Consider the following 56,090-nt stretch of genomic DNA (forward strand, 5'->3'; position numbering starts at 1 on the left):
CGTTCTGATGACCGACACCGCCACCCTGCGGGCCCGCGGCGCCGCTTTCTGGGCGGGAGCGGCAGCTGGCTGGATTCGCCACGCCGACCGGCAGGACGAGACCGGTCGACCGCTGGGCGCGGCGGCAATGGATCGACTGGCCGCACGACCCGCCGAACGAATCCTCGATGTGGGGTGCGGCTGCGGCGGCACCACGGCCGAGATCGCCGCCGCAGTCGGCGGGACCGGCGCGGCGATCGGTGTCGACATCGACGAGGCGATGGTGACGGCCGCTCGGCGCCGGTTCCCCACCGAGGGGTACCCGGGCATCCGGTTTCACGTGGCCGACATCGAGACTCTCGATGTCGTGCCCGGTGCCCCGTTCGACGCGGCGTTCTCACGAATGACCCTGATGCTGTTGGCGGACCCGGTTGCCGGCTGCCGCACGATCCGGCGATCACTACGCCCGGGAGGGCGCCTCGCCGCGACCGTCTTTCGCGACAGCGGCGTCAACCCGTGGCTGTCCGCGGCGATGCTCGGCGCCGCGCCGCATCTCGGGCCGTTACCACCGCTCCCGGTCGGTGACGAGCCCGGCCCGTTCGCGTTCGCCGACCCGGCGCGGCTCGTCCGGATCCTCACCACCGCCGGCTTCGCCGCCGTCACGACCACACAGGTCGATGTCGCCCTGGAAACTCCGGACGACGCCGACGCGGTGGCCGAATGGCTCATCGAGGTCGGCCCGGCCGGTGCCGCGTACCGGACGGCTCCGCCGGCTGGTCAGGCTTCGGCCCGGGCGGGGGTCGCCCGGCTGCTCGGCCGGTTCCGTGAGCCTGGCGTCGGCTACCGGCTGCCCACCGGCCTCTGGCTCGTCACCGCGAACGCCGCCGGAACCCCTACCCACCACGAACCCCGTGAGGAAAAAATCCAATGAGTACGTTCCGACCGCTCGCACCAGCAATCTGCCTCGTGCTCGCCCTGACGGCGTGCACCGAGGCCGACGCACCCGAGCCCGCTTCGGCGCCGAACACGACAGGATCGACCAGCGCGGCCGTATCCGCTCCGGCCGGCGGGTCCCCGGTGTCGGCGAAGGAAGTGTGCGCCTACCTGGACGGCCAGGTGCCGACCCTCAAGGGGATCGGGTCCGAGACGGGCGCGATGGCGAACCTCACCGTGAACCTCTATTCCTGGTACGAGAAGCAGGGCCCGGTGCCCAACGGCCGTGAGATCGACGACCAGACCCGCAAGGAATGCCCGGCGACCCGCACCGAGGTGCTGAAACTCGCCGGCATGGAGAGCTTCGAGCGGCTGTAGCCGCCGCGTACGCGGCGCCTGATCACCGGACGGTTGGGGGCCGTCAGTGCCCCAACTGCTTCTCGAACCAGTGGTGGGCGTAGCGCTCGGTGTTGTACGCCTCGATCTCCCGGTAACCGGTCGCCCGGTACAGGGCGATCGCCTCGGTGAGGTTGCGGTTGGTGTCCAGCCGGACCGCTGTCGCGCCGCGCTCGGCGGCGTACCGTTCCAGCTCGCCCAGTAGCCGCCGCCCGACGCCGAGCCCACGTACGGTGTCGGCCACCCACACGCGTTTGATCTCGGCGGGCGCGTCGCCGTGGAGTTTGACCGCGCCGCAGCCGATCGGTTCGCTGTTGAGGGTGGCGAGCAGGAGCACCCCGTTGGGCGGAACGAGCGCTTCGTCGTGGACCGGGTTGCTCAGTGCGGGGTCGAACCCGTCGTCGAATCGTCGCGCGATGTCGCGGGCGTAGGCCCGCAGACACGCGCGGGCTCGCGGGTCGCTCGGCGGGCATGGCTCGATGACGACCATCGAGCTGATGAGCAGCCGTTCGACCTCGGCCATGGCGGTGACGAGTCGTTCGCGACGGTGTTCGGTGAGCGGTTCGAGGATCGAGGCGGCGAGATCGTCCGACCGCTGGTCGAGGTCGGCCCACTGGGTCCGGCCGGCGTCGGTGAGGGTGGCGACACGGACGCGGCCGTCGCCGCCGGTCTGGTCGGCCGGTCCGACGGCGATGAGGCCGTCGTTCTTCAGGGTGCGCAGGAGTCGGCTGAGGTATCCGGAGTCCAGCCCGAGCCGGGCCCGCAGCGCGGCGATCTCGGCACCGGCGGGGCCGATCTCCCAGAGCAGCCGAGCCTGCCCCAGGGGACGCCCCTGGGCCATGTACTCGTCGTCGAGCGCACCCACCCGTTGGGTGACCGTCCGGTTGAACCGCCGCACCGCTGCGATGAGAGCCGAGTCCATATACCTGACTTTAGTCAGGCTTCTCGACTACGCGCCAGCTCGGTGGCGGTAGGACCCGATCCCAGCGTGGTCCAGGACGACCACCGCGAGCGCCACCCCGGTGGCGACCGCGCTGACCACCACCAGCGGCAGCCGCAGCACGGCCGCCGCTGCGGCCAGCACGACAAGGGCGGCGACCCGGGGCCAGGAGAGTCGCCGGTGGATCGCCGCCGAGAAGAGGATCCGTCCGACGAGGAACAGCGTCGGGCCGCTCAGGATGACCAGGACCGCCGTCGTGTCACCGGTCTCCATGGGGTGGGCGATGCTCAGTTCGGCCCCGACGGCGGTGACCACCAGCCCGGCGATCATCACCAGGTGCAGGTATCCGGTGATGACGCCGAGCCAGGCCGGGTCGGCGCGCTCGATGGCCGGGCCGAGGCGCTGGCCGGCGGGCGTGACGTAGAGCAGACCGATCAGCACCGCGGTGGCGAAGACCAGCAGGAACGCCACAGTCTGCGGGAAGTGAAGGTCGGTGCCGGCGTACGAGAGGCCGGCGACCAGAACGAGTTCGCCGAGCGCAATGATCATGATCTGCTGGTACCGCTCGGCGAAGTGCTCACCGGCCAGGTGCAGCTCCTCCCGCCTGGTCCGGCCCATCCCCGGCGTGGGCCAGCGGAGTCGCGGACCGGTGAGGTCGAGGGCGAGGGCGAGCAGCCAGAGCGGCACCCGCCACTGCGGCAGAAACCCACCGGCGAGCCACGGTACGGCGGAGACGCTGAACCAGCAGAGGATGCGCAGCGTCCGGATCTGCCGCGGGTGACCTCGCAGCCCGACGGCGGTGACCACGCCCCGGGCGATGTGCACCGAGACGTACGCGCCGGCGAAGAGCAGGCCCCGCCCGTCCAGCGCCTGCGGGATCGCCACCCCGGTCAGCAGGCTGCCCAGCGCGGAACCCACCAACAGCCACCGAACCGCCGGGCTCTCCGGGTCGTACCAGTCCGCGAACCAGGTGGTGGTCACCCAGATCCACCAGACGCCGGTCAACAGCAGTGCGGTGTGCAGCGCGCCGGCCACGCTGAGGTCGTGCAGCAGGTGGGCGGCCAACTGACTGAGGGCGAGTACGAACGCCAGATCGAAGAACAGCTCCAGGAACGACGCGCTCAGCGGTGAGTCACCGCCCCGCAGCAGCCGTTCGGGTCTGCTCGCCATCGGCGCTCCTCCCGCTGGCGCACGCCCTGCGTCCGTCGTACCACCCGAGGCCGGCCACCGGAGGCGAAAGCGCTGTCAGCGGCGGACGCCGACCCCCGCGTACCCGTGGGCGTCCACGGTCTCCGGCTCGCCGTCCGGTCGCCACCGGGTGGCGGCGACCAGGCCGGGTTCCACCAGGTCGTACCCGGCGAAGAAGCGTGCCGTCTCGGCGCGCGTCCGGGGCACCAGCGGGGCGCTGCTGTTGCGATAGACGGCCTGGCCGCGCTCGGCCAACTCCGGCGGGATGCCGTCCAACGTCAGGTGGGACAGCACCAGGTGACTGCCGGGCACTGTGGCGTCGCGCAGCCGGGCGATCGCCCCCCACGGGTCGTCCTGGTCCGGCACGAAGTGCAGCACCGCGAGGAGCAGCACCGCCACCGGTTGGTCCAGGTCGAGAGTGGCCCGCACGTCCGGGTGGGCCAGCAGTTCGTCCGGCCGCCGCAGGTCGCCCTGAACGACAGCGGTGCCGGGTACGCCCGTCAGCAACTGCCGGGCGTACCCGACGGCCACCTCGTCGTAGTCGACGTAGACCACCCGCGCGTCGGGCGCCACGGCCCGCACCACCTCGTGCACGGCGTCCTGGGTGGGCAACCCGGCGCCAATGTCCAGGAACTGGCGTACGCCCTGCTCGGCGGCGTACCGGACGGCTCGGCGCAGGAAGTGCCGGTTGGTCTGAGCGGCGACCCCGGTCTCCGGGAAGATCTCCAGCACCCGGTCGGCGGCGGCCCGGTCGGCCGGGAAGTTGTGGCTGCCCCCGAGGAAGTAGTCGTACATCCGGGCGACGTTGGGTCGGGTGGTGACGTCAGGTGCCGGCTGATCGGTCATGCGGGATCCCTTCGGCGGCGGGAGCGGAACTCGATGTCTAACACCTGCGGCGACGACCCGCTGACCCCTCGTGTCGTTGATCCGGCTGCGCCCATGGTCACCGCTGACCACGGTGGGGGCACCGACTCAACGAGGAGGGACGCCGATGACCAATCAGCGCGAGACCGTGCAGGTCGACCACGACCTGTTCCGCGCCGTGTACGATTCGCCCGCATCACTGCCCGGCCGACACCGCTGGACCACCCCCGAGTCGGACGTCCGGCGGCTGGAGAAACTGCTCGGCATGCCGGCGCGCAGCATCGGCGCACCCCTCTGGGTCAGCGGCGACGAACCCGACTGCCCGAAGTGCCGCCGGCGGGTCACCTGGTACGACATCGTCTCGTCGGCGCTCTCCGGCCTGCACGACAAGGCCATGATCGCCACGGTCATCCTGGGCGAGCGCAAGTACGTCAACACCGAGATTCCGGATGCCATCGCCGGGGTGCGCTGCTCCGACTGTCACACCGCGATCGACGGTCTGCGCAGCTTCAAGTGCCACAACTGGGCGTACGCCTTCGAGGCGCTGGAGGCCGTCCGCGAGCGGATGGCCGGCGGTCCCGCCCCGACCTGAGCTGAAGCCCGCGCCGACCTGAGCCGAAGCCGGGGCGGCCCCTGAGCCGGTCGGGGCGGCTCAGTCGGCTGAGCGGCGGGTGGGGCGGCGACCGGGCGGGGAGGGTGGCTCCGGGCCGGGGTCGGGCACCGGCGGCATCGGCCGGGTGACCGGTTCCGCGCCGGTGATCCGCAGCGACTCGCCGTGGTGCCACAGCTCGACCTCGGCATCCGCGGCGGCGTCGGGCAGCTCGAAGCGGGCCTCGGCCGGAGTCAACGTGACCCGCAGCCGGTGGCCGCGCCAGCGCAGGCTGAACGCCAGCCGGTCGATCCGGCGCGGCAGCCGGGGGTCGAAGGAGAGCACCCCCCGGTCGTCGCGCAGCCCACCGAAGCCCTGCACCAGCGCCAGCCACGCGCCGGCCAGCGAGGCCAGGTGCAGCCCGTCGGCGGTCTTGTCGCCCAGGTCGGCCAGGTCCTGCAGGACCGACTCGGCGAACAGGTCGTACGCCAGATCCAGGTGCCCGACCTCGGCGGCCAGCACGGCCTGCGGTGCCGCCGACAGCGACGAGTCGCGGACCGTGCGGGCCTGGTAGTAGGCCAGGTTGCGGGCCTTCTCGTCGGCGGTGAACTCACCGGGGCAGAGCTGCATCGCCAGCACCAGATCGGCCTGCTTCACCACCTGCTTGCGGTACAGCTCCAGGTACGGGAAGTGCAGCAGCAGCGGGTAGTCGTCGTCGCCGGTGTTCGCGAAGTCCCACTCGGGCTGTTGGGTGAAGCCGGCGGCCTGCTGGTGCACGCCGCGCTCGTGGTCGTACGGGATGAACATGGCGTCGGCGGCGGCCCGCCAGCCGGTCACCTCGGCGCGGTCCACGCCGAGCCGGCCGGCCAGCTCGGGATGTCCCTCGGCGGCGTCCGCCGCGCCGCGCAGATTGCGCTTCGCCATCAGGTTGGTGAACACGTTGTCGTTGACCAGCGCGGCGTACTCGTCCGGGCCGGTCACGCCATGCAGATGGAAGTCACCCTCGTCCGACCAGTGCCCGAAGCCGTGCCAGAGCCGGGCGGTCTCCACCAGCAGTTCCAGCCCCGCCTCGGCCAGGAACCGCTGGTCGTCCGTTGCCGCCAGGTAGCGCAACACCGCGTCGGCGATGTCGGCGTTGACGTGCAGCGCCGCGGTGCCCGCCGGCCAGTAGCCGGATGATTCACGGCCGCCGATGGTGCGCCACGGGAAGGTGGCGCCGGTCAGCCGCAGCTCGCGGGCCCGTTCCCGAGCCTCCGGCAGGTGGGCGTGCCGCCAGGTCAGCGCCGAGCGGGCCACCGCCGGGGCCAGGTAGGTGAGCACCGGCAGGACGTAGCTCTCGGTGTCCCAGAGGACGTGCCCGTCGTAGCCGTTGCCGGTCAACCCCTTCGCCGAGATGGTCCGTTCCGAGTCCGGGCGGCCGGCCTGGATCAGGTGGAACATCCCGAACCGGACCGCCTGCTGGAGGTCCTGGTCGCCGTCGAGCTGCACGTCGGCGACCTGCCAGGCCGCGTCCAGGGCGGCACGTTGGTCGGTGAGCAGGGCGTCGAAGCCGTCCGCGCGCGCCGCGTCCGCCTCGGCGGCGACCAGGTCGGCCAACTCGTCGGCGGGCGTCGCGTCGACCGCCGCCCACTCGTAGCCGGCGAACTTCGTCAGCCGCAATCGCTCCCCCGGGTGCAGGCGACCCGTCACGGTCAGCCGTACCCGGTCCGGGGTGCAGTCACCGCTGGTGGTCACAGTGCCCGGGGCATCCAGCAGGTGACTGACCGCGACCGCGACTCGCTGGCTGCTGCGCTCGGTGCGGTGCACCAGCACCCCGTCGAGGCCTGTCGCACGGTACGTCTCGGCGGTCAGCGGGTCGGTGGGCACCGAGGCGGCCCGAGGGTCGTCCGAACGCTCCGGCACCTTCTCGTTGGCCAGCAGGTCCGAGCAGACCCGCAGCTCGACGGCGGTGTCCAACGGCTCGACCTCGTACCGGACGGCGGCCACCGGACGACGCGGCAGGGACACCAACCGGGTGCTGCGGATGCGTACGCCCCGCCCGGCCGGTGAAATCCACTCGGTCTCCCGACGCAGCACGCCGGCACGAAGGTCGAGCACCCGTTCATGGCTGCGCAGCGTCCCGGTCCGGAGATCCAACGGCTCGTCGTCGACCCAGAGCCGGATCAGCGCGGCGTTCGGCGCGCTGATGACGGTGTCGCTGGCCTGCGGAAACGCGTACCCCTCCTCGGGATAGCTCAGCTCACGCCGCTCGTGGAAGCCACTGACGTAACTGCCCGGCATCCCGCACGGTGCACCCTCGTCGAGCACCCCCCGCCAGCCGATCCACCCGTTGCCCAACGCGAAGATCGACTCGGTTTCGCCGAGCCGGTCCACGTCGGCCGCCGTGCGCCGGATCCGCCAGGTCTCGTCATCCGCCGTAGCGGCGGTGGACTGCGGTTGATCGGTGGCCGAACCGGTCTGCACGAGACCTCCTGTCGATGTCGAGTCCTGCAACAGCCAACCAGAGCGGGCTGTGCGAATCCTGGACGAAGGTCTGACAGGCCAACTGACCTTCGACAGCAGCGATGCCCTCTGGTGCGTTCCTAGGGTGTGCCCAAGGTGAACAGGGTATGAACGTGAAGTGAGGTGATGCATGGTCGACAACGGCAGCATGGACGTTCCGGAGATCAGCGCCGAGTGGTACCGCGACGTCGTCGACGCCGCCGCCGGCAGCCCAGAGCCGGTGCAGTGGTTCGTCGGACACGCCACCGAGGAGGTGATCCTGCTACTCGGCGCGCTGCTGGTGATGGCCGCGCTGAGCCGCCGGTCCGGCGGCCCGCACGACCGGGCACTCGCCCTGATCGCGCCGGTGCCGGCCCTCCTGGCGTACGTGGGCAGCGAGTTCCTCAAGACCGTGGTGGACCAGGACCGCCCCTGCCGGACGATCGGTCGGGAGATCATCGCCGGCGCCTGCCCACCCCCGGGCGACTGGTCGTTCCCCAGCAACCACGCCACCATCGCCGGTGCGCTGGCGGTCACCACGTTGCTGCTCTCCCGCCGACTCGGCCTGATCGCGCTGCCCCTGGCCGCGCTCGGCGCCTTCTCCCGGGTCTTCGTGGGCGTGCACTACCCGCACGACGTGATCGCGGGGGTGCTGTTCGGCGCCCTGGTCGCCGTGGTGGTCACCCCGTTGCTGGCCCGCCCGACCAGCGAGGTCCTCCGCCGCCGGGCCAACCGCCCCGACAGCCCGGTCCCCAAACTGGCCAGTCGCTCCCGCCCCTGACCACCGCCGCCCCACGCCGTTCGGGCCGGGCGGGTCAGGTCGCCAGTAGGAGGGCCGCCGTTGTGCCGAGCAGCAGGAACGGGCCGAACGGGAGGTGGGTGCTCCAGTTGGCCCGGCGGGTGGCCAGCAGACCCAGACTCACCAGGGCGGAGAGCCCGAAGGTGAGCACCAGCCCGAACAGCAGCACCGGCCAGCCGTACCAGCCGAGCAGCGCGCCGACGCTGAGCGCCAGCTTGGCGTCGCCCAGCCCGAAGCCGCGGCGGCCGAGCAGCACCGCGGTGCTGGCGAAGAAGAGCGCCAGCCCGGCGCCGCCGATGACGGCTCGCAGCCAGTGCCCCGGGTCGGCGTCGAGCGCGGCCACGCCGAGCAGCAGCCAGGTCCCGGCCGCCGCCGGCAGTGTGAGCCGATCCGGCAACCGGTGCACGGCCAGGTCGACGAGGATCGCCGGGATGGTCCAGCCGAGCCACCAGATCAGCGCCGGCAGCGCCCCGCCCGGCGGACCGGCGAGCGCCAGCAGTACCGCCGCCGCGAGCACGGCCACCTCGACGGTGACCGGCGGTGGGCCGACCCGGGCGCGGCAGTGACCGCACAGGGCTGCCGGGCCCAGCGCCGGCCAGGGACGGGTCAGGCCGACCGGGGCGCCGCAGGCGTCACAGCCGGTCCGGCTGGGCAGACCCGGGGGTACGGCGTAGCGCAGCGCAGCCATCCGCATCAGCGGGCTGATCGCGAGGATCGCGAACACTGTCGAAACCCGGATGCGTGCCACCGCCGAGGCGAGGCCCCCCGGTCGTTCGCGCGGCGGAGCGGGCGTTGTCTGGCTTGCGGGTTCCGTCGCAGCACCGGACGGCGGGGGTGCCGGGCTCCGATCGGGTGGGTCTTCCCGACCGGGGATGGCCGCCGGGGGGCCGGTCAGCGCCATGTCGCCTCCGTAGCGGCCAGACACTTCCCCGCGATGGTGAACACGGATCGTGATTGAACACTCGCTGTGGTGTAGCGGATGGCGCAGAAAGCGACCTGCCGACCGGAGCCTGCGCGGGTGCTTTCGACCGCTTCCGAGTCAGGGGTGCCGTTGGACGAGGCGGCCCGCCGACAGGGTGCCTGCGTCGGTCGAATGCCGGGATGAGACCGCGATGTCCCACTCCCGCGACCGGTGGCGCGACTCCGGCGAACCCATCCGGCCCAGCGGCGCCCCATCAATAACGACAGTTCGCTCGCCCATTGCCCGGGGCGCAGTGTGGACACCCGCCACCACCACCTGTCATCACGCTGAGTGTTCGCTTGAATTGCCTCTGTTGCATCGGCGAGCGTCAGCCTATGCTCGCCCCTTGGGTGTGACGCAAGCCTCACCTTCACCATCGGACGACACAGGACCCCGAATTTGTAAAAGATCCGTAACGGTGAATGCAGAAGCGCAATGAACGGCTCCGGATGTGCTGATCCGGGCGCGCTTCCGCATGCCCGGCGGCGGTGAACCGTCACCGCCCCGGGCGACCACGAGGAGGCTCGACGGTGCGCGGACGGCAGCTCAGAAGAGCGGCAATCTGCCTGCTGGTGGGCGTGGCGGCGATGCCGGTCACCGCCTGCGCCAGCGGACGGGAAACGGTCGAACGGCCGACGGAAGTCCGCGACAACGGACCCCGGACCGATTCCGACGTCGAACGACGCGCTGCCGAAAAGGCGGCGCTTGACGCGTACTCCGGATATCTCGCGGCCTCGCGCACGGCGGGCCTGCGCAGTGATCCGCGCTTGCCGGAACTGTCCCGGTTCCTCGGTGATCCACTTTTGACTCGGGTGCGGGTGTCCATTCGCGAGGCTAAGGAGCACGGCGCCATGCGTACCGGGACGTTCAAGTCCGACCCGTCCGTGACCGCCGTCAGCCTGGACGCGAAGCCGGCCACCGTGGAGATCCAGGACTGCCTGGACACGACCGGCTACCGGCTGGTCTACGCCAAGGACAAGCGCTCGGTCCCGGGCAGCGGTGGCGGCAGACACCTCTCCACCGCCACCGCGACCCGCTATCCCGACGGCCGCTGGCTGATCAACTACGGCGCGACGCACCGGGACCAGCCGTGTTGAGCCGGGCCGCGACGACCCGACGGGCGCTCGCCGGGCTCGGCCTCACGCTCCTGCTGGTAGTCGGTGCGGCCCCGCCGGCCGCCGCCGCCCTACGGGCCGACCCGGGTGCGGGCTGCCCACCCGACCAACCCGACTGCAGCGTCTGGGACGACGAGCCCGGCAATCCCGGTGATCCTGGGGGCGGCGGGGACAACGGTGGGGGCGGGGACGACGGCGGTGGTGGCGGTGGCGGTGTCTGCCAGTGGAACGGGCGGACCATCCCCTGCTACGACGAGGACCTGGGCTGGTTCAACAACGGCGACGGGTGCTACTACAAGCTGACCGAGGGGTCGGTCGAGCCCCCCGAGGGTCACCAGTGGTACCTGCAAACCTGCAACGGCGGCGACCTGGGTGCCCAGGACGTGGTGTCGCGGGCCGAACCGCCGGCCGGCTTCGGCGCGCCGCCGGACCCGGAGGAGCTGGCCCGTCGCGCCCTGGCCTCGATCAGTCTGCTGCCGGCCCGCCTGAAGGTGGCACCCCGCAAGAACATCGGCCCCGGCCTGGTCGGCCTGCCCGTGTGGATGTGGGCCACGCCGGGAAAGAACTACTTCGGCCCGATATACGCCGACGAGTCTGACCGGGGTCTGACCGTCTACATCGAAGCCAAGGTCGACCGGATCGTCTGGGACATGGGCAACGGCGAGAAGGTCACCTGCTACGGCGCCGGCACCGAGTACAAGGCCACGGGCACGCGGGCGGGTGCCACCTCCCCGGACTGCGGCTACGACGAGGGCTACCCGGAGGCAGACACCTACGACGTCACCGCCACCACGCACTGGACGGTGAGCTGGTGGACCAACAGCGACGCCACAAGGCGGGTGATCCCGCAGACCCGGAGAAGCGGCATCGTGCAGATCAGGATCAACGAACTTCAGGTGGTCACCAGATGAGCCTCGCGACGCGCAACGGGACCCCGTCGGTGGACGCTCCCGTCAACCCGCCCACAGTGGTCCGCCAGCGCCGGGTCCGTCCCGGGCTGCTCGGCCTCGCCGTCCTCCTGATCGCGCTGGGCGGGCTGGGCGCGGCCTTCGCGGTCACCTCGGTAAGGGCCACCGGCAGCTATCTGGCGGTGGCCCGACCGGTGGAGGTGGGCCGGGAGATCAGCGCGGCCGACCTGGTCACCGTGCAGGTCGCCGGAGGCCAGGGCCTGCGCCCGGTGCCCGCCGCACGGCTCGACGAGGTGGTCGGCAAACGGGCTGCGGTCGCGCTGCTTCCGGGCACGCTGCTCACCCTGGGACAGGTCACCGACGACCCGCTGCTCGGCCCCGGCCAGCAGCAGATCGCGATCGGCCTGAAGACCGCCCAGGTGCCGGCCCGCGAACTGCACCCCGGTGACAAGGTTCTGCTGGTCAGCACTCCGGACACGGATGCCGACGCGGACACGGCCGCCGCCGGCACCCGATTCACGGCCACCGTCATCGACATGGTCAGCCCGGCCAACGACGACAAGGTGCTGTACCTGGCGCTACTCACCCGTGATGTGCCCGCGGTGGTGGCGCTCGCCGCACAGGAACGGCTCGCCGTCGTACTGACCGAGGCGGCCTGAGCATGGCGATCATCGCGCTGGTGTCCGCGAAGGGTTCGCCCGGCGTCACCACCTCGTCGCTGGCCTGCGCGCTGGCCTGGCACCGGCGGCTGGTGGTCGCCGAATGCGACCCGGCCGGCGGCTCGATCCTCGCCGGATACCTCGGCGGCCAGTTGGACGGCCCGCGCGGCATCGGAGAGCTGGCCGTCGGCGAGTTGCGCGACGGCAACCTGGAGACCGCGTTCTGGTCCCAGTTGGTCGACCTGGACGCCCCCCGCCGGGAACGGCTGCTGCTGCCCGGCCTCGTCGACCCGGCCCAGAGCGGCAGCGTCACCCCGCTCTGGCAGCGCTTCGCCGACTACTTCGACGCCCTCGACCGCGGCACCCCCGGCTACGACGTCCTGGTCGACTGCGGCCGGCTGCACGTGACCGGGCCTCCGTGGCCGGTGCTGCGGGCCGCCTCGGTGGTGCTGTTGGTGACCCGGGCGAACCTGCCGGACCTCTCCGGCACCCGCGCTGTGGTCACCGCGATCGAACGGGACTTCGCCGAGCACCGAGTGCCCCCGGGCACCCTGCGGCTGCTGCTGGTCGGCGATGGGCACGGGCGGGCCGAGATCAGTCGTGCCCTGAAACTGCCGGTCATCGCACGGCTGCCGCACGATCCGCGTACCGCCGGGGTGCTCGCCCTGGGCGGGACCGTGCGGGCCGGTCGGCCGCTGATGCGTGCGGCGGCCGCGCTGGAGGTCCCGATCGGGGCGCTCCTGGAGCGGCGACGGGCCCGGTTGGCGTGGCCCGTGCAGCAGGGGGTGCCGGATGCGGTTTGAGCCGGTCTCCACCGATCCGCGCCAGCAGCCACCGGCCGTGACCTCCACCGCGCCGCCCCTGGCCGTGCCGAACGGCCGGCACCAGCAGTCCGGGCCGCAGCCGCAGTCGACGCCCACGACCAGCCCGCCGCCGGAGTCGCCGCCCCGGGCCCGGATGGACTTCCAGGTGGTCCGGGAGCTGCGCCGGGAACTCACCGAACGGCTCACCCTCTGGCAGCGCGGCCGGGAGTTCACAGTCGACGAGGAGGACACCGAGCGGGCCCGACTCGCCGTCACCGTGGTCGCCGCGTACGCGGACTCGGTGCGCCGGGCCGGCACGCCGATGGCCGCCGGCGATGAACGCCTGCTGCTCGACCAGGTGACCGCCGAGCTGGTCGGGCTCGGGCGGCTACAGACGCTGCTGGTCGACGACACCATCGAGGAAGTGCACATCCTCGGCTGCGACCAGGTACGCATCACCCGGCACGGCGGTGGGGTGGACTGGGCCGAGCCGATCGCCGACAGCGACGCCGAGCTGGTGGAGATCCTCCAGGCGGCGGCCCGTCGGGCGGGCGCGACCGAGCGGTCCCTCTCCACCGTGAAGCCCACCCTCGACCTGCAACTGCCCGACGGCAGCCGGCTGGCAGCGGTGTTCCTGGTCAGCCACCGCCCGTACGCGGTGATCCGCAAGCACAACACCCTGGACGTGAGCCTCGACGACCTCGCGGGCGCCCGCGGTGACCTGGACGAGATGATCGATCCGCTGCTGCGCGACTTCCTCCGCGCGGCGATGCGCGCCGGTCTGAACATCATGGTCGCCGGGTTGGCCGGCGCCGGAAAGACCACCGTCATCCGGGCGCTGATGAACGAGATCCCGCAGGATGAGCCGTACGTGCTGCTGGAGGAGAGTCGAGAGCTGCTCCCGGCCCGCCGCCGGGAGCGGCACCGCGCGGTGATGAGCTTCGAGGCCCGGGAGGGTCACGGCGAGCGCGGCTTCGACGGCCGACCAGCCGGTGAGGTGACCATCGCCGACCTGATCCCGCTGTCGCTGCGGATGGGGGTCCTGCGGATCATCGTGGGCGAGGTGCGGTCCCGGGAGATCGTGCCGATGCTCCAGGCGATGACCACCAGCCGGGGATCGATGTGCACCATCCACGCCCGTACCGCAGCGGGTGTGGGTGAACGGATCGTCGAGCTGGCCCTGGCGCACGGCCGCGAGATGACCGTCGACCAGGCCCGCCGGATGGCCGGCAACGCGCTCGACCTGATCGTCTACGTCACCATCGAGGACGAGACCGCGATCGGCGGGCGGAAACACCGGTTCGTCTCGCATGTGGAGGAGGTGATCGGGGCCGGCGAAGCCGGTCGGATCACCACCACCACTGTCTTCGGGCCGGGCCCGGACGGTCGTGCGGTCCCCCGGCACCTGCCGGAGCGGGTCCGCGACCAGTTGCTGCGGGTGGGCTACGACGCGCGGCTGCTGACCCGGTGGGTCGAGGCCGGTGCCGGTGCCTGGCGGCGGCCTCGGCAGACCCGACTGGCCCGGCGGTGACCTGATGGTCGACAGCCTGGAGTTGATCGCGGTGGTCTCCGGCGCCGCCTGTGTGGCCGGGCTGCTGCTGGCCGTGGTCGCCCTGGTCGGCACCCGTCGACCCCCCGGGCCGCGGCCGGGCAGCGGGCCGGGGCTGAGCCGACTGTGGCGCGGGCCGGGCAGCACTCCGACCGAGCACCGGGCCTATCAGGCGCTGCTGGTGGCCGCGCTGGTCGCCGGCGCGTTGGCGTTCCTGTTGACCGGGTTGCCGGTGGTGGGCCTGCTGGTGGCGGTGGCGGTGCCCGGCACCCCGTGGCTCTTCGGGGTGGGCAAGGCCGAACAGCGGGCGATCGCCCGGATCGAGGCGGTCGGCGAGTGGACCCGCCGACTCAAGGACGTCTCCGGCACCGGGCAGGGCCTCCAGCAGGCGATCATCGGCACGATCGGCAGCGTGCCACCCGGCGTCGAGGACGAGGTACGGCTGCTCGCGGCCCGCCTCCAGGCCGGCTGGATGGCCCGCTCCGCGCTGTTGGCGTTCGCCGACGAGATCGCCGACCCGGTCTGCGACCAGGTGGTCGCGGCGCTGATCCTGCACCTGTCGGACCGGGGTGAACGGCTGGGTGACGTGCTCGGTTCGATCGCCGGCGCGGCGTCCGCGGAGGTGGCGACCCGTCGGGAGATCGAGGCCAAGCGCACCCAGCCCCGGTTCGCGGTCCGCTTCCTCACCGGGATGACGCTGGCGACCCTGGCGTACGGGCTGATCAACACCGAGTACATCAGGCCGTACGGCACACCGGTGGGTCAGCTGGTGATGGCCGCCCTCGGTGCCACCTTCATCGGCCTGCTGGCCTGGGTTCGGTCGATGAGCCAGCCGCAACGGCCGGCCCGGTTCCTGCCGGCGCCCAACCCGAGCGAGGTGATCGCGTGAGCGCGAGGAGCGCAGCGCAGCGGAGCCCCGCAGTCGCGAACGAACGGCGGCTCCCATGATCGTGAACTGGCAGTTCGCCCTCGCGGTCTGCGGTGGCGCCGGGATCGGTCTGGGTGTCTTCCTGGTCGTCCGGGAGCTGGTGCCGGCGACACCGGCGCTCGGGCCCGCGCTGCGCCGACTGCATCAGCCGCCGGGCACCGGCCGGGTGGCCACGGCCGCGTCCCGGCGGCTCGACTGGCTGACCGGGATGTCCCGCTGGTTGCGGCCGCCGCAGATGCAGCTCGCCCTGATCGGTCAGACCTCCGAGCAGTACGCGTTGTCGGTGCTGCTCTCCGCGCTGATCGGGTTGGCCACGCCGACGGTGCTCGGGGTGGTGCTGTGGGTGCTCGGCATCCCGTTCCCAGTGGTCGTGCCGGTGCTGGGCAGCCTCGGCCTGGCGCTGCTGGCCGGCCTGCTGGCGCACCGCGCCGTGCTGACCAAGGCCAACGCCGCCCGCGACGAGTTCCGCCAGGCCGTCTGCACCTACCTCGACCTGGTGGCGTTGCAGCTCTCCGCCGCGCACGGGCCGGTGCAGTCGCTGGAGCGGGCGGCGGCGGTCTGCGACGGTTGGGTGTTCGACCGACTCCAGGAGTCGCTGCGGATCGCCCAGATGCAGATGCACGCGCCCTGGGACGAACTGCGCGACCTCGCCGACAAGATCGGCATCCCGGAGTTGGGCGACGTCGGCGCGATCATGCGCTCCTCCGGCAGCGAGGGCGCGCAGGTGCACGAGACGCTGCGCAGCCGGGCCGACTCGCTGCGCGACCAGATCCGCACCGACAACCTCGCCCGCGCCGAAGGGGTGACCAGCAAGCTCGACATCCCGGGCGCGCTGCTCGTCTTCGTGCTGCTCGGGTTCGTCCTCTATCCGTTCATCGCCCGTGTCTGACCCGTCCCTGAAGGAGAACGCCATGTCCATCCTCAGCTATCTGCACGTCGTGGTGACGACGCGCCTGGCCGAGCTGCGCCGTGACAGCGAGCGCGGCGACAGCCCGGTGCCCACCGCGGTGATCATCGCCGGCCTGGTCGCCGTCGCCATGGCCGTCACCGCCCTGGCCCTGACCAAGGCCAACAACTGGATGACCGGCATCCCGAACCACACGAACCCGTAGTAGCTGACGTGCGTCGAGCCGCGTACCCGAGGTGGAACCGAGCGGTCACCGCCGCCCGGCGCCACCTCGCGGCCGGCGACCGCGAGCGGGGTGCCAACCCGGTGGAGCTGGCCGTAGTGATGCCGCTGATCCTGGTGCTGCTCTTCGCCTCGATCCAGGTCGCGGCCGTCTTCCTCGCCCGCTCCACCGCGTTGAACGCCGCGCAGAGTGGCGTCAACGCGCAGCGGACGTACCAGGCGAGCAGCGGGGCCGGGGTGGACAGCGCCTCCCGCTTCCTGAAGGCCGCCGGCGGTTGGCTGGTGGGCTGGGACAAGGCCGGTCCGACCTGCGTGACCACCACGACCGACGTGACCTGCACGGTGAGCGGCCGGTCCCTGTCCGTGGTGCCGGGCGTGGACTTCGCAATACAGCAGACCGCCCACGGAACGGTGGAGAGGGTGACCCCGCCATGACCCGTACCGCCGAGCGGGGCTCGGTCTCCATCGAGGTGGCGGTGCTCGCGCCCGCGTTCATCGCGCTGATGGTGCTGGCCGGCGTGGTCGGGCGCAGCGCCGTGGCGGCGGAGGCGCTCGACGCGGCCGCGCACGACGCCGCCCGGGCCGCCTCGATCTCCCGGAACTCCGACGTCGCCAAAGAAAAGGCGCGCGAGGCTGCCCAGAAACAGCTGGACTGGCACGGCCTGGCCTGCGCCAACGGCCTGGACCCGGAATTCACCGGCAAGTCGCCCGACAATGAGTCCAGCTTCGACAAAGCCTTCAGCAGCACAGTCGGCACGAACGCCACGGTGACGGTGAAGATCAGCTGTCGCGTGTCCTTCAAGGACATCACCCTCGACATCTTGCCCGGGATGGAGAGTGAACGGCTGATCTCCGCGGAGTTCACCTCCCCCCTTGACCGTTACCGGAGTCGGCAATGACAGCCACCACGTCGACTGCCCGGCCCTCGGTGGCAGGTGAGCACGGCCGGGTGAGCATCTTCCTCGCGGTGACGATGGTCGGCGTACTGGCCATCATCGGCCTCTCCTTCGACGCCGCCGGGCAGCTCCGCACCCTGCAACGTGCCCAGAACCTGGCTGCCGAGGCGGCCCGGACCGGCGGTCAGGCCATCGACCGGGCCACCGCCATCGAGGGCGGGCCGAAGCGGATCAATGAGCCGGAGGCGCGCGATGCGGTCGCCAACTACCTGGACGCCGTGAACACCGCCAGCCACACAGTGAACTTCCCTGAGGTCGACGGGGAAATCCTGATCCGGGTGACCGTCTCCATCACCTATCACCGCTCGATGATCGGACCGTTCGTCCAGGAGAAGGCGGTCACCGTCACCGGCGAGGCGACCGCGCGTGCCATCACCGCAACACCGTAGGAAGGAAGGCAGCCATGCCCGTATCGGGTGGGTCCGTCGTACGGCGGACCGGACGGATCCTCACCGGCATCGGCGCGCTGGCCGTGCTCCTGGTGCTGCTGGTCGGCGCGCCGATCGCGCTGCTCGCCTTCGCCGGTAACCCCCTGCCCGACCACCTCCCCACGATCAGCGAGGTGGGCACCGCGCTGACCAGCCGTGACGACGGTCAGCTCTTCCTGCGGGCGCTGGCCGTGGCCGGTTGGTTCGGCTGGGCCACGTTCGCCTTCTCCGTCCTCGTCGAGTTGGGTGCACAGACCCTGCGCCGGCCGGCGCCGAAGCTGCCCGGGATGGGCCGCCAGCAGAAGGCAGCCGCCGCGCTGGTCGGCTCGGTCGCGCTGATCCTGGTGGCCAGCCCGGCCGCCGCCAGCGCCGCGGCGGTCTACGGAACTCCGGTGTACGCGAGTCCGACCGCAACGGCCGTCACCACCCTGGCCGCGCCGACCCGCGCCGCGACGACACCCGACACGGCCGCGCCGGTGGCCCGGGGCGGGCTGCTCGGCATGGCCGGAACGGGGCTGGCCGCACCCGGTGCCTCGGCGGCCAACGCCGAGGCCGCGCCGGTGTACCGGGTGGCACGGGGCGACTACCTCGGGGAGGTGGCCGAGCGGTACCTGGACGAGTTCGGGGACTACCGACAGCTCGCCAAGCTGAACAAGCTCGACGACCCGGACCGGATCCGCCCCGGCCAACTGCTCCGACTGCCCACGGAGGCCGCCGACCAGGGGGCCCGGCAGCACGCCACCGGCCGGCTCGTCGACCGGCCGGCAGCGCAGAAGCCGCCCGCGCCCCGGCCGGCGCCCGAGCGGTCCGCACCGCCGCGGGTGGCCCCGGCACCACCCAGCGGTACGGAGTCAGCGGGCCAACCACCAGCGATGACGGTCGGTGCAGCCCGAGCTGGTGCCGCCGATCGGGTGAACCGCCCGCTGGCGGTCTCCGCCGTACTGGCGGTGGCAAGCATCGTCGGCGCCCAGATCGGCGCAGTCCTGGGGCTGCGCCGCCGTCCAGCCACCGCCGGTGCGGCTCCCCGACTGGCCGCGTCCTCCCGCACATCCCGGGCCGGCGCCGGCCGAAGCCGTGGCGCGGGCCAAGGCGGTGGTGCGGGCCGAAGCAGCGACGGCGCAGGCCGAAGCGGTGGTGCGGGCCAAGGCAGCAGCGGCGCGGGCCGGCGGGGCAGTGGTGGGGCGGCCGGGAGCGGTGCCGCCTGGGCTGCCAGCCGGGCGGCGGCGGCCATCGAAGCTCCCGCGACACCGGCCGGCGCGACACCGGCCGGCGCGACACCGGCCGGCGCGACACCGGCCGGCGCGACACTGGCCGGCGCGGCACCGGGCGGGAACGACTTCGCACCTCGCGGCGACGGATTGACATCCACCGGCAGCGGGGCGGCACCTACCGGTGGCCGGGCCGCACCTACCGGCAGCGGGATGGCACCGATGGGCAGTGGGGCGGCACCCGCCGGTAGCGGAATGGCTTTCCCCGGAAGCACGGCGTTCCCGGGCAGCGGGATGGCCCTCTCCGGCGGCACGGCACCCCCCGGCGGAGGAATGGGGACCGCCGGCCCTGGGAGCTGGAGTGATGACGACGGCTGGGCCGGTGCTGGTGGCGAGGGCGGGCTGTTCGACGGCGGGCATGGCCTCGACTCCGTACCGGATGGTCCGCCGGTGGGCCGACACCGACGCACCTGAGCGGGCCCGCACGACCTGTTGTCTGCGCCGCCCTGTGCGGGCCTCCGCAAACTCAGGCAGGGTCGTGCCGGGTGGGCCGGGGGCAATGTCTCGGAGAGCGATATACCTCTGAGTCATAAAAATGACTCACAGGTATATGCGTCGAGGATGTACTGCCTCCGAGGCGCGGAGCATCAGTCCCGGGATGGCACACCGCGACGTGGGCTGGCACACCGCGACGTGGGCTGGCACACCGCGACGCGGGCTGGCACACCGCGACGTGGGCTGGCACAACACCGACGCGGGTGGCAGATACCGACGTCGAAGGCACCGCAGGACGATCAGGGCAGGCCAGTCGGTCGGGCAGGGCCAGTCGGGCAGGGCCGGTCGGGGCAGGCAGGCCGGTCAGGGCAGGCGGGTCTGGAGCACGCCGTTCTGGATCCGGGTGGGCAGGATCTGCTGGTCGTTGCCGGACGGCCCCTGCACGACCTCGCCGCCGTTGAGCCGGAAGGCGCTGCCGTGCCACGGGCAGACCACGCAGGCGTGGCCGTCGATCTCCTGCACCTCACCCTCGCCGAGCGGTCCGCTCTGGTGCGGGCAGCGCTCCAACATCACGGTCACCTCGTCACCGTGCCGGTAGAGGATGACTGAGATGTCGTCGTCCACCTCTCGGGTGATCAGGGTGCGTTGCGGCAGCGTGGCCATGTCGGCCAGCGAGTGCCAGCCATCGGTCATCCGGTGCAGCTCGGAGATGCTCTGGTTGACCTGCGCCCCCTGCTTGTACGCCAGGTGACCCCCGATGTACGCGCCAAGGCTCACGGTGGAGAGCCCGAGGAAGCCGAGGGCGCGACCCATGCCGTGGCGGCCGGACAGCCGGGCGGCCAACGAGCCGGCGTAGAGCGTCATGCCGACGGTGTTGGCGGCGGCGTGCACCAGGCCGACCCGGCGCTGGTCCCGGGCGAGTGCCGCCCAGTCGTTCAGACCGGCGATCGCCGCTGGCAGCGCGCTGGCGGTGCCCAGACCGACCAGCACGGTGGCGGGCCGGCGCTGCCCGGGCATGAGGTCCAGCACCGCGGCGCTGATCCACGCGCCGACCGGCACCTGCACCATCGCCGGGTGCAGCGGATGCCCGAGGGTCACCCCGTGCAGCAGGTCGCGCAACCGGCGTGGACGCAGCGTCCCAAGGACGACCTTCTGCAACCGGTCACCCGCGCGGTCCAGCCGGGAGTCCTGCTCAACTTTCGTCAAAAGTGCTCGCACGAGTACCGACTTCCCGGCGATCGCCGTCGCAAACCGGTCGGCGGCGACAAACCTGCTGCACCACCCACGCCGCCGATCTTGCAGTTTCTGCTCACCTAATCCGGGGCACAAGCCGCGAACCGTCAACCGGAAGTGCAAGATCGACGGGGATTGTGGGGGTGGGGCCGGCCCGGCATGCTGGCGGGATGGGTGTGCGGGTGGAGCGGGTCGGGGCGGTCACCACCGTGGTGTTGGACCGGGCGGACGTTCGGAACGCCGTGGACGGTCCTACGGCTCGGGCGCTGGCCGACGCGTTCCGGGCCTTCGACGCCGATCCGGACGCGGCGGTGGCCGTGCTCTGGGGCGCCGGTGGCACGTTCTGCGCCGGCGCCGACCTCAAGGCGATCGGCACACCGAGCGGCAACCGGGTGGAGCCGGAGGGGGACGGCCCGATGGGTCCGACCCGGATGACGCTCAACAAACCCGTGATCGCGGCGATCTCCGGGTACGCGGTGGCGGGCGGGCTCGAACTGGCGCTCTGGTGTGACCTGCGGGTCGCCGAGTCCGACGCGACACTCGGGGTGTTCTGCCGCCGCTGGGGAGTCCCGCTGATCGACGGTGGCACCGTCCGGCTGCCCCGGTTGATCGGCGAGAGTCGGGCCATGGATCTGATCCTCACCGGCCGTCCGGTGCCGGCCGACGAGGCGTACGCGATGGGGTTGGTCAATCGGTTGGTGCCACCCGGCCAGGCGCGGGCCGCGGCCGAGGAGTTGGCGGCGGCGATCGCCCGGCATCCGCAGACCTGCCTGCGCAACGACCGGGCGGCGCTGCTGGCCGGCGCGGGGCGAGGAGAGCCGGAGGCGCTGGCGATCGAGTTGGCGTACGGGATGGACTCGCTGGCCACGGACGCGGCGGCCGGCGCGGCCCGGTTCGCGGCGGGCGAGGGCCGACACGGCGCGACGCCGCCGGGAGGGGTACGCCCCCCGGCGGCGTCGGCTACCGATCAGCTCAGTTGCGGTTGATGGTGAAGGTTGTCGTGGGGTTCTGGATGTCCACCGCGTTGTTGCTCAACCGGAGGTTGTTGAAGGTGACCGACCCGACGGCCGGCCCCTGCCCGGCCTCCGGCATCGGGTTCGCCCAGATGGCGAAGCCGGACTTCGCGTCGTAGGCGTCCCCGCTCTTGCGGGCACCACTGATGGAGATGTTCGTGAAGACCGTGTCGGTGATCGGGTTCTGCGGCTGCCCGCCGACGTAGTTGGTCTGGAACATGATGCCGCTGTAGGTCGGATCGATGATGTCGACGTCGCTGACCCGGATGCCCTGGAACACCTTCGAGGCGGAGAAGACCCAGATTGCCGGGAAGGTTTGTGAGCCCCAGAAATGCCCACCGGCCCGCACGATCGAGATGTTCTCGAACCGGGTGGGCGGGCTGGCACCGAAGCCGTTCATCGGATAGCCGAAGTCGAGCGAGCTGATGGTGATGCCGGAGTAGACCAGCGTGTCCGCGATGTAGATGTTGCGGAACGTGTTGCCGTAGCCGCCGTACACGGCGACACCGGCGGCCCGCCAGGTCAGGGTCGAGGTCAGGTTCTCGTAGATGTTGTCCTTCATGTCGGCGCCGCCCGCGTCGATGGCCGAGAACAGCGCGAAGCTGTCGTCGCCGGTGGCCCGGGCGTCGTTGTTGCTGACCAGGTTGTTGGTGCTCCCGTTGGTCATGTTGATGCCGTCGGCGAACATGTTCCGGATCCGGGAGTTCTTGATCGTCATGTAGTCGGTGTTCGCGCCCCAGTAGAGGCACACCATGTGCTCGTTCCAGATGTTGTCGATCACGATGTTCGACACGTTGGAGAAGTCGAACACCTTGCCCGGGCCGTCGATCCGCGAGGTGTAGTTGCCGAAGTACGCGAAGTTCTTGAACGACGAGTTGGCCGCCGAGTTCTCGGCCCGGAAGCCGATGTCGGTGTTGTCCTGGCCCGACGGCGCGTTGAACCGGGTGTACCAGGGGCCGGCGCCGGTCACCTGGACCGCCTTGCCGTACACCTGGAACTTCGACGAGGTGGAGTAGTTGCCGGCCGGCAGGTACACCCCGATCAGGTTGCCGGTGGTGTCCATCCGCACCCGGTCCAGGGCGTTCTGCACGTCCTGGTGGGTGAAGCCGGTCGGCGTGGTGTAGCGCGCCGGGTCCGGGTTGGCGATCGGCGCCACCTGCTCGGTGTTGATGAAGTCGATGGCGTACGTGGTGGTGTTGGCCGGGTCCTTCTGAAGGCGGATCTTGCTGCCGGCCGGAACGGTGGAGTTGAGCATGACGTTGGCTTCGTCGTAGATGTGCCGCGGACCGCCCGCGCTCGGCGAGTTGCCCGGGCTGGTCTCGTTGCCGTAGAGCCAGGCGTACCGGGACGTGAGATCGATGGCCTTGTGGAACGTGCCGTTGACGTAGACGTTCAATGTCGAGTTGATCCCACCGCCGCCCGGTGCGTCCGGGATGGAGAAGCGGGTGACCAGCGTGTTGGTGCTGGCCCGGGTGGTGAACTCGACGTAGCTGCCGTTCGAGTTGAGGGTCACCGCCCGCCGACCGGACGCCTCGCCGGCCAGGTCGCCGACCTCCCGGTTCGGTCCGACGACGGCGGCGCCGCCGCCGATCACGCCGTCCTCAGCCTCGTACATGTCGTACGGCATGTTGGCGCCGCGACCGACGAAGAGCGGCCGGTCACTGGTGTTGTTGGCCTGCTTCACCGGCAGCTCGTTGCCGTCCACGGCGAGCACCACCCGGACGGTGTACTTGCCGTTCGCGGCGGTCCAGGTGCCCAGGCTGATCGGGCCGACAGTGGCACCGGCGTTGATCACGCCGGAGTGCGAGCCGGTGAGGGTACGGACCACGGTGCCGGACTCGTTGAGCACGGTCAGGGTGATGCCGTGCGCACCGGACGCGGAAGCCTGGTTGCCGGCGTTGCGGATGGACACGGAGAAGGTCACCGTGTTGCCCGCCGACGGGTTGCCCGGCGACCAGGCGACCGCCGAGGCGACCAGGTCGGAGCTGGCGACCGCGGCGACGACCAACGGGCTGGGGTTCGTGTAGCTGTTGTTGGTGTCGTCCTGCTCGACGACGGTGTTCGACTCGTCGACCTTGGCGCTGAGCGGGTAGCTGCCCGAGTCCCGGGTGCCGATGCTGGCGCTGACCGTGGTCGAGGCACCGGCCGCGAGACCGCCGACCGCTGCCGTGCCCACCCGGGTGGATCCCAGGTAGAAGTTGACGTTGGTCGCGCCGGAGGCCGCCGAGCCCGCGTTACGCACCGTCGCGGAGAGCGTGATGGTGCTGGTCTCCACCGGTGCAGACGGGCTGAACGACATACCGGTCACGGTCAGGTCCGGGTTCGGTGCCGGGGTGCCGAAGACCTGGAACTCGGCCACCTGACCGGCCGGAGCGCCGGTGTTCGAGGCGATCGAGAGCCGTACGTCGGCCGCCGCGCCGGAGACCGGGATGGTCACCGTGTTGCCGCTGCCCGGGTTGAAGCTGTAGTTCGCCGCGCCGACCAGTGTGGTGAAGTTCGACGAGCCCTGGTCCCGGCCGAGCACTGTGATGTTCTGGGTACGTGCGCCCCACGCCGAGTCCGGGTTGAGCTTCACGACGACCTGGCTGAGGCTGGCGTTCGCGCCGAGCTGCACGGTCAGCGTGCTCGGGTTGCCGTTGCCCTCCCAGTAGGTGGCCACGTTGTTGTCGTTGGCGTTGGTGGCCACGAACGTGTGCACGAACCCGGAGGCGGTGATCGGCTTGCCGATCGCCAGGTTGGAACCGGTCGGCGGGTTGCCGGTGCCGGTCCGGGTCACTGTGTTGCTGTTCGCCGACTGGTTGCCGGCCGCGTCCTTGGCCCGCACGTAGTACGACACCGTGGCACTGGTCGGCTGGCTGTCGGTGTACGTGAGCGTCGAGCCGTTCACGCTGCCACGCAGCGCGCCGTTGGCGTAGACGTCGTAGCCGGTCACCCCGACGTTGTCGGTGGACGCCGACCAGGCGAGCCGGATCTGCCCGCTGACCGGCTGGGTGTAGGCCAGGTTGCCCGGCACGCTGGGTGCCTGGGTGTCGGTGCTGCCGGTGGCGCCGTACACCTCGACCTCGGAGAGCTGGGCGGCCGGCCAACCGGTGTTGCCGGTGACCTGCACGCGTACGTAGCGGGTGCTGGCGGCGGTGAAGCTGACGGTCGCGGTGTTGCCGCTGCTCGGGTTGAAGGTGTAGCCGGCGGACGCCTTCAGGGTGGTGAAGGACGAGCCGTTGGTCGAGCCCAACACCGACAGCGTCTGCGTACGGGTCTGCCAGTCCGACGCGGGTGGCAGCTTGAGCACCACCCGGTCCACGCTGACAGTGGCGCCCAGGTCCGCCTGGATCCACTGCGGGAACGCGTTGTTGGCGCTCTCCCAGTAGGTCGACGCGTTGCCGTCGTTGGCGTTGCCCGCCACGTAGTTCTGGTTGTAGCTGCTGGCGGTCATGGTGGCGGAGAGCCCGGCGAGCATGGCAACGCGGGCGGCGGCTGCGGACGGGTCGGCCGCCGGTGCCGCGCTCGCCATGGGGGTGACGACCGGGGCGGTGGCGAGGAGCATGCCGGCGAGCGCGCCGGCGAGCATCCGACGGCCCGTGCGGGCGGTGCGGGGGACGGTGGTGGGCGCGCCGGTTGGCGGCGTGCCTCGTCTGGTGCCGGTCCTGGACATGGGGTCGCTACACCTCTTTCGGGGGTGGGTGTGGGTGCGTTGCCCGGTGACGGGTGCAGTGGTACGCCCGTCGTTCCGCGACAGGTGGGGGACGGTGCGGGTTGGGGACGGGGGTTGGGCGGCTGGCGCGGCGTTGCGCCGGGGTGCCCGGACCGGGTGCCCCCGCCCGGTCCGGGCGGGGGCATCCGACCTAGCTGGAGTAGACCTCGAACTCGCTGAGCTGGCCGGCTGGCCAGCCGCTGTTGCCGGTGACGGTCAGCCGCAGGTACCGCTGGGTGGTCGCCGTGAAGGTCACTGTGACCGTGTTGCCGCTGGCCGGGTTGAAGCTGTAGCCGGCGGACGCCTTCAGCGTGCTGAACGTCGAGCCGTTGGTGGAGCCGAGCACCGCCAGCGTCTGCGTACGCGTCTGCCAGGCCGATGACGGTGGGAGCTTCAGCACGACCCGGGACACCGACCGGTCGGCCCCCAGGTCCACAGTCAACGACTGCGGGAAGGCGTTGTTGGCGCTCTCCCAGTAGGTGTTCGCGTTGCCGTCCACCGCGTTGGGGGCGGCGTACACGTCCGAGTGGCTGGTCTCGGTGATCGGCCGTCCGGCCGCCAGGTTGCCGCTGGGCGGCGGCGTGGTCGGGGGCGGGGTGGTCGGCGGTGGCGTGGTCGGCGGCGGGGTGGTCTGGGTGCCGCCGTACACCTCGACCTCGGAGAGTTGCGCGGCCGGCCAGCCGGTGTTGCCGGTGACGGTGACCCGGATGTAGCGACGGTCACCGGAGGGCAGCCCGATCGACACGGTGTTGCCCGCACCGGGTGCGAAGACCCGACCGGCGGACGACGCCAGTGTGGTGTACGACGAGCCGTCGGTGGAGCCGAGCACCGACAGGGTCTGGGTGCGTTGTTCCCAACCGCCGGGCAGCTTGAGCGCCACCCGGTCGACCGAGCGGGACGCACCCAGGTCGATGGTGACCGACTGGGGGAAGGCGTTGTTGGCGCTCTCCCAGTAGGTCGACGCGTTGCCGTCCACCACGTTGGCGGCCGTGTAGTTCTGGTTGGTGCTGGTCGCTGTCGTCGAGCGGCCCAGCGCCAGGTTCCCGCTGGTCGGGGGCGGGGTGGTCGGGGGCGGCGTGGTCGGCGGTGGGGTGGTGGGCGGCGGCGAGGTGGGTCCGCCACCCCACTGGGGGTTCGGCCACGGGCCGCAGTACGGGGTCGGGGTGTACCAGCCGGAGTTGCCGGAGCCCTGGGTGATCTGGAAGCCGGCGCCCACGCAGTTGTGCATCGGGTTGCTCTGCGCGATGTTGGTGGCCCGCACGTTGGTGAAGGACACCTGGCTGTTCGCCTGCACCTGGAGCGCGTACGTGCCGGCGCCGTCGATCCGTACGTTGTTGAGGTTGATCCCGTTGGTCTGGCCCTCGATCCAGTGCAGCGCCGCGTACGAGCTGTCCAGGATGTCGGTGTCGGTGATGTTGATGGTGGGGTTCTGGAACGCCTCGTTCAGCGCGGAGAACCAGATCGCCCCGACACCGAAGTTCCAGTTGTAGTCCGAGTTGCCGTTACGGATCAACGTGTTCCGGGCGATCGTCCAGGTGCCCTGGACTCCGGTGGCGCCCTGCACGCCGGGGTAGCGGTTCGCGACGTGGATGCCACCGCCGTTGGTCAGCGAGTCGGCCGTCACGTTGTCGGTGATCTTGATGTCCCGACCGCCGTAGCTGACCAGGTGGTTCGCCAGCAGGGTCACCCCGATGGTGTTGCGGGTGAAGGAGTTGTTGACGTTCGGCACACTCTGCGCCCACATCGCCAACGCGTCGTCGCCGGTGTTGCGGACGAACGTGTTGGTCACCGTCGAGTTGGTCACCCCGGTGTGGAAGTTCACCCCGTCCGCGGTCTGGTCCAGGATCCGGCTGTTGCGGATGGTGAAGTTGTCCATCGGGCCGTCCATCCACGCCCCGACCTTGGTGTTCTCCAGCCAGAGGTTGTCCACCACCGAGTTGGTCATCGCCCCGCCCAGGGCGTTGACCTGGTCGTCGTCGACCCGTTCCCGGATGTCGCCGATGATGGCGAAGTCCCGCAGCGTGACGTTGCGGCTGGGCCCGTTCGCCTCGTGTGCGCGGACCGGGCCGGTGTAGCCGCCGCCGGGGACGTACTTGCCGTAGATGCCGACGGACCTGTTCCGCTCGGTGGGGTGCCGGCCGCCGAGCACCGAATACCAGGGCCCCGCGCCGCGCACTGTCACCCCGTCGACCACCACGTGATCCCAGAGGGTGAAGGTGCCGGTCGGGATCCAGACCGCCCGGCCCTGGGCCTTGCCGGCGTCGACCGCCGCCTGGAACTTCGCCGTCGAGTCGGTCGCGCCACTCGGGTCGGCGCCGAAGTCGGTGACCACGTCGAGCACACCGGAGGGCTTCGTGATCGCCGGGGCGACCAGCTCGAAGTCGGCCAGGTCGATGGTGAACGTGGGCGACTGCGCGGTCGAGGAGACCTGGAACCGGATCTTCGTGCCGGCCGGCTGGGTGCTGCCGAACAGCGCCCGGGTCTCGTCGTAGAAGTGGTGCGGGTTGGTGTCACCCGGGTTGTTGTTGAACGGGTATCCGCCGTAGTACCAGCCGTACCTCGACGTGACCGGGACCGACTTCAGCAGCGCCCCGTTGGCCCGCAGGTCGATGGCGGCGTCACGGCCGGTGCCGGCCGGGCTGTCCGGCAGGCTGTAGCGGAAGGTGACCGCGTTGGCCGGGGCGGTGAGGGTGAACTCGACGTACTCGCCGACGGCGTCGAGGGTGACCGCCTCCCGGCCGGACGCCTCGGACGGCAGCGTGCCGTAACGCCGGTCCGGGCCGATCTTCGTGCCGTTGTGGGCGGTCTCCTCCGCCTCCTGCTCGACGAATGGAACGGTGGCGCCCCGGTTGGGGATGTCGAAGGGGGACAGCCCCGCCGCCGAGGCCGGGGTCGCGGTGCCGGTCACCGCGAGGGCGGTGACCGAGGTGGCGGCGAGCACTGTGGCGGCGAGGGCGGCCAATCCTGCCCGGGCCGGGTGTCGAAGGTGGTGCGGGGTGCCGGTGGTGTGGTTGGCCATGAGCTGCGCTCTCCCTTTCGTCAGGCAGGCCAGATCCCCCCGTGTCGGTGCGGTGTCGCGCGTCCCCCCTCGGTTCTCCCTTCCTGGGTGGTGTGGTGCCGGCGGCCGGGACGGGCCGCCGGCACCACGGCGAGCAGAGTCAGGTCAGGCCGGGCCGTCCGCCCCGCGCGGCCCGTCGGTGGATTCGGCGGTACGCAGCCAGACCGCGGTGTCGGACGGCAGCAACCCGTCGTCGAGCGGCCCGCTGGCCAGCAGCAACTCCCCCTGAGCTGGCATCGGAACCGGCGCGGCGGACAGGTTGACCAGGCAGGTGAAGCCGCCCCCGCGGCTGAACGCCAGCACTCCGTCCGGGGCGGGCAACCAGGTCAGCTCACCGTCACCGAGCGCCGGGTCGGCCTTCCGGGCCTGGATCGCCGCCCGGTACAGCTCCAGCATCGAGGCCGAATCGCCGGTCTGCGCGCTGGCTGTCCGGTCCTTCCAGTCGGCCGGCTGCGGCAGCCAGGGCGCCGCGGCACCCTCGGGGCTGAACTCGAACGGCGGCTCGTCCCCGGCCCACGGCAGCGGTACGCGGCAGCCGTCCCGACCGGGGTCGATCCGGCCGGACCGCTCCCACATCGGGTCCTGCCGCATCGCGTACGGGATGTCCTCTACCTCGTAGAGGCCCAGCTCCTCGCCCTGGTAGACGTAGGCGGCGCCGGGCAGCGACAGCGAGAGCAGCGCGGCGGCGCGGGCCCGGCGGGTGCCCAGCTCCAGGTCGGTGGGGGTGCCCTCGCGTTTGGCGGCGAAGCTGAACCGGGTGTCCGCGCGACCGTAGCGGGTGACGTGTCGGGTGACGTCGTGGTTCGAGAGCACCCAGGTGGCCGGCGCATTGACCGGCGCGTGCGCGCTCAGCGTCCCGTCGATGCTCTCCCGCAGCGCCGCGGCGTCCCAGGCGCAGCCGAGGAAGTCGAAGTTGAACGCGGCGTGCAGCTCGTCCGGGCGCAGGTAGTTGGCGAACCGCTGCCGGTCCGGCAGCCACACCTCACCGATCAGCGCCCGGTCGGCGTACTCGTCGGCGACCCGACGCCAGCCCCGGTAGATCTCGTGCACCCCGTCGAGGTCGTGGAACGGGTGCGGCTGGTCCTCGCGGACCTCGGGCAGCGTCCCGTCCTTGACCAGGAGCCCGGCCGAGTCGATCCGGATGCCGTCCACGCCCCGGTCGAACCAGAACCGCAGGATGTCCTCGAACTCCTCCCGCACCCGGGGGTGGTCCCAGTTGAAGTCCGGCTGCTGGGGGGCGAACAGGTGCAGGTACCAGTCGCCGGGGGTGCCGTCCGGGTTGGTGGTGCGGGTCCAGGTCTCGCCGCCGAACTCGCCGACCCAGTCGGTGGGTCGTTCGTCGCCGTTGGGACCCCGGCCGGGTCGGAACCAGAAGAGGTCCCGTTCGGGCGCGCCGGGGCCGCCGGCGAGCGCGGCCTGGAACCAGGGGTGCGCGTCGGAGCAGTGGTTGGGCACCACGTCGACGATGGTCCGGATGCCCAGCGCGTGCGCCTCCGCGATCAGCGCCTCGACCTCGGCCAGGGTGCCGAAGACCGGGTCGATGTCGCGGTAGTCGGAGACGTCGTAGCCGGCGTCGGCCATCGGGGACGGGTACCAGGGGCTGAACCAGATCGCGTCGACGCCGAGCGCGGACAGGTGGTTCAGCCGGGACCGGATGCCGGCGATGTCACCGATGCCGTCGCCGTTACCGTCGGCGAAGCTCCGGGGATACACCTGGTAGATCACGGCTCCACGCCACCACGGACTTCTGTCAGCTGTGGACACGAGCACCTGCTTTCTGCGTCAGTACGTCGGCGGGTTCGCCGGACCTGGTTATGTGTCGGGCGAACGGTCGTTGTTCGCCGCGCGGGAGGACCGGTGGTCGCTATCCCTTGATGCTGCCCGTGGTCAGACCGGACATGATGTTCCGTTGGAAGATCAGGAAGATGATGACAGTGGGGATCGCGGCGATGACCGACGCGGCGATCACCACGTTCATCGGCGTGCCACCGGCGAAGGCGTAGATGCCGACGCTGACCGTCCGGGTCTCGGGCGACGGCATGACCAGCTTCGGCCAGAGGAAGTCCTTCCAGACCGCCGTCACGGCGAAGATCGAGACGACGCCGAGGATGGGACGCGACAGCGGCAGGATGATCGACCAGAGCGTGCGCAGCGACGTCGCCCCGTCCATCAGGGCGGCCGCCATCAGCTCCTCGGGAATCGAGTCGAAGAACCGCTTCAACAGGAAGATGTTGAACGCGTTGGCGACCAGGGGCAACCAGATCGCGAACGGTGAGTCGAGCAGGTTGATGTGCACGATCGGCAGGTCGATCACGGTCACGTACTGCGGAACGATGAGGACCATCGCCGGGATCATCAGCGTCCCCAGCATCAGGGCGAGGATCACGTTGCCGAAGATCGGTCGAAGCTTGGACAGCGAGTACGCGGCGGCGGTGTCGAAGACGAGTTGGAACAGCACCGCGCCGATGGCGTAGTAGAAGGTGTTGAACAGCAGCTTGGCAAGGGCCAGGTTGTTCCACGCGTCGATGTAGTTCTGCGGCTGCGGATCCTTCGGGAACAGCGACGGTGGGGTCTGCGCGATCTCCTGGCCGGACTTGAGCGCGCCGGTGACCATCCAGTAGAGCGGTCCGAGGAAGACGAGCGTGAACCCCGCCACGACCACGACCAGCAGCGCCCAGTAGATGACCCGGCCGCGCCCCCGGCTGAGCTGGGATTGGGAGATGAGGGTCCGGGTTCCGGAATCCTGTGCCATTCCTCGCCGTCCTAGTCCTGTTTCGCAGTCAGCCGCACGTACACGGCGGAGAAGCCGGCCAGCACCACGAGCATGATCACGCCCAGGGCGGCGGCGCCGTTGAGGTCGTTCTGGAAGAACCCGTGCTGGTAGATGAGGTACGCCACCGAGGTCGCCGAGTCCTCCGCGCCCGCGCCGTTGGCGAGGATCAGGGGCTCGATGAAGAGCTGCATGGTGGCGACGATCTGCAACATCGCCAGGAGCGCGAGGATCAACCGGGTCTGCGGGATCGTCACGTGGACGATCCGACGCCAGATCCCGGCGCCGTCGAGTTCCGCCGCCTCGTAGAGCTCGCCGGGGATGTTCTGCAACGACGCCAGGTAGATCAGCACCGCGCCGCCCATGTTCATCCAGGTCGACGCGAGCACCATGGCCGGCATCGTCATCTCGGGCGACTGCATCCACTGCGAGGTGGGCAGGTGCAGTGCCTTGAGGATCGCGTTGAAGAGCCCGGCCTCGCTCGGGTCGTACGCGTAGAACTTGAAGAGGAACAGCGCGGAGGCCGGCGGCAGCATCACCGGTAGGTAGACCAGGATCCGCAGGTACCCCTTGGCGTGGCGGAACTCGTTGAGCAGGATCGCCACGAAGAACGGCACCACGTACCCGAGGGCCAGCGCCAGGACGGTGAAGTAGAAGGTGTTCTGCCAGGCCGTCCAGAAGCTGGGGTCGGCGATGATGCGGGAGTAGTTGTCCCAACCCACCCAGGTGGTCTCGCCGCGCCGGGTCCGCTGGAAGCTCATGACGATGCCGCGGACCATCGGGTACCAGGAGAAGACGACGAAGCAGAGCACCGCCCCGATCAGGAACGCGTGACCGGTGAGGTTGTCCCGTACCTTGCGGCCGAGGCTGGTGCGCTGTGGCCTCGCCGAGTACGGCGACGGCGGGCGGCCCGGTTTCCTGGGGGTCTCCGGGACGGTGGTGATCGCCAAGGCAACTCCTGGGTGAGTCGGTGACGTCGAGATGTGGTGCGAGTGGCGTGGGGGTCGGGTCGGCGTCCCGACCCCCACACGATCGGTCAGCTCTCGGCGGCGAGGAGCTGGTTGACCTTCTCCTCGGCGGTCTTGAGCAGTGCGTCGATGTTCGAGTTCGGGTTGGTCAGCACACCCGACATCGCGGCGTCGAGCACCGCGTAGACGGCTTGGGCGTTGCGCGGCTCACCCTTGATCGGAACCGGGGTCGCCTCGAAGAGCGCGAAGTTCGCCGTGTCGACGTTCGCGTTCGCCTTACGCAGCTCCAGCTCCTGCTTCTGCGCGTCACTGCCGTTGGCGAAGAGCAGCGGCTGGGGCAGACCCACCGGGTAGTTCTGCGGCTTGGCCCGGACGTAGTCGAACTGGCCCTTGCCCGGGGTGAGCTTCTGGTACGCGATCCACTTCAGACCGGCCTTGACCTGCTCGGGAGTGAGGTCCTTCTTGAAGAAGTAGCCCTCGCCACCACCGAGCGTCCCCTTCGCCGCGCCGTCCTGGCCGGGCAGCGGCGCCATCGCCCAGTCCTGGAACTTGCCCTGGAACTGGCTGACGATCGCCTGGGTGGCGTCCGGCGCACCGATGAACATGCCGACCTTGCCCGCGCCGGCGTTCGTCAGCAGGTCGCCCCACTGGAGCAGCTGACGGGCACCCATGCTGTTGTCGCCGTACCGCATGTCCTTGAGGTTCTGCAGGACCTGCTTGCCCATGGCGTTGTTGAAGTCGGCCTTCTTGCCGTCCTCGGTCAGCACACGGCCGCCCTGCGAGTAGAGCAGGGAGGTGAAGTGCCAGCCGCCGGTGTTGCCGGCGCTGTACTCGGAGTAGCCGGCGATGCCGTTGCCGAGCGCGGAGATCTTCTTGGCGGCGGCGCGGACCTCGGCCCAGGTCTTGGGCGGGTTGTTCACGTCCAGCCCGGCCTGCTGGAACAGGGCCTTGTTGTAGACCAGGCCCATCGAGTAGTTCTTCACCGGAACGGCGTAGAGCTTGCCGCCGTCGGTGAAGACCTCCTTGAGCGCCGGGTCGACGCTGTCCCAGGTCGGGATCGCGTCCTTGTTGACGTGCTGACTGATGTCCATCGCCTGACCGGAGTCGAGCACCTGCTGGAGATCGGTCATGTACCCGTAGAAGACGTCGGTCACGGTGCCGCCGGCGAGGCGGGCGGTGAAGTCCGGCGGGTTGTTGCACTGCTCGCCGACGCTGACGCTCTTGATGGTGATGTCCGGGTTCTGCTTCTGGAACTCGGCGACGTCGTCGTTCCAGTTCTTCAACAGCTCTTTCTGGGCGCCGACGGGCTGGCAGTCGACGGTGATGGTGACCTTGCCGCCGGCGCTCGAGCCCTTGTCGTCGCTCTTCGTGGAGCATGCCGTGAGGCTGAGCCCAAGGCCGGCCACGAGCGCAACCGCCGCAGCCTTTCGGTATTGCGGTACGGACATCTGTCCATCCCTTCGGGAACGGGTGTCTCCAATGACCTTCGCTGATCTGCGGTGATACGACCTGACGCCCAGTAGCTGCGTCGGAGCCAGGTGTGAGTGGAGTCACTGTAGCGAGGCCGACTCATTTCGGCAAGGTATCGACCCTGTTCCGAAAGGACACGACGCGATGACGACAGATGTTGGCAAGCCGTTGAAAGCAGACCGGTTTGCCGGCTATTGATCCCTTATGGCCGGTCATTCGGCCCGGTCGATGCCGACCGGGGCGAGCAACGACGAAAACGGCCGCCGACCGCGAGAGGCGGTCGACGGCCGAAGCGTCGTTCGGTGTGGTGCCTAGCGGCCGGGGGCGGGCGCGGTGGAACCCCGCACCACCAACTCCGGCTCGAACAGCAGCTCGTCCTGAAGGACGCCGGCACCCTCGATCTGGGTGACCAGCAGATCCACGGCGGCCTGCCCCATCGTCTCGATCGGCTGCCGCACAGTGGTCAACGGCGGATCGGTGCACGTCATGAAGGCGGAGTCGTCGAAACCCACCACCGACACGTCGGCCGGCACCGAACGGCCCAGCCGCCGGGCCGCCCTGATCGTGCCCAGCGCGAGCACGTCGCTGGCGCAGATGATGCCGGTCACGCCCCGCTCGACCAACTTCGTGGCGGCGACCCGCGCCCCCTCCATCGAGAAACTGGAGCGTTCGACGCACTCGGCGTCGCCCTCGTCCCAGCCGGCCGCCTGGATCATCGCGTCGAGCTTGCGCCGCGACGGCACATGCCCCTCCGGGCCGAGCACCATCCCGATCCGTTCGTGCCCGAGCGAGCGCAGGTGCCCGTACGCCTGCTCCACCGCCACCGCGTCGTCAGTGGAGACCCGGGGGAAACCCAGCTCGTCCACGCCAGCGTTGACCAGCACGACCGGAAGCCCCCGGTCGGTCAGCCGACGGTAGTGGTCGTGTTTGGCGTCGGCGAGCGCGTACGAGCCACCAGCGAAGATCACCCCGGAGACCTGGTGGTCGAGGAGCATCTCCACGTAGTCCATCTCGGAGACGCCGCCGATGGTCCGGGCACAGAGCGCCGGGGTGTAGCCGCGCTGGGCCAGCGTGCCGGTGACCACCTCGGCCAGCGCCGGGAAGATCGGGTTCTGCAGCTCCGGCAGCACCAGCCCGACCAGCCGGGCGCGTTCGCCGCGCAGTTTGGTCGGCCGCTCGTAACCGAGCACGTCCAGCGCCGTCAGCACGGCGGTGCGGGTCGCCTCGGAGACCCCGTCGCGGCCGTTGAGCACCCGGCTGACGGTGGCCTCGCTGACGCCCGCCTTCTTGGCAACTTCAGTCAACCGCTTGGTCACGGTCGCAATCGTACGTCAGCTGGATGAAAGAAATGAACAGCAAATTGTCCAGCGTTTGCTGGCCGGTTGCTTGACCGCCGCGCAAGGCTGGGGTCAGGAGAGGTCGCGTAGGGTGGTTTCGATGGCCCGGTGGAAGGTCGGGTACGCGTAGATCATGTGCCGGAGCTGACTCAGCGGCACCGCCGCGTGCACCGCCACCACCAGCGCGGACAACACCTCGCCGCCGGCCGGGCCGGCCGAGGTCGCGCCGATCAGCACGCCCTGGTCGGCGTCCGCCACGAGCTTGATGAAACCATCGTCGCCGACCCGGTGGATCCAGCCGCGGGTCGAGCTGCCGAGCTTGGTGAAACCCACCTGCACGTTGATGCCGCGTTCGCGGGCCTGCTGCTCGGTGAGCCCGACCGCGCCGATCTCGGGATCGGTGAAGGTCACCCGGGGCAGCGCGCGGTAGTCGGCTCGCGGGACGGTGCCGGCCGACCCGCTCGATCCGCTGGCGGCCAGCGAGCTGGACGCGCCCATCGCTCCGCCGACCACGCTGGACGTGCCGCTGGCGTCCGCCCCCGCCTTCGCCTGCCGGGCGCGGGCCAGGATGTCGGCGATCACGATCCCCGCCTGGTACATGGCGATGTGCGTGAAGGCGCCCTCGCCGGTGATGTCGCCGACCGCCCAGACGTGGTCGGTGACGTGCAGACGGTCGTCGACCGGGAGGTAACGCTGGCTGGCGTCCAGGCCGATCGTGTCCAGGCCCAGCTCGGCGAGGTGAGCCTTGCGCCCGGTCACCACCAGCAGCCGGTCGGCGGTGAACTCCGCGCCGCCGCCACCGCGCACTGTGAACCTGGTCCCGTCGTGCTCGACCCGTTCGGCGCGTACCCCGGTGTGGATCTCCACGCCGTCGGCGCGCAGCGCCGCGGCGGCGACCTCGGACGCCTCGGGTTCCTCGACGGCCAGCACCCGGTCGAGCGCCTCGACCACTGTGACCCGGACCCCGAAGCGGGCGAAGACCTGCGCCAACTCCAGGCCGATCGCGCCGCCACCCAGCACGAGCAGCGACTCCGGCAGCTCCTCGACCTCGATCGCCTGGTGGTTGGTCCAGTACGGCGTGTCGGCCAGGCCGTCGATCGGCGGCACCGACGGACGGGTACCGGTGCCCAGCACCACCCCGTGTCGGGCCTCGAACACCTGGTCACCGACGCGGACCCGGCGCGGACCGTCGAGCCGGCCGCTGCCCCGCACGAGTCGGCCACCCTTGCCGACGAACCGCTCCGCCGCGACCGTGTCGTCCCAGGTGTCGGTGGCTTCCTCGCGGAGCCGCTTCGCCACCGGCGCCCAGTCCGGTTGGACCTGCGCCGTTCCGGCGAGCCCGTCGACCCGGCGAGCCTCGGCGAGAGCGTTGGCGGCTCTGATCATCATCTTGCTCGGGATGCAGCCCCAGTACGGGCACTCCCCGCCGACGAGATCCCGTTCGACGCCGACGACGTTCAGGCCGGCCTCGGCAAGTCGCTCAGCCACCTCCTCGCCGCCAACCCCGAGCCCGACCACGACCACATCCACCAGCTCCGGCTCCGCCACACCGAACAGCATCCCCCAGCGACACCACACCAACCACCGGGGTCGGCGGAAAAGTCGGCACGCGCACCGGCCCGGACGCCTACCGTGGCCGGATGCACGCACGCTTCGCTCCGGTCCGGGACTGCTTCCACGACCTGCTCGCCTCCGGCCGGGAAACCGGCGCCGCCCTGACCATCTGGTACGACGGGCAGCCGGTCGTGGACCTGACCGGCGGCTCCCGTCGCGGCCAAGGGGCGGGCGGCGAGCCGTGGCTGCCGGACACGCTCGTGAACGTCTACTCGGTCGGCAAGCCGGTGGCCGCGCTCTGCCTGTTGCTGCTCGTCGACCGGGGAACCGTCGATCTCGACGCACCAGTGGACCGGTACTGGCCGGAGTTCCACACTCCCGCCACAGTGCGTCAGGTGTTGTCGCACACCGCCGGGCTGCCGGCCTTCCCGGTGCCCCGACCGGCCGCCGCGATCGCCGACTGGACGCTGCTCACCGGCGACCTGGCCACCGCCGACCCCGAGTGGTCGCCGGGCACGGTCGCCGGGGAACACGCCTGGACGTACGGGCATCTGGTGGGCGAGCTGGTCCGCCGCGTCGACGGACGGACGGTGGGCCGGTTCCTGGCCGAGGAGGTCACCGACCGGTGGCAGCTCGATCTCGGCTTCGGGTTGACCGAGGCGGACCAGTTGCGCTGCGCGGACCTGCGGTACGGCGACCCGGGATGGCCGACCCGGGCACTCGGTGAGCCCGGCTCGATGCGGGCGCGGGCGATGGGCAACCCGGTCGGCGGGCTGGACCTGGCCGTGCTGAACAGCCCGATGTGGCGGGGTGCGGAGATGCCGGCGGTCAACCTGCACGCCACCGCGGCCAGCCTGGCCCGGCTCTACGCCGGTCTGCTGGCCGGTGGTGTCCTGGACGGGGTTCGGCTGTTCAGCCCGGACCTGGTGGCGGAGGCGACCCGGGTCCAGTACGACGGGCCGGACCTGGTGCTGGACCGCGACGCCCACTGGACGCTGGGCATGCAGTGGGAGCCGGACGGCAGCTGGGGCATGGGTGGCATCGGCGGCAGCAGCGCGTGGGCCGACCCCGAGCGCGGCTACACCTTCGCGTACGCCACGGCGCACCTCGCCGAGCACGACCGGGTGGACGAGCTGGTCGAGGCGTTGCACTCGGTGCTCTGATCAGCGCAGCCAGACGGGGTCGGTGCCGGGTACCGAGAGGGGCGGTGGGTAGTCGAGCGTCTGGCGCAGGGCCTCCGGCAGCCGCCACGGTTGGTGGATGGCCTTGCCCTGCACCCCCACCAGCTCCGGGACCCACCGGCGCACGTAGTCGCCGTCCGGGTCGTACCGTTCGGCCTGCCGGACCGGGTTGAATCCCCGGTAGGGCTTCGTGTCGTTGCCGGTGCCGGCGACCCACTGCCAGTTGCCGGAGTTGTTCGCCACGTCCCCGTCGAGCAGCCAGCGGAAGAACACCGCCACCCCGGACCGCCAGTCCTGCCCGAGGTGCTTGGTCAGGTAGCCGGCGGTGATCAGCCGGGCCCGGTTGTGCATCCAGCCCTGTGCCAGCATCTGCCGCATCCCGGCGTCGACGATCGGCATCCCGGTGCGTCCCTCCGTCCAGGCCGCCAACGCGTCGTCGTCGTAGCGCCACTGCTCGGTGGCACCCCGCCGGTACGCCGCGGTCGAGATCTCCGGGAAGGCGGCGGTGACCTGGTAGTAGAAGTCCCGCCAGCAGAGCTGCCGGACGAACGGGCCGGACCTGTCCCCGGCTCGGTTCGCCACCGCCAGCGGCGACACGCAGCCGAAGCGCAGGTACGGGCTGAGCCGGGAGGTGTCGTCGCCGGCCATGTCGTCGTGCTGATCGCCGTACCGGGTCAGGTCGGGCAGCCAGTCGGCGAGCCGCGCCTGGGCGATCCGCTCGCCGCCGATGGCCACTTCCGGCGAGTCGCCGGCCGGCAGCGCCGGCAGCCGGCCCACGCGTACCTGATCGGGCAGCGCGATCCGGCGCGGCGCGGCCAACTCCTCGCGCCACCGGTTGGCGGCCCAGGCCCGGTGGTACGGGCTGAACACCCGGTAGTGGTCGCCGCCGCCACCGGGCCGCAACGCGCCCGGCTCGACCACTGTCAACCCGGGAAACAGTCGCAGGTGCAGCCGGTGCCGCTCGCACTCGGCGCGTAGTCGCCGCTCCCGGCGGACGGCGTAGTGGCTGACGTCGGCCGAGAGCGCGACGGCGGTGGCCCCGACCTCGGCGGCCAGCCGGATCGTCTCGGCCACCGGGTCGCCGTGCCGGACCGCCAGGTCGCCACCACGCTCACGGAGTTGGTCGCGCAGGTCGGCGAGGGCCTGGTGCAGGAAGCGGGTGCGGTTGGCGGAGAGGTCGGCCAGCGCCGGGTCGAGCACGTACAGCGGCACCACCCGGTCGAAGGCCGCACAGGTGGTGGCCAGCGCCGGATGGTCGTGCACCCGCAGGTCGCGGGTGAGGAGCACGATCGCCGTGCTCACGGTCACCGGCTCTCCGGCTGGATCGTCGGCCCGGGGATGACGACCGGGGTACCGGTCGAGCTGAGCAGGGCCCGCGCGGCCACCGCCATCCGTCGCCGCTGCGGCACCAGGGCCCGCCGGACGAAGACGTCGTAGTCCTGCGCGGCCACCTCGTCCAGGATGCCGCCGTAGAGGGCGTACGCGGTGCGCATGCAGGCCTGCGAGGCGGGCGCCAGCATGGTGATGCCCGGTGCGGCGGCGGCGTAGTGGGCCTGGGCGCGGGTCACCTCGTACTCGATCAGCTCACGGATCCGGGGGGTGACGCGGCCCCGGGCGCGGGCCTCGGCCAACTCCTCGCGGGTGACCCCGAACTTCGCCATGTCCTCGTCCGGCAGGTAGGTGCGGCCCCGGTCGAGGTCCTCGGCGACGTCCCGGATGAAGTTGGTGAGCTGGAAGGCGAAGCCGAGTTGCCGGGCCGGCTCCCGGGCCGCCACCGGGTCGGAGCTGCCCAGGATCGGCAGCATCATGGTGCCGATGACCGCCGCCGAGCCCTCCATGTAGTCGAGCAGGTGGTCGTAGGTCGGGTACGCGGTGACGGTCAGGTCCATCGCCATGCTCTTCAGAAACGACGCAAAGTCGTCCCGGTCGAGATCGAAGACGGCGATCGTGTGCAGCACTGCCGGCAACAGTGGGTCATCGACCGGCGCGCCGTGCAGACCGGCCACGAACTGGCTGGCCCAGTGGTCCAGCAGGGCGGCCCGCTCGGCCGGCGGCAGGTCCTCGGTGCGGTCGACGATTTCGTCCGCGTACCGCGTGAACCCGTAGAGGGCGTGCACATGTCGTCGTTTCCAAGCGGGGAGCAGACGGGTGGCGAGATAGTAGGTGCGGCCGTGGCGTTTGTGCAGCTCACGGCACCGGTCATAGGCAGCGGTGAGATCAGTTTCCACCGGCCCTCCTCCATTTATCGACGCACCAATCGACGCAACTCGTAGCCTAGGGTACGCTCAGCCGCATGGCCAACGACGCAGTTGCGGGCAACGTGACCCGCGTGGCGCCGACAGGGCCGGGGGACGGGGACGATCCGGTCCGCGCCGTTCTGGCTGCTTACACCCACGATCTGGTCACAGCGGTCGACGAGACCCTGGACACCTTCCTCACCGCCGAGGTCGACGCCCTCAACGACATCGACGCGTCGATGGGCAGGTTCGCCGCCACCGCGCGGGAGGCCGTCCTGACCGGCGGCAAGCGGATCCGCTCCACGTTCGCCTACTGGGGGTGGCGCGGGGCCGTCGGTGGCACCGCGGCGCTGCCACCCGTGCTGCCCGCACTGGCCGCGCTGGAGCTGCTGCACACCTTCGCGCTGGTGCACGACGACGTGATGGACGCGTCCACCACCCGCCGCGGCCGGCCCACCGCGCACGTCGCGCTCGCCGAACAGCACGTCGCCGCCGGCCACCGAGGTGATCCCGGCCGGTTCGGTGAGGCCGTCGCCGTGCTCATCGGCGATCTCTGCATGGTCTGGGCCGACCAGTTGCTGGCCCACGCCTCGGTGCCGTCGACGCGCCTTTTCGAGGTGCGCCGCTGCTACGACCAGATGCGGGTCGAGACGGTCGCCGGGCAGTATCTGGACGTGCTCGGCGAGAACGACCCGGGCAGCTGGTCGGTCGACCGGGCACTACGGGTGGCCCGCTACAAGACCGCCAGCTATACCGTCCAGCGACCACTGCTCTTCGGTGCCTGCCTGGCCGGGGTGCCCGCCGACGACCCGCTGGTCTCCGCGTACACCCGCTATGGCCTGGCCGTCGGCGAAGCGTTCCAGCTCCGCGACGACCTGCTCGGCGTCTATGGCGACCCGGCGGCCACCGGCAAGCCGGCCGGGGACGACCTCCGCACCGGCAAGCCGACCACGCTGCTCATGCTGGCCCGTGAGCTGGCCACGCCGGCCCAGCTCACGGCGTTGGAGCGGGCCGCCGACGGACCGGTCGAAACGCTCGCCGGGCTGGTCGCCGAGACCGGCGCGGTGACCCGGGTGGAGCAGATGATCGCCGAGCGGGTCAGCGAGGCGCTGGCCGCGCTCGACGCCGCACCCGTTGACCAGACGGCGCGGACCGCGTTGAGCGGTCTGGCCACCGCCGCTGCCAACCGGCGGGCCTGATGAGCGACTTGAGCAAGGAGGTGGTCCCGTGCGGACGGTGACTGGACGGACGGACCGGGTGGTGGTCGTCGGGGCCGGGCTGGGCGGGCTCGCCTGCGCACTGCACCTGGCCGGCAGCGGTCGACAGGTGACAGTGCTGGAGCGCGAGCCGGTGCCCGGCGGGCGGGCCGGACGCCTCGGCGTGGACGGCTACGAGTTCGACACCGGCCCCACCGTGCTCACCATGCCCGACCTGATCGCCGAGGCGCTCGGCGCGGTCGGCGAGGAGCTGCACGACTGGCTGGACCTGACCCCGCTCGACCCCGCCTACCGGGCGTACTACCCGGACGGCTCGACCCTCGACGTGCTCACCGACACCACCCGGATGGCGGCCGAGATCTCCCGGGTCTGCGGGCCCCGGGAGGCCGACGGCTACCTGCGGTTCGTCGAGTACGCCCGGGAGCTGTGGCGGTTGGAGCGCACCGACTTCATCGAGCGCAACCTGGACGCGCCGACCGACCTGATCACCGGCAACCTGCTCAAGCTGCTCAGCGGCGGGGCCTTCCGGCGCCTCCAGACGAAGATCAACCAGTTCTTCCGGGACCCGCGTACCCAGCGGATCTTCTCCTTCCAGGCGATGTACGCCGGCCTCGCGCCGCACGACGCGCTGGCGATCTACGCGGTCATCGCGTACCTCGACTCGGTGGCCGGGGTGTACTTCCCACGCGGCGGCATCCACGCGGTCTCCAGGGCGATGGCCGGCGCGGCCGAGAAGCACGGCGTGCAGATCCGGTACGACACCACTGTGACCCGGGTGGAGACCGTGAACGGCCGCGCCACCGGCGTACTCACCGCCGACGGCGACCTGGTGCCGGCGGACGTGGTGGTGCTCAACCCCGACCTGCCGGTCGCCTACCGGGACCTGCTCCCCGCCGCGCCGCAGCGCCGGCTCACCTACTCACCGTCCTGCGTCGTTCTGCACGTCGGCTCCCGACAGGCCTATGCGAAGATCGCCCATCACAACATCCATTTCGGACGCGCGTGGAAGGGCACCTTCGATGAGGTCATCCGACGGGGTGAGCTGATGACCGATCCGTCGCTGCTGGTGACCAACCCGAGCCGGACCGACCCCGCGGTGGCCCCGCCGGACCGACACACCTACTACGTGCTCGCCCCGGTGCCCAACCTGCACCGGGCGCCGTTCGAGTGGCGCGGCGACCTGACCCAGCGCTACACCGACCAGCTGATCGGCACCCTGGAGGAGCGCGGCTACGTCGGCTTCGGCGCCGGGGTCGAGGTGCTCCGGGCGATCACCCCCGCCGAGTGGGAGGAGCAGGGGATGGCCGCCGGCACCCCGTTCGCCGCCGCGCACACCCTCTTCCAGACCGGGCCGTTCCGCCCGTCCAACCTGCACCGCGACCTGCCGAACGTGGTCTTCGTCGGCTCCGGAACCCAACCCGGCGTCGGCGTACCGATGGTGCTCATCTCCGGCAAGCTCGCCGCCGGCCGGATCACCGGGGAAGGCCGATGAGCAGTCGTGAGAAGCACCTCGTCGAGCTCGTCGACGAGACCGGCAAGGCCCACGGCGAGACGACCGTCGCGGCCGCGCACCAACCACCCGGGCAGCTGCACCGGGCCTTCTCGGTGTTGCTGGTGGACCCGGACGGCCAGGTGCTGCTCCAGCGCCGAGCCGCCGTCAAGACCCGGTTCCCGCTGCGCTGGGCCAACTCCTGCTGCGGCCACCCCCAGCCTGGCGAGTCGCTCGCCGAGGCGGCCAACCGACGGCTGAGCGAGGAGTTGGGCGCGGGCCCGGTCGAGCTGACCGAGGTCGGCGTCTACGTCTACTACGCCGAGGACCCGGCGACCGGTCGGGTCGAGTTCGAGTACGACCACGTACTGCGAGGCGAGTTCCTGCCCGGCGCTCCGCTACTGCCCGACCAGGACGAGGTGGCCGAGGTGCGGTGGGCCGACCCCACCGCGCTGGAGGCCGAGTTGAAGCTCGACCCCCGGTCGTACGCGCCCTGGCTGGGCGGGGTGGTGAACCGGCTGCTACGCCCCGCGGAGTCCACGTCGGGCGCAACCGGCCCGGCCATGACGCCGCCCGGATCGTCGGCGGATGACACGGCGGAGCGGTCGGGTGGTCGATGAGGCGCTGAGCGCGGGCGCTGTCGCACGTCGGTTGGGGGTCGCGGTGACGACCCTCCGCACCTGGCACCAGCGCTACGGGCTCGGGCCCAGCGAACACATCCCCGGTCACCATCGCCGGTACACACAAAGTGATCTGGCCCGTCTCGAGATCATGCGACGGCTCACCGCCGAGGGGGTCAGCCCCGCCGAGGCGGCCCGCTGGGCCCGCCAGGCACCGGACCCGACGCCCAACGGCACCGGCACCGTCGCCCCCGCCCGCATCCTCCCGACCGGCCGTGACGGCGGCGGCCCCATCCCGGTCGGCCGTGCCGGCCCGGCGGCCCGCGGGTTGGCCCGGGCCGCCATGCGACTGGACGCGGCGGCGATCAGCGAGACGATCGCGCACGCCCTGGCCGCCAGCGGGGTCGTCGCCACCTGGGAGGGCCTGCTGCGCCCGGTACTCGCCGGCATCGGCGAACGGCACGCCGCCACCGCCGGCCTGATCGAGGTGGAACACCTGATGTCCCGCTGCGTCTCGGAGGCGCTCGCGGCGGCCAGTCGGGCCAACGTCCCCACCGGGCCGGCCCGGATCCTGCTCTCCTGCGCCGACGAGGAACAGCACACGCTGCCGCTGGAGGCGTTGGCGGCAGCTCTCGCGGAGGCCGGTGTCAGCTACCGGATGCTCGGCGCCCGGGTGCCGGTGGCCGCTCTCGTCGAGGCGGTCAACCGGACCGGACCGGCCGCCGTGGTGCTCTGGTCGCACACCCGGGCCACCGCCGACCCGACCCAACTCAGCGCGCTGCTCGCCGCCCCCCGACGCCCGCTGCTGGTGCTCGCCGCCGGCCCCGGCTGGCGAGCCGACACGCTGCCCGCCGGTGTGGTGCGGCCGGTCGACCTGGCCGAGGCGGTCTCGCTCTCCGCCGCCGTCCGCGACTCCCTGGACCAGTCGAGGCGTGATTGATCGCACTGTCGCCAAATCGCGGCGTGAACTACCGTCGGGCGGGTCCGCCTACCCCGACCCTCCGGGAGCGAGCAGATGCAAGCCCGCGCCATCCTGGCGTCCGTCCTCGCCGTGGCGCTGGTCCTTTCCGGTTGTGCGCAGCCGGAGCGCACCATCGCACCCGCCGGCGCTCCACGGCCGGTGGAATCGACCACGCCGCCCACCCCGACACCGCACCCCACCGTCACCAAGCCGGCCAAGCCGCCACTGCGGCCGCTGCCGGCCAAGCTCCCCTCCGGTCTGGGACGCAACACCGGTGTACGCCCGGTGGCCCTGACGTTCGACGACGGGCCCAGCCCGGCCTGGACACCAAAGGTGCTCGACCAGCTGAAGGCCGCCAAGGTCACGGCGACCTTCTGCGTCGTCGGTCGCGAGGTGCAGCGTCACCCGGAGTTGGTCCGGCGGATCGTCCGGGAGGGACACCAGCTCTGCAACCACAGCTGGCGTCACGACCTCGATCTTGCCCGTCGACCTGTCGGCGAGATCCGGGCCGACCTGGACCACACCAACAAGGCCATCCAGAAGGCTGCTCCCGGGGCGAAGGTGTCGTTCTACCGGCAGCCCGGCGGCCGGTGGACGTCGGAGGTGCTCGGGGTGGCCAAGGACCTCGGCATGCGTCCGCTGCACTGGTCGGTCGACCCGCAGGACTGGGACAAGCCGACCGCGGCCACGATCGGCAAGCGTGTCCACGCCGCCACCCGGCCCGGTGCGATCGTTCTTCTGCACGACGGGGGCGGTAATCGGGCCGCGACACTCGCCGCATGCCCGAAGTTGATCGCCGACCTGAAGAAGCGCTTCGGCATCACCCGACTCCGCTAGAACCGCCCTGACCTGCGGTTATGGCCCACCCTAAGCCCTTGCCGACACCGATTTTGTCGACCGACGGAGCATCACGTATGCTTTCCAAGCCTCCGGCGGGGCCGGATGGGAGCAAGTCCGCTTGAAGTTGCGAATGTGCAATGATGGCGGGGCCGCCCTCATCGTCTAGCGGCCCAGGACGCCGCCCTTTCAAGGCGGTAGCACGGGTTCGAATCCCGTTGGGGGCACGACCGGCGCAAGCCGGAGCAAGGCACGACCGGCGCAAGCCGGAGCAACACAAGCTAGGTCCTGTGGAGCAGTTGGAGTGCTCGCCGCCCTGTCAAGGCGGAGGTCGCGGGTTCAAGTCCCGTCAGGACCGCAGCGCTGACGCCGCGCCCCGCGCGGCGTTCTGCGTATCGGAGCAGGTCACCTTGCCGCCGGTTCGTCCGGTTGCCGGGTAACATGAGCCGAGCGACACGGCCAGGTAGCTCAGTTGGTACGAGCGTCCGACTGAAAATCGGAAGGTCGGCGGTTCGACCCCGCCCCTGGCCACATAGCCTTTCGCCGGGCTACAGAGGTCCCCGCCAGCGGAAACGCAGGTGGGGATCTTGCTTTTGCGGGTTGCTTTCAGTGACGGCCGCACCCACCACTCTCCGCGTGGGCTACTCCTGGGCTGTCGCCGACACCTCCCGTCGGCCTGGATGACCAGGCCCGGCCAGCCCGCGTGATCGACCCGGCCGGCCTGCGTGATCAACACGACCTTCTTGAAGTCGCGGTGTCCCAGCAGGCGCAACACCGCGTATTCAAGGAAACCGAGTCGATCATGCCCGGGGTCGCCTTCGCATCGGAGCAGCGCGGCGGATGTCACGCACGGCGGACGGCGGACGACACCGTGCGCCGGACCTGACGCACCGCGCGGCGGACGTCACCACACGACCGGACGGCGGACGTCACCGCACGACCGTGCGCCGGACGTGACGCACGGCGCGGCGTCAGTGGTCGCGGCGACGGCGTCAGTGGTCGCGGCGACCCTGCGGGCGATGCTGGGCCACGCTGCCCTGGATCGCCTCCCACACGCTGCGTCCGGCCTCTCGCAGCGTCTCCCCCGCCTGCTCGGCGAACTGGGCTGCGCTCTGCGCTGCGGCCTGTGCCGCGCCCGGGAGACCACCGTCGCCATCCCTGGACGGGGTTGGACCGGACGCAGCCGACTGGCCGGGCTTGTTGCCGGTCTTCCCGGCCGCCGGCCCCGCCGATCCCTCGGGGCGTTGCTGGTCCCGGCCCGCCGCCGCTGGGTGCTCTCCGTCACCCGCGCCTTCGGGCCGCTCTCCACCGGCGTGACGCGACCCCTCGGACCGCCGGCCTTCCGGGCGGTTGCCACCTGGCGCGCCGCCCTCCGGCTCACGGCCCTCCGGCTGCCGTCCACCTGGCTGCTGGCCCTGCGGCTGCTGGCCCTGCCCATGCGGCCCCTCAGGACCCTGGCGCTCCGGCTGTTGGCCCTGCGCATGCTGGCGCTCCGGCTGTTGGCCCTGCGCATGCGCCTGGTCGGCCGACCCTGGGCCACCGGCTCGCGGCCCAGGGCCGCCGGCACCCGGTCCCGAGGCGCCCGGCCCCGCCCCGGACCCACCCGCCTCCGGCCGATCAGAACCCAGACGACCAGGGCCGAGCTGATCGGGACCCGGCCGGCCGGACCCCGACGGCCGACCCGGACCCGGCCGGTCGGAACGCAGCCGGTCGCGGTCGGCCACCGGGCTGGCCGCGCCGACCTGCTGGCCCGGCTCGTCGCGTACGTCGTCCAAGCGTCGACTCGACGCCTTGACCTCCGCTGCGCCCGCGGCCAACTGCTGGGTGCTGCGGTTCACGTCGTCGACGGCGGTGCCGGCCGTGCGCGCGAGCGCCTCGATGATGTGTGGGTTGTGGTCGAGCGTGTCGAGCGCGCGGCCCAGGATCCTGGTCAGCTGCTCCAACCGCACCCGCAGCTGCGCCTCGGCGTTCACCCCGTCGATGTTCAACTCGCCACCGTTGAGGTGCACCCGTACGCCGGCGTCGACCTGGAGCAGGTTGGCCACCCGGGCCCGCAGCGACAGGTCGGCCTCCAGACCGTCGACCGCCAGTCGGATGGAGTCGACGGAGACCTTCGGAATGTCGAGCAGGACGTCCGGGTTCCCGCTGTCGACGTCCCGGTCCGGCTCCCGCTGCTGCCCGCTCTCGCTCATGTTCTCCCGCCCCACCTGCACACAAGCCCGGTCGTCCGGGCCGTCGGGCGCGGTTACCCGCTTTCCGGCGGGCCATCCCGTCCGTGACGACCCGACGACCCTCTGTCTGGAACCGGGCACCGCGCGAAGCTGCACACCGAGGCATCAGCCGGTATGGTCCGGGCCTATGGGACAGGAATTGACTGATCCGGCCGACATCCGGCAGGACGCCGGCCAGTTCTCTCTCCGGTGCAGCCTTCTCGTCCCGGGCTCCGCCGAGCACGCGTTCACGGTCTTCACCGACGAGCTGACCGACTGGTGGGTCACCGAATACACCTGGTCCGGCCCGGACGCGCTGGCCGAGCTGGGCATGGAGCCTCGGGCCGGCGGCATGCTCTACGAGATCGGCCCGTACGGTTTCCGCGCCGACTGGGGCCGGGTGCTCACCTGGGATCCGCCTCGCCGGCTGGTCTTCGTCTGGCAGATCGGCCCCGACCGGGCGCCGGTGCCGGACCCGGCCCGCGCGAGCGAGGTCGAGGTGCTGTTCCACGCCGAGGGGCCGGAGCGCACCCGGGTCGACCTGGAGCACCGGCACTTCGACCGGCACGGCGAGGCTGCCGAGGGTTACCGCAAGGCGCTCACGGCCGGTTGGCACGAGCTGCTCACCCGCTACGTCGCCACGGTGTCGCGCCACCGCCCCAGCACGCCGGCCTGACGGCCCACCGGGTCACCAGCCGACGGCCCACCGGGTCACCGGCCGAGCCGACGACCGGCAGCGGCGCCGCCGAGGTCCCGACCACCAAGGTTCGCGCGTTGGCCGGCCTCCGCCCCCGAACCGAAGCCGGTGCCGCCCAACCGACGTGGCGGTGCGGTACGCAGCCGCGGGTACTCCTCGGTGAGCCGGCGCTGAACCCGGTCGGACCGGTCGGCCAGCACCAGCGCCATCGACGGTGTGCCCGACTCGCTGGCCGCCGCCGACTCGGCCGCCCAGAGTCGCCCTCCGACCACCTCCGCGAAGCCGGCCAGCCAGGAGCGGCGGAAGGCGGCGGGGTGGTCGTCCGCGGGTACCTCGGTGGCGGCCAGGCCGTGCGCCGCCTGCACGAGCAGTGAGGTGAAGAGCAGGTCGACCCGTTCCAGGTCACTGGCGAAGCCGAAGAGGTGCAGGGCGAAGCCGTTGCCCTGCCGACGGCGTACGCAGCGGCAGCGCAGCGGCTCGGCCACCGCGGCGAGCAGGCCGACCTTGTCGCGGGCGTACGGGGCGACGACGTCCAGCACTCGATCGCCAACCGGGTCGGTGGTCGGGTCCCGGGCGGCGAGCAGCGCCCGGTCGACGCCGTAGCGGGCGATCAACTCGGTCGCCTTGGCGGTGAACGCGGCGGACTCAGCCGGCGTGCAGGCCGGGTCCTCGGCCTGGGCCAACAGCTTGCGCACCTTGCTGAGCATGGCCTCGGACATGCCTACAGAGCTACCACACGGGCCGGACATCATCGGGGCCGCGCGGCAATCAATCGATACGTATCATCGTCACGGCCAGATGATCAGTCCGATACGGACGGTCAGCCAACTGTTTGGAGGAACGAACGGATGCCATCCCCGACCGCTCGTCTGCTCGCCGTCGCCACGGCCGCCGCACTGCTCTCCGTCGGCACGCCCGCGCAGGCGGAGCCGACCACACCGACCACGCCGGTCAGCTCCGGGCCGAACGCGTTCGCCCCGCTCGCCACCTGTTACGGCGGGGCGGTCCGGTCGTACTTCGAGACCGGCCGCTACGGCGGCTCGGCCGGCCAGTACCGCACCACGACACGCTGTCGCGACATCAACGTGCGCAACGCGAGCGTGTACGCCACCGAGGCGTGCGTGATCTTCGTCGACAAGACGAGCGCCTGCAACTACTGGACCTACCTGCCGGCCAACTCGGGCTGGATCACGGTGGCGACCAACGTCCGGGACGGCGTCAACTTCCGGGTCCGCTTCGAGAACCTGCGGTACGAGTACGAACCGCTGATCGCGTACCACGCGTTCTGACCGGCCCCGCCCGGTCGCGGCGTCCGCCCCCCCGACGGACGCCGCGACCCGGCTGCGCGTCACCCGGCGCGGCTGCGCAGGGTGGCGATCGTCGAGCCGGCGAGTGTGAGCAGGCAGTCGGGGAGCAGCCCGTCGGCGGCCGCCGCGCCGAACAGCGCCTCCCCGGTCGGCTCGTCCCGATTCGCGTACGCGCTGACGAAGCGGGCGACCCAGCGGGTGTCGTACCCGGCCTGATCGATTCCCGGAAAGTCGAGCGCCGCCCCGCTGGCCGCCGGGGCGTCACCGAGCATTGTCGCGGCCAGGCACCAGGCGACGCCGTACGCGCCGTCCAGGCCGGCCCGGTCGACGACCGCGTCGAACGCTCCCACCACCGCGTCTCCATCGCCGGTCAGCGCCGAACGGAGCACGGCGGCCGCGTCATCGAACGTCTGCTGTGGTAGGTCGGTCACGCAGCGCACAGTAGGACCGGTGGTCAAGCGGCTCCCGCAACCGTCACTGTCCGTGTTCAACGCGAGCTACCTGCGCATTACGCCACCTCCACGGTCCCGCCGCCGGCCTCGGCACGCTAATGTGCGCAGCGGACCTTCGCCGGAGGAAGGACGACCATGTTCGTATCACGCCGCTCGCGGGTAGCCACACTGGCTGCCTGCGCGACGATCCTGCTCGCCACAAGCGCTTGCGGGGAAGACAAGCCCGAAGAGGCCAGCGCCCAACAGGTGCGCCTCTACGGCACGGACGGCAACATGCTCAACTCCTATCCTGCGGAGTTGAAGGAACGGGCGAGTCTCGTCGACGGGATGAAGGGCACCACGCCCCTCGTTCCGCTGCCGGACGACTTCAAGAGCCGGCTACGGGCCGTCAATCCGGCGCTGACCGACTACCTGTACTCCGCCGAGACGTACGACGCGGTGGTGATCGCCGTGCTCGCCGCTCAACTGGCCGGAAGCACCGACCCGGCTGCCATCGCGAAGCAGATCGTCGCCGTGACCAACGACGGGCAGCGCTGCGAGGACCCGGCGAGCTGTCTCGCGCTGGCCCGCAACGGGCAGGACATCGAATACCGCGGCGTCTCGCTGACCCGGGCGGGCTTCACCGACAAGGGTGAGCCGGCCACCGCGAGCTACGCCACGCTGACCTTCGACGGGCAGCAGATCAACGACGGTAAGACCGAGTTCGTCGGCGCGGGCATCGAGTCGGCGGCGAGCACCAAGACGCCGCCGAAGCCGAAGAAGCAGCGCCCGGGTGGCAACACCGACCAGGAGCCGCTGGTCCTCGGCGGCCTGCTGCCGAAGACCGGTGACCTCGCGATCGCCTACCCGCCGATGGCCGCCGGTGCCGCGCTGGCGATCAAGGAGATCAACGCCGCCAGCGGCGCACTGGGCAAGCCGGTGACGTGGCTGGACGGCGACGACGGCACCAACCCGGCAGTGGCCAAGGCCACGGTGGCCAAGCACGTGACGGACGGCGTCAGCGTGATCATCGGCGCGGGCGGTTCGGGCATCTCCCGGGCGGTGCTGCCGGACGTGGTGCAGGCCGGGAAAATCCTCTTCTCCCCGTCGAACACCGACAGCAGCCTGACCGACGTGGAGGACGGGGGCCTCTACTTCCGTACCGCCCCGCCGGACAGCCTCCAGGGCCGGGCGCTGGCCGACGTGATCCTCCGCGACGGGTCACAGAAGATCGTCATCGTCGCCCGCAAGGACTCCTACGGTGAGGGCCTCCAGGGCACCGTTCGCGACGAGCTGGAGAAGGCCGGTATCGCCAACGACCGGCTCAAGCTGTTGACGTACGAGCCGCCGGCCGACGCGAAGGCCGCTCCGGTCGACTTCAGCGGCGGCGCGAAGCAGATCAAGGAATTCGGCGCGGACGCCGTACTGATCATCGGTTTCGGTGAGTCCGCCCAGGTGATCCGCGGCCTGGCCGACGCCGGGGTGCAGATCCGGCAGTAGGTAGGACCCGAAACACACGACGGCCGCACCGGCTTCCCGCCGGTGCGGCCGTTTCTGGTACGCGGGGTCAGCGCGGCCGGCGACGCTCCAGGAACTCGGTCATCCGGCGGTGCTTCTCGTCGTCCTCGAAGAGCACCGCCTGGCTGACCAGGTCGAGATGCGGGTGCGCGGCGGCGGGCGCGTCCACCGCCAGCTTGGTCAGCCGCACCGCCAACGGTGAGCCCAGGGCGATCTCGTCCAGCAACGCGTGCGCCACCGTCAGCAGCTCGCCCGGCTCGTCCACCACCCGGTTCACCAGGCCGATCCGCAGTGCCTCCGCGGCGTCCACTCGCCGGCCGGTGAAGAGCAGCTCCTTGGCCCGGCCCTCGCCGATCAGGGCGGGCAGCCGGTGGGTCGCGCCGGCGCCGGCCAGGATGCCCAACCGCACCTCCGGTTGCCCGAAGACCGCCCGCGCCGTGCACACCCGCAGATCGCAGGCGTACGCCAGCTCCGCGCCACCGCCCAACGCCGGGCCGTCGACGGCCGCCACGGTCGGCATCGGCAGCGCCCGGATGCGGGCGAAGGCGGCCGAGTTGATCGCGGCGAGGGCGTCCGTGCGACCCCGTTCGCGGAGCTGGCCGATGTCGGCGCCACCGGCGAAGATGCCCGCCGCGCCGCCGGTGAGCAGCAGCAGGCGCGGGCGCGCCTCCAGCTCGGCGCAGACCTGGTGCAGCTCGGCGATCAGGTCGGCGTCGATGGCGTTGCGCTTCTCCGGCCGGTCCAGGGTGACCACCAGCCGGTCCGGCCGCTCCTCGATCCGCAACCCGCTCACTGTGCCGACCTTTCGTCCGCGACTGCGAGGCTCGCAAGCTCACTCCCCGCGCTCACTGCTTCACACCGCCTTCCCAGCGGTAGAAGCCCTGCCCGGACTTCTTACCCAGCCGGCCCGCCGCCACCATCTCTACCAGCAGCGGGGGCGGCGCGAAGCGGTCCCCGTACGCGGCCTGGAGGGTGCGGGCGATGTCCAGCCGCACGTCGAGGCCGACCAGGTCGGTGAGCTCCAACGGCCCGATCGGATGCCGGTAGCCGAGCACCATGGCCTTGTCGATGTCCGCCGGGCTGGCCACCTCGTCGGCGACCATCCGGATCGCCTCCAACCCGAGGGTGACCCCGAGCCGGGAGGTGGCGAAGCCGGGCATGTCGCGTACGACGACGGGGTCCTTGCCGAGCCGGCCGGCGAGCGCGACAGCCGCGGCGGTGGTCTCCTCGGCGGTGGCCGGGCCGACCACGATCTCCAGCAGCGCCATCGCCCAGACCGGGTTGAAGAAGTGCAGGCCGATGAAGCGTTCGGGCGCGTCCAGCTCGGCGGCAAGCGCCGCGATCGCGATGCTGGAGGTGTTGCTGCCCAGCAGCGCCGGCTGAAGCGCGGCGGCGTCCCGGAGCACGGCACGCTTCAGGTCGAGGCGCTCCGGCACCGCCTCCACGATCACCTGGGGGGCGGGAGCGACAGCGGCGAGGGTCGGGCGCAGCGTCACCCGCTGCCGGTTCGTGGCGGCCTCGTCGGCGCTCAGCTTCCCGCGCTGCACCGCCCGCTCCCACAGCTCGGCGAGCCGGTTCAGCGCGGCCGCACCCCGCTCGGGGTCCACCTCGACCAACTCGACGGCGTGCCCGGCACCGGCCGCCACGTACGCGATGCCAAGCCCCATCGTGCCGGCCCCGACGACCACGAAACGATCGCTCATCACGCCTCCCTGTCCCGCCCGCCGACGCGCGGGGTCCCCGCTACGCCGGCCCGGGTGTCCCGCCCGCTCCGCTCGCTCATGGTGCGACCCTAGACAGCGCGACGACCCGGCCCATGCGTGGGGGAGCGCCGGATCGGGTAATGACGGCCCGTCAACCGAGGGAAGGACCGCATCGACATGAGCCAGGCACCGGAGAGCGTCACCGACGGGGAGATCGTGGAGACCCGAGGCGACGAGCGGGTCGAACTGCTGCGCGCCGACACCAACAACGACGGCAAGACCGACGTGTGGGTGGTGGACACCGACGGCGACGGCAAGGCGGACCTGTTCCAGTTCGACACCGACGGTGACGGCAAGGTGGACATCACCATGGTCGACATCGACGAGGACGGCCAACCGGACGAGGTGGTCGACGGCGACGGCGGCCTTCCGCCCGAGCAGCTCCCCCCGACCGTCCAGGTCTGAGACGTACGACGGCCCCCGCTCTCCGCCCGACGGAGAACGGGGGCCGTCCTGCTCAGTCGACGAGGCGCAGGGTGGCCAGGTAGTAGGGGGCGTCGCGGTCGTCCACATCGGTGAGCCGCCAACCGGTGCCCTGCACCAGGCTGGCGAACTCGTCCGCCGAGCAGACCAGGTAGTCGAACCACTCGGTGCTCAACTCGCGGTAGCGCAGCCGCAGCCGTAGCTGGCCACCGAGCCGGCCGCGCCGACGGTTGCGCTCGTGGTAGCCGGTGTGCAGCGGGTCGCGGGTGCCGTACGGGTCGGTGCCCTGCGCGATGATCTGCGCCCCCGGCCGGGCCAGCGCGGCGAGCGCGGCCAGGAACTCGGGAGCACGCTCCCGCCCCTCGAACAGCCCGAGGTTGTTGCCGAGCAGCAGGAACGTGTCGTACCGCGACCCGTCGGCGACGTGCGTGTCGACGGTGCCGTGCACCAGCCGCCGGACACCGCGACGCCGGCTCACCTCCAGCGCGCCCGCGGAGGTGTCCAGCCCGGTGACCGGTACGCCGCGCTCCTGGAGCAGCAGCGCGATCCGGCCGGCTCCGGTGCCGATGTCCAGTGTCTCGCCGTACGCCCGCTCCACCGCGCGGTGGTCGTACGGCTGCCACTCCGCCGGCCCGTCCAGGTAGTGCGCGGACGGGGCGCCGTTGATCAGACCGTCGTCCCGTTCGATGATCTCGATGACCGGTCGCGGCAGTCGACCACCGACCAGGGGCCGGGGGCCTACCCCCGTGGCCACGGCGAGCGTGTCTCGCAGCAGTTCGCCGATCACGTCACCGATTAGAGGCTCAACCGTCACGACGTTCACGCTATCCGGCCACTCAGTGGCCCGTGCCGGCCGTATCCTGGCGGCGTGACCATGCTGGACCGGCTGTCGGCCGAGAAATACATCCTGCTCACGACCTTCCGCAAGGACGGTCGGGCGGTGCCGACCCCGGTCTGGGCGGTGCGCGACGGGGAGGCGTTGGCGGTCTGGACCCGGGCCGACTCGGGCAAGGTGAAGCGGATTCGCCGCAACGGCGAGGTGACCGTGGCACCGTGCGACGTGCGGGGTCGGCCGCACGGGGCGGAGGTGCCGGCCCACGCGACGATCTACGGGAACGGTGACACCGGTCGGGTCCGCGACCTGCTCAAGCACAAGTACCGCCTGATCGGTCGACTGAGCCTGCTGGGCAGCCGATTGCGTCGCGGCGAGGGCGGCACGGTCGGCATCCGGGTGACATTGGCCGAGCCGCAGCGCTGACCCGCGGCCGGGGTCGTGCTCGGCCGGGCATACGAAAGGGGCGGCGGATCGAGATCCACCGCCCCTGACGAAGAACTCCTGCCGGCTCAGTCGCCCTGCCGCTGCTGCGGGATCTGGCCCTGCAGCAGCGCCCTGACCTCCGACTCACGGTACCGACGGTGGCCACCCAGGGTGCGGATGGCACTGAGCTTGCCAGCCTTGGCCCACCGGGTCACCGTCTTCGGGTCGACCCGGAACATCGACGCCACCTCGGCCGGCGTGAGTAGCGGCTCTGGTTCGTGCGTTCGCGATGCCATCGGTCACTCCTCCACATGTATAGACATCGGCCGGGGTCCCGCCGGCCGACGCGTCTCCCATGGTCCGGCTAGTCCCCGATGTCCGACATGGGCCGAACGGATGAAGGTCCCTAGACGGACGGATGAACCATGCCCGATTTTTACGACTTTTACACGGCAGAAAGTACCTTATTCGGACTCATGATCACGGTTCGTGATGCGTCAACTACGAGCACAACTCACCTTGGGAGCGCTCCTAGGGTGATATGCCCTAGTTGCACCGCTCCAACAGCTGCACCGCGCGCCACCGAGCCACCAACTTGTCGTACGCGGCCGACGCCTCCTCGGCCTCACCGCGCGACAGCCCCGCGAGGCCGCCGGCAACCAGCTCGGGCGAGTCGTCAGCGGTGAGCGTCTCGTCGGAGAGCAGGTCGACCAGACCGCCATAGTCCAGCTCGACCACGGACCGCGGATGGAACTCCTCCAGCCAGCGGGCCGCCTCTTCCACCGCCTCGGTGATCGGCGCCTCGCCCACCGATTTGCGCAGCACCGACAGCGCCCGCGACGAGCGGCGTCGAGCCTTGGAGATCTCGGTGCGGTAGCGCAACGCCCGCCGGCCCGGCTGGGTGACCAGGTCCCGCTCCGCCGGGTCGAAGAGCACGAACCACCGCAGCGGTACGCCCCAGGTGGCGATCTGCTCGTGCACCCGGGGCACCCCGTGCTCCAGCACCCGGGCGCCACTGCGCCAGTCGTCCACCACCGCCCTGGCCTGCCCGGCGAGCACCGGCGGCACGAAGGCGTCGGCGAGCACCGAGGGCACCCCGTCCCGGGCGCTGAGCGCCGCCTCAGCGACCCGGATGCGCAGGTTCCACGGGCAGACCAGCAGGCCATCGTCCGTCTCCAGGACGTACGCCTCCTCCGGCAGGTCCGGCAGCCGGGTCCAGCCAGCACCCAGCGCCTCGATCACCGCCGTCCGCTGCCGACCGGGCCCCTCGACCGGGGCGATCGCGCGCCCCTCCGAGACGTAGCGGCGCCAGTAGCTCTGCCGGTCTCGATCGAAGGCGGCCAGCGGTTCGTACACGCGCAGGTAAGAAGCGAAGAGCGACGGCACCGCGCGATCCTCCCACGAACCACGCCCGTACGCGGTCAGCGGCCGGACCACGCGCGCCGCACCGTGGGACGGCGGCGGCGCGTCGAGCGCCCGCCCGGCGGCCGATACTAGGCTCGATCACACCGGCAGCATCCCCGCCGGGGTCCACCAGGT

Annotated in this window: 52 protein-coding genes, 3 tRNA genes and 2 pseudogenes (1 of these 57 only partly in view); 33 read left to right on the forward strand and 24 right to left on the reverse strand. The window is 71.3% G+C overall.

Annotation, left to right across the window (positions count from 1 at the left end; genetic code table 11):
• The 3 genes in view from GA0070561_RS05625 to GA0070561_RS05635 are tightly spaced (each overlapping or abutting the next) and all read left to right on the forward strand, a layout consistent with a single transcriptional unit that may run on beyond the window.
• A protein-coding gene (locus GA0070561_RS05625; protein ID WP_091395890.1) for a hypothetical protein crosses the window boundary here: on the forward strand, positions 1-8 show its end. Its footprint begins 286 nt before the window's first position; only the last 8 of its 294 coding nucleotides appear in the window; its start codon lies off the left edge, out of view; it ends in the stop codon at positions 6-8.
• Positions 8-910, forward strand: coding sequence for a class I SAM-dependent methyltransferase (locus tag GA0070561_RS05630; RefSeq protein ID WP_091395894.1), 903 nt, complete (start codon positions 8-10; stop codon positions 908-910). Before GA0070561_RS05625 ends, GA0070561_RS05630 begins: the two co-directional genes overlap by 1 nt.
• Positions 907-1,290 (forward strand): hypothetical protein, encoded by a 384-nt coding sequence (locus tag GA0070561_RS05635; protein ID WP_141710319.1) that lies wholly within the window; start codon positions 907-909, stop codon positions 1,288-1,290. The genes GA0070561_RS05630 and GA0070561_RS05635 overlap by 4 nt, the downstream gene beginning before the upstream one ends.
• Before the next feature lie 43 nt (positions 1,291-1,333).
• Here GA0070561_RS05635 and GA0070561_RS05640 read toward each other — a convergent pair whose 3' ends face one another.
• From GA0070561_RS05640 to GA0070561_RS05650, 3 genes are all read right to left on the reverse strand, one after another.
• The gene (locus tag GA0070561_RS05640) at positions 1,334-2,230 is read right to left on the reverse strand and encodes a helix-turn-helix domain-containing GNAT family N-acetyltransferase (RefSeq protein ID WP_091395899.1); all 897 of its coding nucleotides are present in this window, start codon (positions 2,228-2,230) and stop codon (positions 1,334-1,336) included.
• 27 nt (positions 2,231-2,257) lie between these two features.
• Positions 2,258-3,418 carry a low temperature requirement protein A gene (locus GA0070561_RS05645; RefSeq protein WP_091395902.1) on the reverse strand — a complete coding sequence of 387 codons (1,161 nt, stop codon included), beginning with the start codon at positions 3,416-3,418 and terminating at the stop codon, positions 2,258-2,260.
• A gap of 75 nt (positions 3,419-3,493) precedes the next feature.
• Positions 3,494-4,282, reverse strand: coding sequence for an SAM-dependent methyltransferase (locus tag GA0070561_RS05650; RefSeq protein ID WP_091395905.1), 789 nt, complete (start codon positions 4,280-4,282; stop codon positions 3,494-3,496).
• A 145-nt stretch (positions 4,283-4,427) separates the two neighbouring features.
• Here GA0070561_RS05650 and GA0070561_RS05655 point away from each other — a divergent pair, with 145 nt between their 5' ends.
• A complete protein-coding gene (locus tag GA0070561_RS05655; RefSeq protein ID WP_091395908.1) occupies positions 4,428-4,892 on the forward strand; it encodes a hypothetical protein in 465 nt (154 codons plus the stop codon).
• A gap of 60 nt (positions 4,893-4,952) precedes the next feature.
• Here the strand turns inward: GA0070561_RS05655 and GA0070561_RS05660 are convergent, their stop codons facing one another.
• On the reverse strand, positions 4,953-7,352 hold the full coding sequence (locus tag GA0070561_RS05660; RefSeq protein WP_091395911.1) for a glycoside hydrolase family 65 protein: 2,400 nt from the start codon (positions 7,350-7,352) through the stop codon (positions 4,953-4,955).
• 169 nt (positions 7,353-7,521) lie between these two features.
• Between GA0070561_RS05660 and GA0070561_RS05665 the strand changes: the two genes are divergently transcribed.
• On the forward strand, positions 7,522-8,151 hold the full coding sequence (locus GA0070561_RS05665) for a phosphatase PAP2 family protein (protein ID WP_091395914.1): 630 nt from the start codon (positions 7,522-7,524) through the stop codon (positions 8,149-8,151).
• A 34-nt stretch (positions 8,152-8,185) separates the two neighbouring features.
• Here the strand turns inward: GA0070561_RS05665 and GA0070561_RS05670 are convergent, their stop codons facing one another.
• Positions 8,186-8,863 carry a prepilin peptidase gene (locus GA0070561_RS05670; RefSeq protein ID WP_091397445.1) on the reverse strand — a complete coding sequence of 226 codons (678 nt, stop codon included), beginning with the start codon at positions 8,861-8,863 and terminating at the stop codon, positions 8,186-8,188.
• 797 nt (positions 8,864-9,660) lie between these two features.
• On the opposite strand from GA0070561_RS05670, the gene GA0070561_RS05675 reads away from it, so the two are divergent.
• The 12 genes and pseudogenes from GA0070561_RS05675 to GA0070561_RS34070 form a co-directional block, all read left to right on the forward strand.
• Positions 9,661-10,227, forward strand: coding sequence for a hypothetical protein (locus tag GA0070561_RS05675; RefSeq protein WP_091395917.1), 567 nt, complete (start codon positions 9,661-9,663; stop codon positions 10,225-10,227).
• On the forward strand, positions 10,221-11,156 hold the full coding sequence (locus tag GA0070561_RS05680) for a hypothetical protein (protein WP_091395919.1): 936 nt from the start codon (positions 10,221-10,223) through the stop codon (positions 11,154-11,156). The genes GA0070561_RS05675 and GA0070561_RS05680 overlap by 7 nt, the downstream gene beginning before the upstream one ends.
• On the forward strand, positions 11,153-11,812 hold the full coding sequence (locus GA0070561_RS05685; protein WP_091395922.1) for an SAF domain-containing protein: 660 nt from the start codon (positions 11,153-11,155) through the stop codon (positions 11,810-11,812). Before GA0070561_RS05680 ends, GA0070561_RS05685 begins: the two co-directional genes overlap by 4 nt.
• A gap of 2 nt (positions 11,813-11,814) precedes the next feature.
• A complete protein-coding gene (locus GA0070561_RS05690) occupies positions 11,815-12,615 on the forward strand; it encodes a CpaE/TadZ family protein (RefSeq protein ID WP_091395925.1) in 801 nt (266 codons plus the stop codon).
• Entirely contained in the window at positions 12,605-14,146 is a 1,542-nt protein-coding gene (locus GA0070561_RS05695; protein ID WP_091395928.1) for a TadA family conjugal transfer-associated ATPase, read from the forward strand. Before GA0070561_RS05690 ends, GA0070561_RS05695 begins: the two co-directional genes overlap by 11 nt.
• Positions 14,107-15,053, forward strand: a pseudogene (locus tag GA0070561_RS05700) (type II secretion system F family protein). The gene GA0070561_RS05695 and the pseudogene GA0070561_RS05700 overlap by 40 nt, the downstream one beginning before the upstream one ends.
• A 55-nt stretch (positions 15,054-15,108) precedes the next feature.
• On the forward strand, positions 15,109-15,981 hold the full coding sequence (locus GA0070561_RS05705) for a type II secretion system F family protein (protein WP_091395930.1): 873 nt from the start codon (positions 15,109-15,111) through the stop codon (positions 15,979-15,981).
• A gap of 22 nt (positions 15,982-16,003) precedes the next feature.
• Positions 16,004-16,204 (forward strand): hypothetical protein, encoded by a 201-nt coding sequence (locus GA0070561_RS05710; protein WP_091395933.1) that lies wholly within the window; start codon positions 16,004-16,006, stop codon positions 16,202-16,204.
• A gap of 8 nt (positions 16,205-16,212) precedes the next feature.
• Positions 16,213-16,656 carry a TadE family protein gene (locus GA0070561_RS05715; RefSeq protein ID WP_091395936.1) on the forward strand — a complete coding sequence of 148 codons (444 nt, stop codon included), beginning with the start codon at positions 16,213-16,215 and terminating at the stop codon, positions 16,654-16,656.
• Positions 16,653-17,120, forward strand: a complete 468-nt coding sequence (locus GA0070561_RS05720; protein WP_091395940.1) for a TadE/TadG family type IV pilus assembly protein — start codon at positions 16,653-16,655, stop codon at positions 17,118-17,120. The genes GA0070561_RS05715 and GA0070561_RS05720 overlap by 4 nt, the downstream gene beginning before the upstream one ends.
• On the forward strand, positions 17,117-17,566 hold the full coding sequence (locus GA0070561_RS05725) for a pilus assembly protein TadG-related protein (RefSeq protein ID WP_091395943.1): 450 nt from the start codon (positions 17,117-17,119) through the stop codon (positions 17,564-17,566). Before GA0070561_RS05720 ends, GA0070561_RS05725 begins: the two co-directional genes overlap by 4 nt.
• 14 nt (positions 17,567-17,580) lie before the next feature.
• Positions 17,581-18,681, forward strand: a pseudogene (locus GA0070561_RS34070) (LysM peptidoglycan-binding domain-containing protein); the annotation flags it as partial.
• A gap of 990 nt (positions 18,682-19,671) precedes the next feature.
• Here GA0070561_RS34070 and GA0070561_RS05735 read toward each other — a convergent pair.
• Positions 19,672-20,526, reverse strand: a complete 855-nt coding sequence (locus tag GA0070561_RS05735; protein ID WP_091395947.1) for a Rieske (2Fe-2S) protein — start codon at positions 20,524-20,526, stop codon at positions 19,672-19,674.
• A gap of 185 nt (positions 20,527-20,711) precedes the next feature.
• Here GA0070561_RS05735 and GA0070561_RS05740 point away from each other — a divergent pair, with 185 nt between their 5' ends.
• Positions 20,712-21,527: a crotonase/enoyl-CoA hydratase family protein gene (locus tag GA0070561_RS05740; protein ID WP_091395950.1), complete on the forward strand. Its 816-nt coding sequence runs from the start codon at positions 20,712-20,714 to the stop codon at positions 21,525-21,527.
• Here GA0070561_RS05740 and GA0070561_RS05745 read toward each other — a convergent pair.
• The 8 genes from GA0070561_RS05745 to GA0070561_RS05780 form a co-directional block, all read right to left on the reverse strand.
• Positions 21,514-25,206, reverse strand: a complete 3,693-nt coding sequence (locus tag GA0070561_RS05745; RefSeq protein ID WP_208603688.1) for a galactose-binding domain-containing protein — start codon at positions 25,204-25,206, stop codon at positions 21,514-21,516. The genes GA0070561_RS05740 and GA0070561_RS05745 overlap by 14 nt on opposite strands.
• Positions 25,207-25,396: 190 nt before the next feature.
• On the reverse strand, positions 25,397-28,264 hold the full coding sequence (locus GA0070561_RS05750) for a galactose-binding domain-containing protein (protein WP_091395957.1): 2,868 nt from the start codon (positions 28,262-28,264) through the stop codon (positions 25,397-25,399).
• A 144-nt stretch (positions 28,265-28,408) separates the two neighbouring features.
• The gene (locus GA0070561_RS05755) at positions 28,409-30,028 is read right to left on the reverse strand and encodes a glycoside hydrolase family 13 protein (RefSeq protein ID WP_244166070.1); all 1,620 of its coding nucleotides are present in this window, start codon (positions 30,026-30,028) and stop codon (positions 28,409-28,411) included.
• 139 nt (positions 30,029-30,167) lie between these two features.
• Positions 30,168-31,055 carry a carbohydrate ABC transporter permease gene (locus GA0070561_RS05760; protein WP_091395960.1) on the reverse strand — a complete coding sequence of 296 codons (888 nt, stop codon included), beginning with the start codon at positions 31,053-31,055 and terminating at the stop codon, positions 30,168-30,170.
• Positions 31,056-31,066: 11 nt separating this feature from the next.
• Positions 31,067-32,023, reverse strand: a complete 957-nt coding sequence (locus GA0070561_RS05765) for a carbohydrate ABC transporter permease (RefSeq protein ID WP_091395964.1) — start codon at positions 32,021-32,023, stop codon at positions 31,067-31,069.
• 86 nt (positions 32,024-32,109) lie between these two features.
• Positions 32,110-33,489, reverse strand: a complete 1,380-nt coding sequence (locus tag GA0070561_RS05770) for an ABC transporter substrate-binding protein (protein ID WP_091395968.1) — start codon at positions 33,487-33,489, stop codon at positions 32,110-32,112.
• Between the two features lie 333 nt (positions 33,490-33,822).
• A complete protein-coding gene (locus GA0070561_RS05775; protein WP_091395971.1) occupies positions 33,823-34,827 on the reverse strand; it encodes a LacI family DNA-binding transcriptional regulator in 1,005 nt (334 codons plus the stop codon).
• A gap of 93 nt (positions 34,828-34,920) precedes the next feature.
• Positions 34,921-36,408, reverse strand: a complete 1,488-nt coding sequence (locus GA0070561_RS05780; protein WP_167362341.1) for a dihydrolipoyl dehydrogenase family protein — start codon at positions 36,406-36,408, stop codon at positions 34,921-34,923.
• An 80-nt stretch (positions 36,409-36,488) separates the two neighbouring features.
• Between GA0070561_RS05780 and GA0070561_RS05785 the strand changes: the two genes are divergently transcribed.
• Positions 36,489-37,565: a serine hydrolase domain-containing protein gene (locus GA0070561_RS05785; protein WP_091395974.1), complete on the forward strand. Its 1,077-nt coding sequence runs from the start codon at positions 36,489-36,491 to the stop codon at positions 37,563-37,565.
• On the opposite strand, the gene GA0070561_RS05790 is transcribed toward GA0070561_RS05785, so the two are convergent.
• A complete protein-coding gene (locus GA0070561_RS05790) occupies positions 37,566-38,891 on the reverse strand; it encodes a cryptochrome/photolyase family protein (RefSeq protein WP_091395978.1) in 1,326 nt (441 codons plus the stop codon).
• The gene (locus GA0070561_RS05795; protein WP_091395981.1) at positions 38,888-39,811 is read right to left on the reverse strand and encodes a phytoene/squalene synthase family protein; all 924 of its coding nucleotides are present in this window, start codon (positions 39,809-39,811) and stop codon (positions 38,888-38,890) included. The genes GA0070561_RS05790 and GA0070561_RS05795 overlap by 4 nt, the downstream gene beginning before the upstream one ends.
• A 65-nt stretch (positions 39,812-39,876) precedes the next feature.
• Here GA0070561_RS05795 and GA0070561_RS05800 point away from each other — a divergent pair, with 65 nt between their 5' ends.
• The 9 genes from GA0070561_RS05800 (at position 39,877) to GA0070561_RS05840 (ending at position 45,830) form a co-directional block, all read left to right on the forward strand.
• Entirely contained in the window at positions 39,877-41,019 is a 1,143-nt protein-coding gene (locus GA0070561_RS05800) for a polyprenyl synthetase family protein (RefSeq protein WP_091395985.1), read from the forward strand.
• Between the two features lie 28 nt (positions 41,020-41,047).
• On the forward strand, positions 41,048-42,529 hold the full coding sequence (gene crtI, locus GA0070561_RS05805; protein ID WP_091395988.1) for a phytoene desaturase family protein: 1,482 nt from the start codon (positions 41,048-41,050) through the stop codon (positions 42,527-42,529).
• Positions 42,526-43,146: an isopentenyl-diphosphate Delta-isomerase gene (gene idi, locus GA0070561_RS05810; RefSeq protein WP_091395992.1), complete on the forward strand. Its 621-nt coding sequence runs from the start codon at positions 42,526-42,528 to the stop codon at positions 43,144-43,146. Before crtI ends, idi begins: the two co-directional genes overlap by 4 nt.
• Positions 43,136-44,086, forward strand: coding sequence for a MerR family transcriptional regulator (locus GA0070561_RS05815; protein WP_091397457.1), 951 nt, complete (start codon positions 43,136-43,138; stop codon positions 44,084-44,086). Before idi ends, GA0070561_RS05815 begins: the two co-directional genes overlap by 11 nt.
• A gap of 75 nt (positions 44,087-44,161) precedes the next feature.
• Positions 44,162-44,944 (forward strand): polysaccharide deacetylase family protein, encoded by a 783-nt coding sequence (locus GA0070561_RS05820; RefSeq protein WP_091395995.1) that lies wholly within the window; start codon positions 44,162-44,164, stop codon positions 44,942-44,944.
• A gap of 154 nt (positions 44,945-45,098) precedes the next feature.
• Positions 45,099-45,171 (forward strand) — tRNA-Glu (locus GA0070561_RS05825).
• Between the two features lie 57 nt (positions 45,172-45,228).
• A tRNA-Asp gene (locus tag GA0070561_RS05830) sits at positions 45,229-45,302 on the forward strand.
• Between the two features lie 99 nt (positions 45,303-45,401).
• Positions 45,402-45,475 (forward strand) — tRNA-Phe (locus GA0070561_RS05835).
• 172 nt (positions 45,476-45,647) lie between these two features.
• Positions 45,648-45,830: a hypothetical protein gene (locus GA0070561_RS05840; protein ID WP_091395998.1), complete on the forward strand. Its 183-nt coding sequence runs from the start codon at positions 45,648-45,650 to the stop codon at positions 45,828-45,830.
• A gap of 106 nt (positions 45,831-45,936) precedes the next feature.
• Here the strand turns inward: GA0070561_RS05840 and GA0070561_RS05845 are convergent, their stop codons facing one another.
• Positions 45,937-47,136: a hypothetical protein gene (locus GA0070561_RS05845; RefSeq protein WP_141710320.1), complete on the reverse strand. Its 1,200-nt coding sequence runs from the start codon at positions 47,134-47,136 to the stop codon at positions 45,937-45,939.
• Positions 47,137-47,302: 166 nt separating this feature from the next.
• On the opposite strand from GA0070561_RS05845, the gene GA0070561_RS05850 reads away from it, so the two are divergent.
• Positions 47,303-47,830, forward strand: coding sequence for an SRPBCC family protein (locus tag GA0070561_RS05850; protein WP_091396004.1), 528 nt, complete (start codon positions 47,303-47,305; stop codon positions 47,828-47,830).
• Positions 47,831-47,865: 35 nt separating this feature from the next.
• On the opposite strand, the gene GA0070561_RS05855 is transcribed toward GA0070561_RS05850, so the two are convergent.
• A complete protein-coding gene (locus GA0070561_RS05855) occupies positions 47,866-48,570 on the reverse strand; it encodes a DUF2786 domain-containing protein (RefSeq protein ID WP_091396006.1) in 705 nt (234 codons plus the stop codon).
• A 129-nt stretch (positions 48,571-48,699) separates the two neighbouring features.
• Here GA0070561_RS05855 and GA0070561_RS05860 point away from each other — a divergent pair, with 129 nt between their 5' ends.
• Positions 48,700-49,140 (forward strand): hypothetical protein, encoded by a 441-nt coding sequence (locus GA0070561_RS05860; protein ID WP_091396009.1) that lies wholly within the window; start codon positions 48,700-48,702, stop codon positions 49,138-49,140.
• A gap of 59 nt (positions 49,141-49,199) precedes the next feature.
• Here GA0070561_RS05860 and GA0070561_RS05865 read toward each other — a convergent pair whose 3' ends face one another.
• Complete coding sequence (locus GA0070561_RS05865; protein WP_091396011.1) at positions 49,200-49,589, reverse strand: hypothetical protein; 390 nt, start codon at positions 49,587-49,589, stop codon at positions 49,200-49,202.
• Positions 49,590-49,745: 156 nt separating this feature from the next.
• Here GA0070561_RS05865 and GA0070561_RS05870 point away from each other — a divergent pair, with 156 nt between their 5' ends.
• On the forward strand, positions 49,746-51,089 hold the full coding sequence (locus GA0070561_RS05870; RefSeq protein ID WP_091396014.1) for an ABC transporter substrate-binding protein: 1,344 nt from the start codon (positions 49,746-49,748) through the stop codon (positions 51,087-51,089).
• 67 nt (positions 51,090-51,156) lie between these two features.
• On the opposite strand, the gene GA0070561_RS05875 is transcribed toward GA0070561_RS05870, so the two are convergent.
• On the reverse strand, positions 51,157-51,900 hold the full coding sequence (locus GA0070561_RS05875; RefSeq protein WP_091396017.1) for an enoyl-CoA hydratase/isomerase family protein: 744 nt from the start codon (positions 51,898-51,900) through the stop codon (positions 51,157-51,159).
• Positions 51,901-51,952: 52 nt separating this feature from the next.
• On the reverse strand, positions 51,953-52,810 hold the full coding sequence (locus GA0070561_RS05880; RefSeq protein ID WP_091396020.1) for a 3-hydroxyacyl-CoA dehydrogenase family protein: 858 nt from the start codon (positions 52,808-52,810) through the stop codon (positions 51,953-51,955).
• 177 nt (positions 52,811-52,987) lie between these two features.
• Here GA0070561_RS05880 and GA0070561_RS05885 point away from each other — a divergent pair, with 177 nt between their 5' ends.
• Complete coding sequence (locus GA0070561_RS05885) at positions 52,988-53,275, forward strand: hypothetical protein (protein ID WP_091396025.1); 288 nt, start codon at positions 52,988-52,990, stop codon at positions 53,273-53,275.
• Between the two features lie 52 nt (positions 53,276-53,327).
• On the opposite strand, the gene GA0070561_RS05890 is transcribed toward GA0070561_RS05885, so the two are convergent.
• The gene (locus GA0070561_RS05890) at positions 53,328-54,107 is read right to left on the reverse strand and encodes a class I SAM-dependent methyltransferase (protein WP_091397460.1); all 780 of its coding nucleotides are present in this window, start codon (positions 54,105-54,107) and stop codon (positions 53,328-53,330) included.
• 54 nt (positions 54,108-54,161) lie between these two features.
• On the opposite strand from GA0070561_RS05890, the gene GA0070561_RS05895 reads away from it, so the two are divergent.
• Entirely contained in the window at positions 54,162-54,551 is a 390-nt protein-coding gene (locus tag GA0070561_RS05895; RefSeq protein ID WP_091396029.1) for a PPOX class F420-dependent oxidoreductase, read from the forward strand.
• Between the two features lie 86 nt (positions 54,552-54,637).
• Here GA0070561_RS05895 and GA0070561_RS05900 read toward each other — a convergent pair whose 3' ends face one another.
• Positions 54,638-54,847, reverse strand: coding sequence for a BldC family transcriptional regulator (locus GA0070561_RS05900; RefSeq protein ID WP_007073996.1), 210 nt, complete (start codon positions 54,845-54,847; stop codon positions 54,638-54,640).
• Positions 54,848-55,097: 250 nt separating this feature from the next.
• Positions 55,098-55,937, reverse strand: coding sequence for a DUF8083 family protein (locus GA0070561_RS05905; protein WP_091397463.1), 840 nt, complete (start codon positions 55,935-55,937; stop codon positions 55,098-55,100).
• Between the last annotated feature and the right edge of the window lie 153 nt (positions 55,938-56,090).

The organism is Micromonospora saelicesensis (assembly GCF_900091575.1).
Taxonomy (GTDB): domain Bacteria; phylum Actinomycetota; class Actinomycetes; order Mycobacteriales; family Micromonosporaceae; genus Micromonospora; species Micromonospora saelicesensis.

Excerpts from the sequence above, each read along its gene's own strand:
- GA0070561_RS05630 (WP_091395894.1), top strand. The coding sequence starts at position 8 with ATGACCGACACCGCCACCCTGCGGGCCCGCGGCGCCGCTTTCTGGGCG.
- GA0070561_RS05635 (WP_141710319.1), top strand. The coding sequence starts at position 907 with ATGAGTACGTTCCGACCGCTCGCACCAGCAATCTGCCTCGTGCTCGCC.
- GA0070561_RS05640 (WP_091395899.1), bottom strand. The coding sequence starts at position 2,230 with ATGGACTCGGCTCTCATCGCAGCGGTGCGGCGGTTCAACCGGACGGTC.
- GA0070561_RS05645 (WP_091395902.1), bottom strand. The coding sequence starts at position 3,418 with ATGGCGAGCAGACCCGAACGGCTGCTGCGGGGCGGTGACTCACCGCTG.
- GA0070561_RS05650 (WP_091395905.1), bottom strand. The coding sequence starts at position 4,282 with ATGACCGATCAGCCGGCACCTGACGTCACCACCCGACCCAACGTCGCC.
- GA0070561_RS05655 (WP_091395908.1), top strand. The coding sequence starts at position 4,428 with ATGACCAATCAGCGCGAGACCGTGCAGGTCGACCACGACCTGTTCCGC.
- GA0070561_RS05665 (WP_091395914.1), top strand. The coding sequence starts at position 7,522 with ATGGTCGACAACGGCAGCATGGACGTTCCGGAGATCAGCGCCGAGTGG.
- GA0070561_RS05670 (WP_091397445.1), bottom strand. The coding sequence starts at position 8,863 with ATGCGGATGGCTGCGCTGCGCTACGCCGTACCCCCGGGTCTGCCCAGC.
- GA0070561_RS05685 (WP_091395922.1), top strand. The coding sequence starts at position 11,153 with ATGAGCCTCGCGACGCGCAACGGGACCCCGTCGGTGGACGCTCCCGTC.
- GA0070561_RS05690 (WP_091395925.1), top strand. The coding sequence starts at position 11,815 with ATGGCGATCATCGCGCTGGTGTCCGCGAAGGGTTCGCCCGGCGTCACC.
- GA0070561_RS05695 (WP_091395928.1), top strand. The coding sequence starts at position 12,605 with ATGCGGTTTGAGCCGGTCTCCACCGATCCGCGCCAGCAGCCACCGGCC.
- GA0070561_RS05705 (WP_091395930.1), top strand. The coding sequence starts at position 15,109 with ATGATCGTGAACTGGCAGTTCGCCCTCGCGGTCTGCGGTGGCGCCGGG.
- GA0070561_RS05710 (WP_091395933.1), top strand. The coding sequence starts at position 16,004 with ATGTCCATCCTCAGCTATCTGCACGTCGTGGTGACGACGCGCCTGGCC.
- GA0070561_RS05720 (WP_091395940.1), top strand. The coding sequence starts at position 16,653 with ATGACCCGTACCGCCGAGCGGGGCTCGGTCTCCATCGAGGTGGCGGTG.
- GA0070561_RS05725 (WP_091395943.1), top strand. The coding sequence starts at position 17,117 with ATGACAGCCACCACGTCGACTGCCCGGCCCTCGGTGGCAGGTGAGCAC.
- GA0070561_RS05740 (WP_091395950.1), top strand. The coding sequence starts at position 20,712 with ATGGGTGTGCGGGTGGAGCGGGTCGGGGCGGTCACCACCGTGGTGTTG.
- GA0070561_RS05745 (WP_208603688.1), bottom strand. The coding sequence starts at position 25,206 with ATGTCCAGGACCGGCACCAGACGAGGCACGCCGCCAACCGGCGCGCCC.
- GA0070561_RS05750 (WP_091395957.1), bottom strand. The coding sequence starts at position 28,264 with ATGGCCAACCACACCACCGGCACCCCGCACCACCTTCGACACCCGGCC.
- GA0070561_RS05760 (WP_091395960.1), bottom strand. The coding sequence starts at position 31,055 with ATGGCACAGGATTCCGGAACCCGGACCCTCATCTCCCAATCCCAGCTC.
- GA0070561_RS05770 (WP_091395968.1), bottom strand. The coding sequence starts at position 33,489 with ATGTCCGTACCGCAATACCGAAAGGCTGCGGCGGTTGCGCTCGTGGCC.
- GA0070561_RS05780 (WP_167362341.1), bottom strand. The coding sequence starts at position 36,408 with ATGCTGTTCGGTGTGGCGGAGCCGGAGCTGGTGGATGTGGTCGTGGTC.
- GA0070561_RS05785 (WP_091395974.1), top strand. The coding sequence starts at position 36,489 with ATGCACGCACGCTTCGCTCCGGTCCGGGACTGCTTCCACGACCTGCTC.
- GA0070561_RS05800 (WP_091395985.1), top strand. The coding sequence starts at position 39,877 with ATGGCCAACGACGCAGTTGCGGGCAACGTGACCCGCGTGGCGCCGACA.
- idi (WP_091395992.1), top strand. The coding sequence starts at position 42,526 with ATGAGCAGTCGTGAGAAGCACCTCGTCGAGCTCGTCGACGAGACCGGC.
- GA0070561_RS05820 (WP_091395995.1), top strand. The coding sequence starts at position 44,162 with ATGCAAGCCCGCGCCATCCTGGCGTCCGTCCTCGCCGTGGCGCTGGTC.
- GA0070561_RS05845 (WP_141710320.1), bottom strand. The coding sequence starts at position 47,136 with ATGAGCGAGAGCGGGCAGCAGCGGGAGCCGGACCGGGACGTCGACAGC.
- GA0070561_RS05850 (WP_091396004.1), top strand. The coding sequence starts at position 47,303 with ATGGGACAGGAATTGACTGATCCGGCCGACATCCGGCAGGACGCCGGC.
- GA0070561_RS05855 (WP_091396006.1), bottom strand. The coding sequence starts at position 48,570 with ATGTCCGAGGCCATGCTCAGCAAGGTGCGCAAGCTGTTGGCCCAGGCC.
- GA0070561_RS05860 (WP_091396009.1), top strand. The coding sequence starts at position 48,700 with ATGCCATCCCCGACCGCTCGTCTGCTCGCCGTCGCCACGGCCGCCGCA.
- GA0070561_RS05870 (WP_091396014.1), top strand. The coding sequence starts at position 49,746 with ATGTTCGTATCACGCCGCTCGCGGGTAGCCACACTGGCTGCCTGCGCG.
- GA0070561_RS05880 (WP_091396020.1), bottom strand. The coding sequence starts at position 52,810 with ATGAGCGATCGTTTCGTGGTCGTCGGGGCCGGCACGATGGGGCTTGGC.
- GA0070561_RS05885 (WP_091396025.1), top strand. The coding sequence starts at position 52,988 with ATGAGCCAGGCACCGGAGAGCGTCACCGACGGGGAGATCGTGGAGACC.
- GA0070561_RS05900 (WP_007073996.1), bottom strand. The coding sequence starts at position 54,847 with ATGGCATCGCGAACGCACGAACCAGAGCCGCTACTCACGCCGGCCGAG.